Source organism: Streptomyces sp. NPDC006544, assembly GCF_040611715.1.
GTDB lineage: Bacteria > Actinomycetota > Actinomycetes > Streptomycetales > Streptomycetaceae > Streptomyces.
Window position 1 is genome coordinate 1 of record NZ_JBEXOV010000059.1, and the last position, 48693, is coordinate 48693.

The window sequence follows — 48693 nt, forward strand, 5'->3', positions numbered from 1 at the left end:
CGGGCCCGGAGGGGCCCTAGGCCGGCCCCTTGGGCTGGGACCGGGCCGCAGCCCCCGACGGGGCCGGCGCGCGAGGCCTGGCCGGGGTGGGGGCCGGGGACGGGGACGGTGCCGGTGCGGAGCATCCTGCCGGGACCGAGGCCGACGCCCTCCCCGGGGCCGGGGTCGGCGCCTCCCGCAGAGTCGGGGCCGGGGCCGGCGGCGAGCCCGGAGCCCTGGGCGGATCGGGGAACGGGGCCAGGCTCGACACCCGCACCGCGGGCGGAGCCCAGGGCATGACCGAGGCCGACGCCGTAGACGGGCCCGGGGACGGGGACAGGGAGCGGGAGATACCCCTTGTCGTACGGGAGTTCGTACGGGAGCTGCTACGGGAGGCCGAGGACGCCCTCCAGGCGCTGCCCGCCGACGGCGAGGCCCGGATCGAGGTACTGGCCGTCGCCGCCGACGCCGCGGCACGTTTCGACGCCGAGCTCGCGGGCCGGCTGCTGGCCGACGCCGAGAGCGCAGCCTGGACCGGTCCCGGCAGCGGCGGGGTCGACCGGGCCCGCGTGGCGCGGCTGCTGACGGGCCTGGCCAAGGGCACCGCCCCGCACGCCCCCGTGAGGGCGCGGAGGCTGCTGACCGACGCGCAGCAGGCCCTGTTCACGGTGTTCGGCTCGAACCGTACGGGCCCGCTCGGTGCGGTGGCGGAGGAGCTGGCCCGGGTCGCCCCCGAGCAGGCCGCCCAGATCGCCGAGAACCACTTCACGGGCACTCCGGCCGAGAACCGGATCCGCTCCCGCATCGACACGGCCGTCATGGCGGCCCGTCCGGGCGAGGCCGCGCACCGGTTGGCCCGCATCCAGGATCCGGGGCGGCGCGCCGCCGCCACCTACGACCTGGTGCTGGCCGTCGCCCCGCACGACCTGGACGCCGCCCTGCGCCTGAGCGAGTTGATCGGCTCCGGCGGCGGCCGGCTGCTGGCGCTGTGCCAAGTGGCGCACGACCGCGCCGAGGCGGGGGATCCGGCGGGCGGGGCCCGGGCACTGGCCCAGGCCGAGGAGGAGCTGCCCCGGTACCTGGAGGAGCGGGCGGCCTGGCTGCGCGAGGAGGCGGCACAGGAAGCCGAGAAGGGCCGACCCGTACGGGCGGAACTGCTGCGCACACAAGCGGCCGGCCTGCCGAGCCGCCACCTCGAGGAGGCCGGCGAGGCCGGCGACGAGAAGGCCCGCCACGCCCTGTCCTCGCTGGCCGGGGCCCGGACCCGGGTCGAGCGGGCGAACCGGCCTCCGCTGGACCCGGCGGTGGCGCTGGAACGCGCGGACCGGGCCCGCGGTCTGCCGGACCCGGCCGAACGGGCCCGTGTGCTGGCCCGTACCGCGCGGGAGTGCGTGGCGGCGCACCGGACGCCCTGGCTGGCGGAGGCCGCCGCCGACGCGGGGAGTGCCCCGACGCACCGCACGACGGCTCTGGACGGCCCGGACTCGGGGCCCGCCGTGGCCCCCGGGGCGCATGTCCGCCTCATCGGCGCGCAACCCACGGCGCGACCGTCGCCCCCGCGCGCGGCCCCCGGGACCCGCGCCTGGCACACGGGCGTGAAGCCGGACGCCCTGTACGCGGCCGGTACCCACGTGGTGTGGCGGTCGGGGACCGAGGTGGGCTACGTACAGGCCGACGCGGGGACGACGCGCTGGACGGCCCACGCCGACGAGGGCACGAACGCCGCACCACTGCCCGGATCCGGGCGGTTGTTGGTGTCCTGCCTGGCGGACGCCACCACGGTGTACGTCCAGGTACGGCGGGACCTCGAACCGGGGGCACGGCTGGTGGCGCGGGAGCCGCACGACGGGCGGGTGCGGTGGTGGCGGGACCTGCCGTCGTGGCGGCCGCTGCGGACCGCGGGGCCGGTGCTGGTGCACGGGGCGCCGGGGGACCTGACCGCGCTGTGGGCGCCGACGGGCGAGGTCCTGTGGCGGCGCGCCCTGCGTGACACCACCACCCGGTTGCCGGCCTCGGCGGGCAACCGTCTGGTCCTCGCGGACGACCGGGAGCTCCAGGGGCTGGACCTGTCCACCGGACGGCAGGTGTGGTCACAGCGGCGGAGCCGGCCCGCCGAGGGCGTGGTCAAGGGGCAGCCCGTCCACCTCCTGGACGGGACCTGGCTCGTCGCGCTGGACCGCGACTCGGGCCGGGAGATGTGGAGGTACGGGCTGGGCGCTCCGGCAGAGCGGCTGCTGATCGAGGGCGACACGGTGTTCGCGGCGGCGTACCGCCCGGAACAGGGCGTGGACCTGGTGGTCGCACTCGACGCGCGGACCGGGGCGCTGCGGTGGCTGAGGTCGCTGACCCGGCGCGGGGGCCCTGCGTGCGCGCTCGAACTGCTGGGCCTGCGACCGGGCGGGCTCTACGTGAAGGCCTCCGGCGGTGGCCGCCGCTGGAGGCTGATCGGGCCGGACGACCCGTTCATCGCCGTCCTGGACCCGGCAACGGGCAAGCGCCGCCGCCTGTGGGAGGACCTCACCCTCACCCTCACCCTCGACGACGTCCTCCTGGTCGCCGGCCACCTCGTCGTGTCCCGCCCCAGCCTCTCGGCCTGGGCCCTGCCCTGACCGGCCCCACGGGCCGCTCAGAGCAGGGACGGGCGGGGCAATCTCCGGGTGCGGCGTAGGCAATTCGCCCATAATCTCCCACATGTGACTCCGCCGAAGAGCAGGACGAAGAGACGCGCCCCCGCCGAGATACCCGTCCGGACCTGCCTCGCCCTCGCCGCCGCGCTGCTCACGCTCACCGGCTGGGCGGTGGCCGCCGCGCCGCACGCCCGCGCCGACGATCCCGTCACCCTGTCGCAGCAGGGGCAGATCACCGACCGGGTGAACGCCCTGGGCGACCGCAAGCCCGCCGTCACCGCCGCTCTGGACGAGTTGTACGCCCACCGGAAGATCCAGCTGTTCGTCACGTACGTCCGGGACTTCTCCGGCCGCTCCGCGCAGAGCTGGGCCGATGCCACCGCCCAGAAGAACGGCCTCGGCCAGAACGACCTGCTGCTGGCCGTCGCCACCGGCGCCCGCCAGTACGCCTATTCGGCCGACGCCGAGTCCGGTTTCACCAAGGAGCAGCTCGCGGAGGTCGCGCGGACCGCCGTCGAGCCCGCCCTGCGGCAGAACGACTGGGCGGGCGCCGCGATCGGCGCCGCGAACGGCTATGACGCGGTCCTGGGCGGGCGGCCCGTCCCGGAGCCCGTAGTCGTCCCCGGCGAGGCCGACCCGGGCGGCGGCGGGGCGAGCGCGGAGAGCGGCGCCGGGGACTTCGTCCTGCCGGTGGTCGCGGTCGGCGCGGCGGGCGCCCTGGGGGCGTACGCGTACACCCGCCGCAGGCGCAGGTCCGCCGGCGCTGGCGCCGGCGGACCCGGCGGCCCGAAGACCACGGGCTGGTCCGGCCAGGACACGGCGCCCGCCCCCACGCCGCTCCCCGACCTGGACGTCCGGGCCAAGGAGCTGCTGGTGGGGACCGATGACGCGATCCGCACGAGCACCGAGGAACTCGGCTTCGCCACCGCCGAGTTCGGCGAGGAGGCGGTGGCGGCGTTCACGGCGGCCGTGGACTTCGGCCGGAGCGAGCTGACGGCCGCCTTCCGGCTGCGCCAGCAGCTCGACGACGCCTACCCGGAGGACGATGCCACCCGCCGGCGGATGCTGGACGAGATCGTGGCCCGCTGCACGGAGGCGAACCGGCGGCTCGATGCCCAGTCGGACGACTTCGACCGGCTGCGGGACCTGGAGAGGAACGCCCCGCGGGCCCTGGCCGCCGTGGAGGCCCGCTTCGCCGCGCTGAAGGGCCGAACGGCGACGGCGGAGGCCACCCTCACGGCCCTCGGCCGGCAGTACGCGGACTCCGCGTCCGCGCCCGTGGCCACGCACCCCGAACAGGCCGAGGACCGGCTGCTGTTCGCGACGAGCAGTCTCGGCGAGGCCCGCGCCGCGATCGGCTCCGGGGACAACGGCAAGGCCGCCGTGCACGTCCGGGCGGCCGAGGGCGCCGTGGACCAGGCGGCGACCCTGGTCGACGCGGTGGAGCGGCGGGCACAGGAGCTGGCGGAGGCCGCCGGGAAACTGCCCGTCGCGCTCAACGAGACGGACACGGACCTCGCCGACGCGCGCGGGCTGCTGACCGGTACCCCCGAGGGCACCTCGACCGCCGACCTGCGCGGCCGGATCGGCCGCGCGGAAGCCGTACTGGCCGATGTGCGTCAGGAGCAGAGCGCCGGGCGGTACGACCCGATGGACGCCCTGCGCCGTGTGGAGGAGGCCGACGCGGCCCTCGACGAGGCGCTGGCGGGGGCCCGCGAGCGCGAGTCGGGCCGGCAGCGGGCGGCGGCCCTGCTCGACCAGGCCCTGCTGACGGCGCGCAGCGCGGTCGGCGCGGCGGCGGACTACGTCACCACCAGTCGGGGCGTGGTCGGCAGCCAGGCCCGTACGCGGCTGGCGGAGGCGCAGCGCCACCTGGAGCGGACCACGGCCCTCGCGGCCTCGGACCCGCCGGGCGCGCTGGCCGAGGCGCAGCGGGCGGAGTCCCTCGCGCGGCAGGCGCAGCAACTGGCCGAGCAGGACGTGGGGGCGTACCAGAACCCGTACGGCAGCGGCGGCGGCCGGCGTCAGGGCGGCGGCATGAGCGGCGCGGTGCTCGGCGGGATCATCCTCGGCGAGATCCTGGGCGGCGGCCGCCGCGGCGGAGGCGGTGGTGGTTTCGGCGGCGGGGGCGGCGGCGGGTTCGGCGGGGGCTTCGGCGGCGGGGGCGGGAGCGGCCCCGGCTCCTTCGGCGGCGGCGGGACCCGCGGCCGCATGGGCGGCGGCGGCCGCTTCTGACGTGACTCCCCCTCCCCCTTTTCCCTTCCCCAAGGAGACATCGACATGAGCAAGCAGACCATCCTCGGCCGGGTCACCCAGCTCGCCAAGGCCAACATCAACTCCCTGCTGGACCAGGCCGAGGACCCGCAGAAGATGCTGGACCAGCTGATCCGCGACTACACGAACAACATCTCGGAGGCGGAGCAGGCCGTCGCCACCACCATCGGCAACCTGCGGATGATGGAGGCGGACCACGCGGAGGACGTGGCCGCGGCCGCCGAGTGGGGCGGCAAGGCCCTCGCGGCGAGCAGGAAGGCCGACGAGCTGCGGGCGTCGGGTGCGGCCGCGGACGCCGACAGGTTCGACAACCTCGCCAAGGTGGCGCTCGGCCGCCAGTTGCGGTCGGAGAAGGAGGCGACGGCGGCCGAGCCGACGATCACCGCCCAGACCGCGGTCGTGGACAAGCTGAAGTCGGGCCTGGACTCGATGAAGGACAAACTGACCGAGCTGACGTCCAAGCGGGACGAGCTGGTGGCGCGCGCCAGGACCGCGCAGGCGCAGAACACGATGATGGACGCGGTCAAGGACATCGACGTGATGGACCCCACCAGCGATCTGAACCGCTTCGAGGACAAGGTCCGGCGCGAGGAGGCCATGGCGCTGGGCAAGCAGGAACTGGCCGCGTCCTCGCTGGACGCGCAGTTCGAGTCCCTGGAGGACCTCGGCAAGACCTCGGAGATCGAGGCCCGCCTCGCCGCGATGAAGGCCGGCCGGGCGGCCTGAGCCCGAGCCGACGGCCCGAGCGACGGCCCGGGCCCGCGGCGGGGGACCGCGGCCGGGCGCCCCGCCCCCCGGGCCCGCGCCCGGTTACCCGTACATGCTCAGCAGCTGCTCGGCCGAGAGCTCCGTCACCGACTCCGCCACCGCGCCCGGGAGCGGGAGCTCGAACCAGACCGTCTTGCCCCGGTGGGTGCGCCGGGTGCCCCAGCCCGCCGAGAGCAGGCCGACGAGCTGGAGGCCTCGGCCCCCCTCGTCGGTGTCGCGCGCGCGCCGCCTCCGCGGCTGGACCAGGTTCGCGTCCCAGACCTCGCAGACGAGGGTCCGGTCCAGCAGCAGCCGCAGCCGGATCTCGCCCTCGCCGTAGCGCAGGGCGTTGGTCACGAGCTCGCTGACCAGCAGCTCCGTCGTGTCCAGCAGCCCTTCCAGCCCCCAGGCCGGCAGTTTGGCCCGCGCCAGTTCCCGCGCCCGGCCCACCGACCGGGCCTCGCGCGGCAGCTGCCAGTCGCCGACGGCGTCCACCGGCAGGCCCTGGACCCGGGCCATCAGCAGTGCGATGTCGTCCTCCCCGTGCCGGGTGTCGAGCGAGTTGAGGACCCGGTCGCAGACCTCCTCCAGCGGGCGCGAGGGGTCGGCCAGCGCGTCGCGCAGGCCCGTGAGGCCCTCTTCCAGCGGGTGGTCCCGCGATTCGACCAGGCCGTCGGTGTACAGCGCGAGCAGGGCGCCCTCCGGGAGTTCGACCTCGACCTCCTCGAACGGCTCGCCGCCCACGCCCAGCGGCAGCCCCGTCGGGATCTCCAGGAGCAGTCCGGGCCGGGCCGGGGAGCCCTCCTCCTTCGGTTCCACCAGCACCGGCGGCATGTGGCCCGCGTTCGCGATCGTGCAGCGCCGGGTCACCGGGTCGTACACGGCGTACACGCACGTGGCGAGGTACACCTCCGAGCGGTCCGCGTCCCGCGAGTGCAGCGCGGCGCGCGAGGCCTGCTGGGAGCCGCCGGGGGCGCCGAGCCCCCGTGCGATCTCGTCCAGCGCGGTCAGCACCTCGGCCGGTTCCAGGTCGAGCAGCGCCAGCGTCCTTACGGCCGTGCGCAGTTCGCCCATGGCCACGGCGGCCCGCAGGCCGCGGCCCATGACGTCTCCGACGACCAGCGCGGTGCGGTGCCCCGGCAGCTCGATGACGTCGAACCAGTCGCCGCCGACCTCGGTCGCCGCGTTGCCCGGCAGGTAGCGGCAGGCGATGTCGAGCCCGGCCGCCTCCGGGTCGCCGGGCGGCAGCAGGCTGCGTTGCAGGATCAGCGCGCGCTCGTGTTCGCGGCGGTAGAGCCGCGCGTTGTCGATGCACACGGCGGCCCGGGCGGCGAGCTCCACCGCGACCGCCCGGTCCCGTTCGCCGAAGGGCTCGCTGCCCTTCGTACGGGAGAACTGCGCGAGTCCGACGACCGTGTCGTGCGCGACGAGCGGGACGACGAGGGTGGACTGGACGAGGTCGGCGGACTGCGGTCCGCCGCCGTCCAGGAGCCGTGGCCGCGCCGTGCGCAGCGCGACGGCGCCCGGCGACCCGGCCGGGTACCGGTGGATCTCCCCTACGGAGACCAGCGCGCCCGTGCCCGACAGCGGCGCGTCCGAGACCGCGGAGGCGAAGGCCACCCGCCGCAGCGGCGCCGAGGGCGCCCGGCCCGGGCCCTGGCCGGGCAGGCTGGGCACGCCCGGTCCCTGGGGCCGGGCGGGGCGGTCGTCGTCGCCGAGCAGGAGCCCCTGGTAGAGGTCGACGGCGGCCAGGTCGCAGAAGCCGGGGACGGTGACGTCGAGGAGTTCGCGGGCGGTGGTCTCCAGGTCGAGCGAGTTGCCGATGCGGTGTCCGGCCTCGTTCAGCAGGGCCAGGTTGCGCCGGACCCCGGCGGCCTCGCGGGCGGCGAGGTGGCGACGGGTGACGTCGATTCCGATGCCGGCGATGCCGACGGGGTGTCCGGAGCCGCCGTGGACCCGGTAGAGGTTGATGGACCAGTGCCGGTTCTCCCGGCTGCCGGGGGCGGCTCCGGTGATCTGGAGGTCGTTGACCGCGTCACCGGTCTCCAGGACCCTGCGCAGGGCCTCGGCCATCCGGTCGGCCTCGTGCGCGGGCAGGTAGTCGTGGACGGTGCGGCCCCGGTGTTCCTCGGCGGCGCCGCCGAAGACGGTCGCGAAACGGCGGTTGGCGCGCTGCACGGTGAGGTCCGTACCGAAGAGCAGGAAACCGAAGGGGGATTGGCCGAAAATCGCCTGGGAGGCCGCCAGATCGGATTCGATCCGCCGCAACGCACGCACGTCGACCACCACACAGAGCGCGGCGCGCTCGGCGGACTCGGTCCGGGTGGGCATCACATAGATCTCAGCCACCCCGTGCGCACCGTCTCCGCCCGGGATCCGGAAGGGGATCAGGCCCGTCCATTCCTTGCCGTCGAGGATCTCGGCCACTCTGCGGTGCCCGGCGGAACGCAGCTCGGCCGGCATGAAGGCGTCGACCGGGTCGCGTCCGACGGCCTGCGCCGGGGTCAGCCCGAAGAGTTCCTCGGCGCGCAGACTCCATTGGTCGATGAGGCCGTCGGGCCCGATCGAGAAGGAAGCGACCTTTATGTAGTCATATATCGAGCCAGGCGGGCTGTTGTGCCACAAGGCGTCGTGCCAGGTGTCCCTGCGCACGGGTTCCACGGGCACACGGGCCTGATGTGCCTGTACAGGTATCTCGCTCACGCGACCGTCCCCTCCAGCTCACCGCAACCGGACCGGCCATGACCGAAGTATTCAGCACCGCGGTGCCTTACGGCACGGCCTTCGCGATCACAAAAGGATCCCGTTGTTTTCCAGCCATGCCGTGCGCTCTCCGCGGACTCCGTCCGGGGGTGTCCCCTGGCCGCCCTTCCCCTTGTTACTCACCAGGAAGAGCCAACTCGAACCACACCGTCTTGCCCGACTTCCCGTGCCGGGTCCCCCAGCGCCGCGCCGAGACCGCCACCAGGTGGAGCCCCCGGCCCCCTTCGTCGTCGCTGTGGGCGTCGCGCGCGCGGGGCGGATCCGGAAGAGGATCCGAAACCTCCACGAGGAGCGCCGGACGCGAGGGCGCGTCGGGGGCGGCCGGATCACGCCGTACCAGCCGGACTCCGATGGGTCCGGAGGCGTACCGCAGGGAGTTGGTGACCAGCTCGCTGACCAGCAGGACGGTGACGTCGCCGACGGCCTCGAGACCCCAGTCGCGAAGGGTGCCGCGGACCGCGTGACGGGCGGTGCGCACGGCACCCGGTTCGGCCGGGAAGGCCCATTCGGCGCATTCACCGTCTGTGTCGATCACGCCGATCACTTCCCGGGCCGGGTGGCGGCCCCGGTCCGGTTCGACGGGAACGGAACCACGGGGCGTAAGTACAGATACGGATTAATAGCGACATACCCGATATTCAGGGCGTCGTACCACTCGGTCCCTCACGAACCGGCGCACGGTGGCGCAGACGGCCTAGCGCCCGAGCGTCACGCGCCCCCGTGAACGCGGGCTGCGGACTCCAGCCGCCGGCCGGCCTCGGCGACCGCCGGGCGGTCCTGGTCGAGCCAGTCCACCGAGTCGAGCTCCTGGGGACCGAGCCAGCGCAGCTCGTCGTGGTCCTCCAGCGGAGCGGGGTCGCCGGAGAGCAGCCGGGCGATCCACACGTGCAGGACCAGGCCCGGTTTCAGCGGCCACTCCCCCGGGATCCGCTCGAGCGCCTCGGTCTCGACACCGAGTTCCTCGCGCAGTTCGCGCACCAGCGCCTCGGGCACCGATTCGCCCGGCTCGGTCTTGCCGCCCGGCAGCTCCCAGCGACCGGCGAGCTCCGGGGGTGCGCTGCGGCGGGCCGCCAGCAGGCGCCCGTCATGACAGAGGGCTCCGCCCACGACCACGCGTACAGTCATGGGCGGAGCCTATGGCAGCGGCGATGACGCTGCGACGATCACGTGGTCCTGGACGCTCAGTTCATCGTGGCGGTCTGGCTGGTGGTGCTGCCCTGGACGAGCCGCTCGATCCAGTAGAGCTGCTTGTGCCCTGTGTCTTCGAGGCTGTCGGCGACCTTCTGGGCTTCTGCCCGGGTGGCGTAGCGGCCCACCCGGTAGCGGTTGCCGTTGTCGTCCTCACGTATGACCAGCCACGGGAGCAGGGCACCGCTGTCGTTCATCGCGTTTCACCCTCCGCCGACGTACCTGCCCGGGAAACCGCATTGCGCATATGCCTGAGCCTACGCCCGACCTTCACGCAGCGGATATGGTTTTTCACGAAGAGATACCTCACAGGCGTACGCATCCGGCCATGCGTACGAGTGCGCCGTGCGCGCCGGTTCAGACCCGGCGCACGGTCGTCGCCGGGTCGGTCACCGATACGTCCGGGGTCTGCCCACGGCAGACATCCCCGCAGGTCGCGTCGAGAGGACAACGGAGCGAGCGGATCGCGCCGCACCGAACGGGGCGGCCGGCGAGGCCGGGCCGCCCGGGTGCGGGTCTCGCGGACGGAGCGGATGCGGGTCGTCGTGACGTCCGGCCGCCTCCGCGTGCGGGACGTCGGCGGTGTCCGGCCTGGCCAGGCAGCGCTTCACCTTCGTCGCCCACGCGGCCAACGGGCGGGGGCCGAGCCGGAGTCCCGGCCGCGGCGAAGGCCGCGACCGCTTCGGCGTATGTCCCGAAAAGGGCGGTGTCGGGCACCGAGCGGGAAGTCGGTGAGGGCGCGGCGGGGTCCCGCCGTCGCCCGGGCATCACGCCGCCGGGCGCCGCCTCACCGCCGGGTCGGGCCACTCCCCGCCCCGTCGCCCGCCCCGCATCCCCGTCGTCCGCCCCCGTCGTCCGCTCAGCGGACCGGCAGGTGGTAGGCGAGGCGGTAGCGGTCGGCCGGGACCACGACGTCCGCCGTCTCCACGGGACGCCCGGACGCGAAGTACGTGCGCCCGATCACCAGCACCACGTGGCCGGGGACCCCGCCGAGCAGCAGGCTCTCCTCCGCCAGACCCGGCCGTGCGCCGACCTCCTCCACCACGTTGTCCACGACCACGTCGATCGCCGCCATCCGGTCGACGACTCCCGCGCCGCCGAGCGGGCCCTCCTCGGGCAGCATCACCGGCGTCCGGCCCGTCACGGTCAGCGGTTCCCAGGAGGTGGACAGCATCATCGCCTCCCCCGCGTCGCGGAAGACGTACCGCGTCCGCATCACCCGCGCGCCGGGTTCGATGCCGAGCCGCTCGGCGATGTCCGGCGGGGCCTCGGTCTGCTCGCTGCCGGAGTCCCAGGTGCCGCGCGCGCCCGCCTCCGCCTGTTCCTGGCGGAAGGGGGTCGAGGCGCCGCCCGTGCGGTAGCCGGTGCGGGCGACCCGCCGGGGGACGGGCTGCTCCCGCACGTACGTACCAGAGCCGGACCTGCCTTCGACCAGGCCCTCCGCCATGAGGACCTTGCGCGCCTCCAGCGCCACGGTGTCGGAGACCCCGTACTCCTCGCGGATCCGGGCCTGGGAAGGGAGCCTGGCGTGCGGAGGCAGGGACCCATCGACGATCTTCCGTCGCAGATCCCCGGCGACGCGCAGATAGGCCGGCTGCTCGCCGAAAGTCACTGGCCACTCCCATCAGGTTGACAGACAGCTACAGCCTGGCAACCGACGGTTGTACACCGCAAGCAAGGGCCAGAGTTTCACCCGAAGTGATGAAGCCTGGTCACTCAAACCCACACGTCACACCAGCACCGCGCGGACACCGCGCCGACACCTCCGCACGTCACAGCACGCGGGTCGGCCCCTGTGCGGGCCCGCGGCCGGGCCCGCACACCGGCCCGCTCACAGCCGGACCGATTCCACGCTCGGGCCGTCCCGCTCCGCCTCCCCCAGCCATGGCGGAACGGTCGTCGACAGTCCGTACGCCCCGCGCAGTGCCTTCTCCGCCGCCACGGGCAGCTCGGCGAGCGCCCGGCTCCAGGCCTCGGAGAACGCGTCCGGGTCCGACGCGCGCGCCGCCTTCTGCCACTGGCGCCGCGCGGCCTCGACCCGCTCCTTCTGCACGCCCGCCGGCCCGGCCAGCTCCGGCCGGCCCTTCGCCCCGTCGAGCATCCGCGACTCGGCGGCCAGCGCCTCGTCCACGCGGCGCGCCCACGCCAGGTACTCCACCAGCGCGTCCTCGACGTCCTCCTCGGGCGAGCCGCCCAGCGCCTGGTCGGCCTCGTTCATCGCGTGCAGGAAGGTCACCTGCTCCGGCTTCAGCATCCCGGCGTCGTTGCGCAGGCTTCCCGTGTGCTCCTGCTCCGCCGTGCCGATCACGCACACCACGCGGCGGTCGCCGTCGCCCCACGACTCGGGCGAGGGGGCGAAGTAGAACATCTCCGCGTACGGCGGAAGCGCCCACGTGTCCATCGCGTACGCGTCCTGTGCGCGCCAGCAGTCCTCGTTCGCCGACCGCTTGAGCTCCTCGACACCCGGGAACCGGGGTCCGCTCAGCGTGGTCGAGGCCGTGATCTCCGCGTCGTGGACCCGCGTACAGGCGATCCGGTACACGAAGGGGTCCTCCTCCAGCAGGTCACCGCCGGGGACGTTGAAGCACTCGCCCGCACGCAGTTCGTCGATGTCGGTCAGCTCGCCCTCGACGTCCTCGTACGGCTCCAGCGCGCCCAGCGCGCGGGCCCGGTCGAAGAGCGTGTGGGCGACCCGTGGCACGGCGAACACCATGACCGCGGTCATCACCAGCGAGACGGCCAGGCCGCAGGCGGCGAGGCCCCGGCCCCGCTCGCCCCTCTTCGCCGTCTGCACCAGGGCCACGATCGCGAGGACGACCCCCAGGGGCGGGAAGCAGAGCAGCCCGACCAGCAGCGAGGCGAGCGCGAAGCCGTTGAGCGCGGGCGGCGCATACGGGTGCCCGTACGGGGGCGGGGCCGGCGGCGGGACGGGCCAGAGGGGCGGCGGCGGGTTGGTCACGGGTCGAAGTGCTCCATCAGGGCGTGGCGGTGGCGGCGACGGAAGCGTTCGCTCACCCGTGCGCGCGCACGAATGCGCGAATAGTACGCAGTTGGGGCGCTCGCCGGAACGGTCGCCCCCGCCGTTCGGCCCCTCGACCGCGAAGGCCCGTTTCCGCACGGCCGACGGGGGCGCCGCTCACGAAGGGCGACCCACGGATTCGCCTCCCCGCACCAGAACGGCGAACGCGTACGATCCGTGCCGTACGACAGCCATCGACGAGCAAAGGCGGCCGGCACGTGACGCACGCACTCCCCGGCTACGTCTGCGCCGAGGACGGGGCGCGCGCCGACGTCCGGACCGCGCCGTGGTGCTGCCCCCTCTGCGGCGGCCCGTGGGACCTCGACTTCACTCCCGATCCGGCCGCTCCGCTGGAACCCCACGCGGGACCGGCTTCGCTGTGGCGGTACGGGTCCGCGCTGCCGCTGCCGGGGGCGTACGCCGTGACGCTGGCCGAGGGGAACACCCCGCTGGTGCCGCTGGCCGAACGGGTCCACGCCAAACTCGACTTCCTCATGCCCACGTTGTCGTTCAAGGACCGGGGCGCGGTGATGCTCGCGGAGCTGGCGCGCCGGCTCGGTCCGAAGCGGGTGGTGGCGGACAGCAGCGGCAACGCGGGCACGGCGTTCGCGGCGTACTGCGCGCGGGCGGGGCTGAGTTGCGAGGTGTTCGTGCCGGAGGGCACCTCGGGGAAGAAGACCGAGCAGATGCGCGCGCACGGCGCGGCGGTACGGGTGGTCCCGGGCGGGCGCGGGGCGGCGGCCGCGGCCGCCCGCGCCGAGGCCGACCTCCCCGGGGTCTTCTACGCCAGCCACGTGTTCAACCCGTACTTCCTGCACGGCACGAAGACCTACGTGTACGAGGTGTGGGAGGCGCTCGGCGGACACCTCCCCGAGGTGCTCGTGGTCCCGGTCGGCAACGGCACCCTGCTGCTCGGGGCCGCGCTGGCGGTGGAGGAGCTGGCCCGCCGCGGAGTCCGCCCGCCGGTGCTCGTCGCCGTGCAGTCGGCGGCGGTGGCCCCGCTTGCCACGGCCTTCCACGCGGGCGCCGAGGACGCCGAGGCCGTGCCCGAACTCCCCACGTCGGCGGAGGGCATCGCCATCCCGGCCCCGCCGCGGGCCCGCCAGATCCTCGCGGCCGTCCGGAGGTCCGGCGGCACCTTCCTGACCGTCACCGAGGACCGCATCCGCGCGGCCCAGCTCGACCTGGCCCGGCGCGGCCTCTTCGTGGAACCCACGGCCGCGGCCTGCTGGGCCGCGGTGGGCCCGGCCGCCCCCGGCAACCCCCTCCAGGACCGCAGCGCGGTGGTGCCGCTGTGCGGCGCGGGCGCCAAGTCCCCACTGGCCGCGCCGACGGCCTGAGCGGCGGCGCGCCGCAGCCTCTCTGCGGTGCTCGGCGGTGCTCGGCGGGCACGGGGCCCGCGCCCGCGCCGAGGGCCCGCGGCGGGCATGCGGCACGACCGCGGCGACGGCTCGCCGCGACCGCCTCGCAGCCGCGCCCCACAGCGGCGGCGCCCCGGGTCCCCGCGCCTCGCGCCGCCGGCCCGTCGCGGCGGCCGTCGGCCCATGCCTCGAGACGCCGGATGGGTGCAACGGCCAACGACATAGGCTTCCGGTCATGCCCACCTCAACGGCCCGCGTCTGGACCGCCCTCGGCCTCGTCTACGTCGTCTGGGGCTCGACCTACCTCGGCATCCGGATCGTCGTCGACACCATGCCTCCGTTCCTCTCCGCGGGCGCCCGCTTCCTCACCGCCGGGGCACTCCTCGCCGCGATCGTCGCCTGGCGCGACGGCCCCGCCGCGCTCAAGGCCACCGGCGCGCAGGTGCGTTCCGCCGTTCTGGTCGGCCTGCTCCTGATCCTCGGCGGAAACGGCCTGGTCGTCCTCGCCGAGACCTCGGTCCCCTCCGGCCTCGCCGCCCTCCTGGTCGCCGCCGTGCCCATGTGGCTGGTCTGCCTGCGGGCCGGCACCGGGGACCGGCCGTCGACGCGCACCCTGGCCGGGGTGCTGCTCGGCCTCGGCGGACTGGCCGTCCTGTGCAGCCCGGGGATCGGCGGCGAGATCGGGCTCGGCGGGGTGCTCCTGGTCCTCGCGGCCTCGGTCCTCTGGTCGCTCGGCTCGTTCTCGGCGTCGAAGCTCACCCTGCCCGCCAACCCCTTCACCGGCAGCGCCTACCAGATGCTCGCGGGCGGGGCGGGCGGGATCGCCGTCGGCCTGGGCCGCGGCGAGCAGCACGGCCTGGACCCCGGCTCGTACTCGACCGGGTCCTGGCTGGCCCTCGGCTACCTCGTGCTCTTCGGCTCGCTCGTCGGGTTCACCTCGTACGTGTGGCTCCTGCGGGCGGCTCCGCTCTCGCTGGTGGCCACGTACGCCTACGTGAATCCGGTCGTGGCCGTCGCCCTCGGCTGGCTGATCCTCGACGAGTCCCTGACCTGGCCGATCGTGCTCGGCGGCGCGATCGTCGTGGCCGCCGTGAGCGTGATCGTGAGCACGGAGCGGCGTACCTGAGCGACCGGCCCCTCGAACCCTGCCCGGTCCGACCCCCTGCCCGGCCCGACCCCCTGCCCGGCCCGACCCCCTGCCCGGTCCGACGCCCTGCCCGGCCCGACGCCCTGACGGCCGGCCGTGCGGCGGCGGTTCCCGGCGGGCTCGCGTCAGCCCTTCGCCGCCCGCTCGTAGAGCGCCTTCGCGCGGCCGTCGAACAGCGCCGCCGTCGAGTCGACGTCCGTGTTCCCGCCGCTCAGCACCCCGATCAGCTGCCCGGGCCGCCCCGGGCCTCCCCGGTCGGCGATCCACGGGCTGCCGCTGGTCCCGGTCCAGAATCCGGAGCAGTTGATGTACAGCATGGCGGCGTCGTCCTCGTCGTGGCGGCTCTGCGTCGTACAGGCGACGGGCTTGTTCTGCGGGTTGTGCTGCGATTGCGGATACCCGATCACGGTCACCTCCCGGTCGTAGCCGGAGGTCCAGGCGGGCTTCGGGGTCTCGTCGCGCCCGACGACCTCCTGCAGGCTGCGCCCGTCCTCGTCCGGGTCGACCGTGAGGAAGGCGAAGTCGGCGGTGTCCTCGCCCCACTTCGTCCAGCGCTCGTCGACCTGGACGGAGCGCACCTTCCACACGCCGAGGGGCTGCTTGCCCGAGCCCTCGCCGGAGAAGGCGGGGGCGAAGGCCAGCTCGCCGATGGCCAGCCCGTCGTGCGCGACCTCGCCCGGCCGCCCGCCCTCGCCGGCGGGGGCCACGCAGTGCGCGGCGGTGGCCACCACGTTGCCCCGCGGACTGTCGACGACGCTGGCCGTGCACCAGTGCTCCCCGTTGGCCACGAGCACCCCGACGGTGGGGAACGGGAGCGCGTGCCGGTCCTCGTAGCCGCCGGAGGTCTTGACGAGGACCACCGCGAGCACCGCGGCGACCCCGGCCGCCGCGGCGGAGGCGACTGACTTGACCCCCGGGCTCATTGCCCCGCGGCGTCTTCCGCGTTGCCGTCCCGGTCCGCCTCCTGCGTCGGATCCGGCGCCGGGTCCGGCGGCGGGACGGCAGCCGCCCCGGGCGTCGGGCGGGAGGCCGGGCGGGGCGCCGAGGCGGGCTTCGAGCCCTGGGCCGACACGGGCGCCGAACCGGGCGTCGAGGGCGGCGTCGAACCGGGCGTCGAGGGCGGCGTCGGACGGGGCGCCGGCGTGGGCGCCGACATCACCTTGCTGATCCACTCCAAGGAGCCCTCCCTCATGCCGCGCACGTACGACTTTCCGTTGTGCTCACCATCCTGGATCACCTGGAGCCGGGTGTGCACGGGGCCCTTCCCGTACTCCCGCATGAACGCTTCGGCCTTCTCCCGGCCGCTCTCCTTGGTGCCGATCTGGAAGCTCAGGTAGACGTCCGGGCCGCGCGCCGCGATCAGCCGCGCGGCCAGCTTCCCGGGGTTGTTCTCGTCCATGGCCTGCGTGTTCCCGTTCCACAGCGGGGAGTCGGGGACGAAGTCCGCGCCGCTCGCGATGGCCGCCTTGAAGCGGTCGGGGTACTTCAGGACGTGCTTGAGGGCTCCGAAGCCGCCCGAGGAAGAGCCCATGTAGGCCCACCCGTCGCGCGAGGTGAAGGTGCGGAAATTGGCCTTCGTGAAATCCGGGACGTCATCGGCCATCCAGGTGCCCATCTTGGGCTGGCCGGGGATGTCCGAGCCGTCGTAGTGGTGCTTGGTGTCGGCGTTGATCACCGGCATGACGAGGATGAAGGGCAGGCTCGTACCGGCCTTCGCCCCGTCGCTCACCGCCTGCTGGAGGCCGAGTCCGGGACCGGTGCCCCAGTAGTTCTTGGGGTACCCGCGGCCGCCCGGGAGCGAGATCAGGACCGGGAAGGCGCTCTCGGCGTAGGCCGGGTCGTCGTACTCCTTCGGCACCCACACCCAGACGTCGCCGGTGAATCCGGACTTCTTCCCGGTCAGGGTCGTCTGGGCGATCTGCGTACCGTCCGGCAGCCGGGAGGTGCGGACGAAGTCGGCCTTCGGCCCGGTCGGCATGCTCACGCCGGGCCGCACGGAGGCGGAGGCGGTGGTGGAGGCCGTCGCGTGGGCCTTTCCGAAGGAGACGGGATCGCCTATGTCCGAGAAGAGCCCGTACTGGTAGGCGGCCGCCCCGCCGACGAGAAGGGTGAGGCCGAGCCCCCCGCTGATCAGGATCCGCCGCTTGCGGCGGTCGGGGCGGCGCTCCCCGGTCGTGGCGCCGCCGTCGCCCTGCTGGTCTTGGTGCACGGATCTTTCCCGTTCCCTCTCCGGCGCCCCCGCAGGAACGCGGCCCGGACCCATTGGTCCCCCTTCACATCCATAACAGAGGTATGAACGACCGGATGGGTTGCCCGGGACGGGTGGACGTGGCGAGGGCCACGTCCGGTGCGCACGCCCGGCAGGTCCGGCAGCCTCCCCCGCCGCCCGGTCCCCCGGCCGGGTGCGTCCGATCGCGGGGCCACCACCGACGTACGGGCGTACGGGCGTACGGGCGTACGGGCGTACGGGCGTACGGGCGTACGGGCGTACGGGGGCGAGGCTGCTGCAGGGAGGCCCCGCCGGGGAGGCGGCCGGTTCAGCCGGCCGCGGGCTTCGGGCCCTTCAGCACCTTGCTGATCCACTCCAGCGAGCCTTCCTTCATGCCGCGCACGTAGTGCCAGCCGTTGTGCTCGCCGTTCTGGATGTCGCGGATGGTGATCTTGACCGGGCCCTTGCCGTACTTCTCCTGGAACTGCGTCATCCGCTGCTTGCCGCTCTCCTTGGTCCCCACCTGGAAGTTGATGTAGACCTCGGGGCCGTTGGCGTCGATCAGCTGCTGCGCGAGCTTCTCCGGGTTGTTCGCGTCCATCTCCGCCTGGTGTCCCTTCCACAACGGGGAGTCGGGAACGATCTCGCCGCCGCTGGCGATCACGGCCTTGAACCGGTCCGGGTGCTGGAGGACCTGCTTCATGCCGACGAAGGCGCCGGAGGAGGACCCCATGAAGGCCCAGCCGTCGCGGGACTTGTACGTACGGAAGTTGGCGCGGGTGAAGTCCGGGACGTCCTCGGCGATCCAGGTGCCCATCTTGGGCTGGCCGGGGATGTCGGAGCCGTCGTAGTAGTACTTCGCGTCCGGGTTGAGCACCGGCATGATCACGATGAACGGCAGGCTCGTACCGGCCTGGACGCCTTCGCCGATGGCCTTCTGGAGGCCGAGGCTGCGGTCGGACCAGTAGTTGGCCGGGAAGCCGTTGCCACCCGGGAGCGCGATGAGGACCGGGAAGCCGCTCCTGGCGTACTTCGGGTCCTCGTACTCCTTCGGCGTCCACACCCAGACGTCGCCCTCGAAGCCGGACTTGGCGCCCGCGAGGCGGGTCTTGGCGATGACCGTGCCGTCGTCCAGCCTGGTGGTCTGCTTGAAGGTGGCCCGCGGGCCCGTCTCGAGCTGTACGTCGGGGTCCCCGCTCGGCGTGGGCGCGCTCTTCGGGGCCTCGCCCGGCACCGCCTTCCCGGTCTCCGCGCCGGCCGCGGGCGGGGTCTTGCCGAAGCTCACCGTGGAGCCGTCGCCGGAGAACCAGTCCAGCTTCCAGGCGGCGAAGCCGCCGCCGAGGAGGAGGAGTACGAGGGCGGCGGACACGCCGGCCGCTATCGCGCGGCGGGAACGCTTGCGGCCGGAGCGCTCCGGTTCGGGTTCGGGGGCCCCGAGGGGCCCGGGTATGGAGGGCTCGTACCGCTCGTACGCCTCGTACGCCTCGTACGCCTCGTACGCCTCGTACGCCTCGTACGCCTCGGACGCCTCGGACGGCTCGGACGGCTCGGACGGCTGGTACGGCGGGTGCGGCTGGTCATCGGGCCGCGGACGCTGCGGGTCCTGGTGCACGAACTTCGCTCCGAACGGTCATGACTGCCCCCTCAGCGGGACAGGGCGGACTGGTTCCCCCCTAGTCCTGATGCGTGAATCCCCCGAAGAGTTCCAAACCAGCGCAAAGACATGTGCCGAATCTCCGCCGTCCGGAACCTTTCCCCCCGGCATCACCTCAAGTCGCCGAGGACCTCCACGCACCGCCCCAGCAGCCGGACCAGCTGCTCCCGCTCCTGCGCGCTGAACGCGGAGGCGAGCCGGCGCTCGACCGAGACGGCCGCCGCGTCGGCCACCTCCATCACCGACCGCCCCTCGTCGGTGAGCCGGGTCTCCAGGACGTTGCGGTGCAGCTCGTGCGGGGTCCGCTCGATGAGGCCGCGCTCCTGGAGGTTCTTCAGCACCGTGTTCATGGTCGGCGGAGTCACCCCGCAGAGGCGGGCGAGCGCGGCGGCCGAGATCCCGGGCTTCTCGGAGAGCCACAGCAGCGCGGCGTACTGAGGAACCGTTACCGCAGCGGGCTTCACCGCGGCGTTCTTGGCCCCGAGGAGCGCCTGCTCGGCGCGTTTCACATGGGAGCCGATGCGCTCCTCGACGGGCATGGAAGTCATCCAGGCATCATAAGCCCTTGCGTGCATTAGAGCCCTAATCTACATTCGTACTCACACGCCAAGAAGAGGACATCCGATGACGAAGCAGTCCCTGTCCGCCTCCGCCTCCCTGCTCACCCTGGCGCTCGCCCTCACCCTCGGTGTGGCCCCGGCCGCCCAGGCCTCGGACGCCGCACCGGCCGCCCAGGCCTGGGATGCGCGGGCCTCGGACGCCCGGGGCACGTCCGCGCGGACCGCGGACGGCCACGCCCCCGGCGGCCGTTCTCACGACGGCCCGGCCCCCGGCGGCCGGGCAGGGGCCGTCCGGATCTCCACGGCCTTCGGCCTCCCGTCCGCGAAGGCCTTCCCCGAGGGCATAGCCGCCGATCCCCGCACGGGCGCGGTCTACGTCGGCTCCTACACGGACGGCACCGTCTACCGGGCCCGCCCCGGCGCACGCGAGGCCGAGGTGTTCCTGCCCTCCGGCACCGACGGCCGCCACACCGCGAACGGACTGCGCGTGGACGCGCACGGCAGGCTCTGGGTGACCGACTCCACGTCGGGCGTCTCGGTCTACGACACCCGCTCCGGGGCCCGCCTCGCCCACTTCGAGATCCAGGGGAGCGGGCCCCGCTTCCTCAACGACCTGGCCATCACCCCGGACGGCACCGCGTACCTGACCGACAGCGCCCGCGCGGTGGTCTACCGGGTGACCCCGGACCAGCTCGCCGCCGGTTCGGGCCCGCTGCTGCCCGCGTACGACCTGAGCGGGCGGCTGACGCCGTCTCCGGCGGGCAGCTTCAGCCTCAACGGCATCACCGCCGACCCGGCCGGGCGCTACCTGCTCACCGCCGACATGACGGCGGGCGACCTGTACCGCATCGACCCGCGCTCGGGGGCGGTCTCCCGCGTGGCCCTCTCCGGCGGCGACCTGAAGACGGCCGACGGCCTCGACCTGGCCCCGGGCGGCGTCCTGCGCGCGGCCCAGAACACCCGCAACACACTGAGCCGCTGGCAGGTCTCGGCGGACGGCACCCGGGCCCGGCTGGTCCGCACGGTCACGGACCCGTCGCTGCAGATACCGACGACGCTGGCCCAGGTCCCGGGCGGCCGCACCCTGGTGGTGCGCTCCCAGTTCGACAAGGACGGCGGCCCGATGCCGTCCACGGGCGCCCCCACGGCCTTCACGATCGCCGCGGTCCGCGGCCTCTGACCCCCCGGAGCCGGTGGGGAGCCGGACACCCGGCCGGCGGTGGCGGCCCGGAGACATCCGCCCGCCGGTGACCCCGCCGTCCGGCCGGTCCTCGGCGACGGCCGCCCGAAGCCCCTCGGAGACGCCGACGGCCGCCACCGCCTCGTGCACTCGATGCCTGCATGCCCCGAGGGCCTGCGGGGCGTGTCCGCCTGGTGTACCGATAGCCTCACCTGGTGTGGATCCCGTGCTGAGAAGAGACACCTTGAAGGTCGTCGAACACGAGCTGACGGCACCTTGGGAGTCGGTCTTGATGGAGCCGGCCACGGGCAGCAGTACGGGTGTCGTCGTGCTCGCCGGATCGAGCGGCCGGGTGGGCAGCTGACAGGCCAGCACAGGGCCGGCACGGGCGCGACACCCGGGGCGTGGGCTCTGACCAGCCACTTCCCGGTGGGTGTGCGGGGACTCCACACGACTGCTCGCGCATGCCCTGCCGCATGTCCGCGGACCGGCCGAGCGAGGAGCGGAGAAATCCATGGCGCACGGCCGGGTCCCGCGGCGAGACTGCGCGGGTGAGCGATTCCTACCCCTGTCCCTGCTGCGGGCACCGCGTGCTCGACGCCATGCCCGGCTCCTACGAAATCTGCCCCGTCTGCTTCTGGGAGGACGACGGGGTCCAGTTCCGCTGGCCGGCCATGGACGGTGGGGCGAACAAGGTCTCCCTGATCGAGGCGCAGCGCAACTACCAGGACTTCGGCGCCTGCGACCAACAGGGCCGCCAGTACGTCCGGCCGCCGGCGACGGACGAACCGCTCGACCCGGCCTGGCGCGCCATCGACCTGACGCGCGACTCCTTCGAGGACTGGGAAGCCGAGGAGCACGTTCCGTGGCCCGACGACCGCTCGGTGCTCTGCTGGTGGCTGCCCACGTTCTGGCGCCGCTCCGAACCGGCCTCATGACCTCCCACGTCGAGCGGCCGACACCCGGTGGAGTAGACCCCTTCTGAACTGCACATTTGCCACGTCAGCGACCTGGTGTTGTTCCGTCGAGGGAGGTTGACCTCCTTGGGCCGAATCAGAGATCAACATCATGGTGATCGAGACCGCCGAGCAGATCACGGCCGGATGCCAGGCGGCTTGCCGGGTAACGGCTCGGCAAGCCGCCGGCGCTCCACTCGCCGTGCCATTCGCTCCTCGGGCCGAGCCGTGGACCGCTACCGTGAAGCCATGACCGCACTGCCCGACTGGATGCGCCCGCCGCGCCCGGAAGGCTGGTTCGCGGAGGACCTCGACCGCCTCCCCGAGGCACCCCGCCACACCGAGTTGATCGATGGAGCCCTCGTCTTCAGGATGTCGCCCCAGCGGTCCTGGCATGGCCGCCTCGTCACCGCCCTGACCACCACGCTCATGGCGCAGGCACCAGCCGGATTCGAGGTCGAGCGGGAAATGACGATCCGCCTCGATGCCCGCACCCGTCCCGAGCCGGACCTCTTGCTGACGGACCTGCCCTACGATCCCGACCGCACGTGGTACGCCCCGGAGGACGTGAAGCTCGTCATCGAGGTCGTCTCCCCGGAGTCCGCCCATCGCGATCGCCCAGTAAAACTTCGCAAGTACGCAGAGGCCGGCATCCCCCACTACTGGTGCATCGAGGACGAGGACGGAGCACCCGTCGTCCACGTCTACGAACTCGACGAACCCACTGGCGCATACGCCCCCGCCGGGATCTTCCGGGGCACCCTCCAACGCCCCGTGCCCTTCGAGGTGGACCTGAACCTCGACAGGCTGACGCCGCCCCGAAGCAGCTGAAAAGTCAGCACCAAGTCAGCACGGGCGGTCAGTAGTGGTACCGAGCCGCGAGAATGACGATCTCCTTGTCCGTCACCAGGTAGACGAGCCGGTGCTCATCGTCGATCCGCCGCGACCACGCGCCAGGCAGGTGGTACTTCAAAGGTTCGGGCTTGCCGATCCCCGAGAAGGGGTCGCGCCTGACGTCCTCGATGAGCTTGTTGATCCGGGCGAGCATCTTGCGGTCGTTCTTGAGCCAGGACGTGTAGTCCTCCCAGCCCTGATCCTCGAAAACAAGCCTCACGCGGCACCCGCACCCGCGTCCGCCGCGTCCGGATCGACCAGTTCCCGCTCCGACACATTGATGTGGGCCAGGGCGTTTTCGTACGCCTTGAGCAGCCGACGGGCGTTCGCCGGTGAGCGCAGCAGATACGAGCCCTCGCGCAGTGCCGCGTAGTCCTCGGCCGAGACGAGCACGGCGTTGCCGTGCTTGGAGACGATCTCGATGGCCTCGTGGTTCTCGTTGACCTTCTTGATCAGCGGAAAGAGTTCCTTGCGGGCTTCGCTTGCAGTTATCGACATGTCCCGACCTCTTCCCTCAAGTGGTACCTAATAACGTACCACTCTTGGTGTCTACCAGGAGGGGAACGGCTGATAGATGGTCAGCCGTCCCAGCGCCGTCCCAGCACGGGAAAAAGCCAAAGGCCCACCTCCGAGGAGGTGGGCCCTTCTACCTGCGGGTTTGCCCGGTGAGAGACGTGGTGCTGATTCACGCGCTCAGACGTTGAAGCGGAACATCGAGTACAGGCTCCCACCTGCGAAAACGCGGTTCCCGCCGCTCCCACCCAGCACCAATCCAGCACGGTGAGAGTTCATCCAGCGCGAGCGGGGGGACACTGCGGATTCCAGCCGTTGTGTACACATGGGACACTCGGTACGCTTGTGCGCATGACGCTGCCGCTGCCGCTGCCCAGAGAGTCCATCCGCGACGTGCGCGCCCACCTGGCGGAGGTCGTGGAGCGCGCCGATCGCGACGACGTACCCACGGTGATCACACGCCGGGGCAAGGAAGTCGCCGCGGTCGTCTCCATCGAGGTGCTGCACAAGTACCAGGAATGGGAAGAGCGCGAGATCAACCGGATCATCGACGAGCGCATGGCCAACCCCGCGCCCGGCATCCCGATCGAGGACATCATGAGGGAGACGCTGGCACGCGGTGAGTGAGTACCGAACTGTCTTCCGTCCCGAGGCGCAGGCCGAGCTTCGGAAGATCCCCCGCGACATGGCGCTGCGCATCCTGGCCAAGCTGACCGAGCTGGAGACCGACCCCCTCGGCTTCAACACCACTGCGCTGGTGTCCCAGCCCGAACGTCGCCGCCTGCGCGTCGGCGACTACCGCGTCGTCTACACGATCGACAACGGGGAGCTGGTGGTCTGGGTCGTTCACGTGGGGCACCGGTCCACCGTTTACGAGACCTGATCGCCGCTGACCCCACGTCAGAATATCCAGCACCCATCCAGCACGGTGACGACGAGGGGGTCGGGCTCGACAGAGCCCGACCCCCTCTGACCTGCATATTTGCCACGTCAATTACGTGGTGTTATTTCATCCGCTCAGACGTTGAAGCGGAACTCCACCACGTCGCCGTCCTGCATGACGTAGTCCTTGCCTTCCATGCGGGCCTTGCCCTTGGAGCGGGCTTCGGCGACCGAGCCGCATTCGACCAGGTCCGCGAAGGAGATGACCTCGGCCTTGATGAAGCCGCGCTGGAAGTCGGTGTGGATCACGCCGGCGGCCTCGGGGGCGGTGGCGCCCTTCTTGATGGTCCAGGCGCGGGTTTCCTTCGGGCCGGCCGTCAGGTAGGTCTGCAGGCCCAGCGTGGCGAAGCCGACGCGGCCGAGGGTGGCCATGCCGGGCTCCTCCTGGCCGACCGACTGGAGGAGCTCGAGGGCCTCGTCGTCCTCGAGCTCGATGAGCTCGGCCTCGAGCTTGGCGTTCAGGAAGATCGCCTCGGCCGGGGCCACCAGCGCGCTCTGCTCCGCCTTGAAGGCGTCGTCCGTCAGCTCGTCCTCGTCCACGTTGAAGACGTAGAGGAACGGCTTGACCGTGAGGAGGTGGAGCTCGTGGAGGAGGTCGCCCTGCTCCGTGCCCTTGGTGATGCCCACCGAGAAGAGGGTCGTGCCCTCCTCCAGGATCTTCTGGGCCTTCTCGACGGCCGCGAGGACCGCGACCTTCTCCTTCTGGAGGCGGGCTTCCTTCGTCAGGCGCGGAACGGCCTTCTCGATGGACTGGAGGTCCGCGAGGATCAGCTCGGTGTTGATGGTCTCGATGTCGTCCTTCGGCGAGACCTTGCCGTCGACGTGGACGACGTTCTCGTCCGCGAAGGCGCGGATGACCTGGCAGATCGCGTCCGACTCGCGGATGTTCGCGAGGAACTTGTTGCCGAGGCCCTCGCCCTCCGACGCACCGCGCACGATGCCGGCGATGTCGACGAAGTCGACCGTCGCCGGGAGGACCTTCTGCGAACCGAAGATGCCGGCCAGGACGGCGAGGCGCGCGTCCGGAACGCCGACGACGCCGACGTTCGGCTCGATCGTGGCGAACGGGTAGTTGGCCGCCAGCACGTCGTTCTTGGTCAGGGCGTTGAACAGGGTCGACTTGCCGACATTCGGCAGGCCGACGATTCCGATCGTGAGCGACACGTTGGCGACTTCCCGTAGCTGGAGGGGGCGGCGGCCCGGTAGTGGGCCGTCGGACAGTTTACTTTCCGATGAGGGGGCACGGATGTACGCGTGTCCGGGCACGCGATCGGCGGCCCCCCGCCTACTTTTGGGGGGTGGAGCGATACAAGGCGCGTACGGTACGTCACCCTGCGGAGCGGGCCCCGGCCCCCGGGCGGGCGGCGGTACGACGGCTGCCGCGGCCGCGGCTGACCGGGCTCGGCGGCGGGCTGTTCGGGTGCGCCGCGATGCTCGTGGTCGGCGGCGTCGACTGGCTGCTGTTCGACGCCTCGCTGTTCGTCTACGGGCTGTTCTTCCTGCCCGTCGCGGCCGCCACCGCCCTGTGGGTGCGGCCGGCCGACCTGATCACCGCGCCGATCACCGCCCCGATCGCCTTCGCCGCCGGGGTGTGGCCCGTGTCGGGCGGCTCCGGCGGCTTCGCCGGGGAGGTGATGGGACTGGTGTCCGCGTTGTCCCTGCACGCCGGCTGGCTGTACGCCGGGACGCTCGTCGCCGCCCTGATCGTGGTCGTGCGCAAGGCCGCACTGATCGGCCGCAGGAGAGCGCCCCGCCGCATCGCCTAGCTCCCCCTGCACCGCTTGCCCCGGCCCCCCTTACAGCTCCTCCCCCCGCTCGCCGTGGCCGGCGGGGCCGGAGTCGTGGTCGGCGCGGAGCAGTCCCGGGACGCCGACCCCGCCGACCCGCCGACCCCGCCGACTACGACGCCGACGCCGCCCCCGGCCCCGGCCCCGCCCCCGAGTGCGCCGCCATCGCCGCACCCACGATGCCCGCGTTGTTCTGCAGCTCCGCCGGGACGATCTTCGCGCGGACGCCCTCGATCAGCGGCAGGAACTTCTCCGGCTTGCGGCTCACTCCCCCGCCGATGATGAACAGGTCCGGCGAGAACAGCATCTCCACGTGGGCCAGGTACTTCCCCACCCGGTGCGCCCAGCGCTCCCACGTGAGGTCCCCGTCCTCCTTCGCCTTCACCGACGCCCGCGTCTCCGCGTCGTGGCCCTTCAGCTCCAGGTGACCCAGTTCGGTATTGGCCACCAGCCGCCCGTCCGTGAACAGCGCGCTGCCGATCCCGGTGCCCAGCGTGAGCAGGATGACGGTGCCGCCGATCCCGCGCCCCGCCCCGTAGGACATCTCCGCGATCCCCGCCGCGTCCGCGTCGTTGAGGACCGTGACCCGGCGGCCGTCCAGGCGTTGCGAGAGGAGGGCCGCCGTGTCCACGCCGACCCACGCCTTGTCCATGTTGGCCGCCGAACGGGTGACCCCGCTCGTGACCACGCCGGGGAACGTGACCCCGACCGGACCGTCCCAGTCGAAGTGGCGCACCACCTCGACGACGCAGCCGGCCACCCCGTCGGGGGTGGCCGGCTGCGGTGTCAGCACCTTGTGGCGCTCCTGCGCCAGGTCGCCCCGGTCCAGGTCCACGGGAGCGCCCTTGATCCCGGTACCGCCGATGTCCACGCCGAAGATCTCCATGGACTCACCGTACGAAATGCCCGGCCCCGGCGCTGCCCCGAACGGGCCTACTTCTCCGAAACGAGCTCCGCCGCCTCGGCGCGAAGGTCGCGCCGCAGTTCCTTGGGCAGCGAGAAGACGATCGATTCCTCGGCGGTCTTGACGATCTCCACGTCCGCGTACCCGCGCTCGGCGAGCCACTCCAGCACCTCTTCGACCAGCACCTCCGGCACCGAGGCGCCCGAGGTCAGGCCGACGGTGGTGACGCCTTCCAGCCAGGCCTCGTCGATCTCGCTCGCGAAGTCGACGAGGTAGGAGGCGCGCGCGCCCGCGTCGAGGGCGACCTCGACGAGACGGATCGAGTTCGAGGAGTTCTTGGATCCGACCACGATGACCAGGTCGGAGTCCGCGCCCATCGCCTTGACGGCCTCCTGGCGGTTCGACGTGGCGTAGCAGATGTCGTCGCTCGGCGGCGAGAGGAGCAGCGGGAACCTGGTCTTCAGCGCGTCGACCGTCTCCATCGTCTCGTCGACGGAGAGCGTGGTCTGCGACAGCCAGACCACCTTGGACTCGTCGCGGACGGTGACCTTCTCCACGTCGTGCGGGCCGTCCACGATGGTGATGTGGTCCGGAGCCTCGCCGGAGGTGCCGATGACCTCCTCGTGGCCCTCGTGGCCGATGAGGAGGATGTCGAAGTCCTCGTTCGCGTACCGGACGGCTTCCTTGTGCACCTTGGTGACCAGCGGGCAGGTCGCGTCGATCGTCGCGAGCTTGCCGCGGGCCGCCTCCTCGTGCACCACAGGGGCCACGCCGTGCGCGGAGAACATCACGATGGAACCCTCGGGCACCTCCTCCGTCCGCTCGACGAAGATGGCGCCCTTCTTCTCCAGGGTCTGGACGACGTACTTGTTGTGCACGATCTCGTGGCGGACGTAGACCGGCGCACCGTACTGCTCGAGGGCCTTCTCGACGGCGATCACGGCTCGGTCCACGCCCGCGCAGTAGCCGCGCGGGGCGGCGAGCAGGACGCGGCGGGATGCGGGAGCGGGGGCGGCAGCAGTCATGGGCTCCATCGTACGGGGGTCTCCAGCAGGCCGGACGTCGCCCGTTCGACGCAGACTGGGTCGAATGTCCGTACCGGCTATCCCCCGGAGGAACGATGGCGTCCGCGACGGATTCCAGCACGACGCCCGGAGCCCCCGGGACGCCCGGCGGTTCCGGTACCGCGCTGCGCCGCAGCCTCGGCTTCCGGGACCTGGTCGTCTACGGGCTCCTCTTCATCGCTCCCATGGCCCCGGTCGGCGTCTTCGGGACCCTCGACGCCAAGTCGCACGGCGCCGTCGCCCTCGTCTACCTCTTCGCGACCGTCGCGATGGCCTTCACCGCCTTCTCCTACGCGCAGATGGTGCGCGTGGCCCCGCAGGCCGGCTCGGTGTTCACGTACGCCCGCAAGGGCCTGGGCGAGGGCCCCGGCCTGATCGCCGGCTGGATGGCGATGCTCGACTACCTGCTGATCCCGGCGGTCGCCTACCTCTTCTCCGGGATCGCCATGAACGCCCTGGTGCCGGAGGTCTCCCGGTGGGTGTGGACGGCCCTGGCCGTGGTCGTCACCACCCTGCTCAACCTCTGGGGCGTACGGGCGGCGGCGCGCGTGGGCTTCGCCGTGCTGGCCATGGAGATCGTGGTCCTGCTGGTGTTCCTGGTCGCCGCGGTGACCGTGCTGGTCCGCGACGGGGCGCGGCGCGGCTGGCTCTCGCCGCTCACCGGCGACGGCTCGCTCGGCTTCTCGACGACCGCCGTGCTCGGGGCGGTCTCGGTCGCCGTCCTGTCCTACCTGGGCTTCGACGCCATCGTCTCCTTCGCCGAGGAGGTGACGGGCGGCAGCGCGAAGGTGGCGCGGGCGGTGCTGTTCTGTCTCGCGCTGACCGGGGTGCTGTTCATCGCCCAGACCTATCTGGCGGCCCTGCTCACCCCCGTCTCCTCGGCCGAGCTGGCGGCCGATCCGGTGAAGCAGGGGCCCGCCTTCTACACCACGGTGGAGGCCTCCGTGGGGCCCTGGCTGCACGATCTGGTCGCGGTCAGCAAGGCGGTCGGGGCCGCCTTCGCGGCGCTGGCCGGGCAGGCGGCGGCGGGCCGGCTGCTGTTCGCGATGGCCCGCGAGCGGCGGCTGCCGCGCGCGCTGGCCCGTACCTCCCACGGCACGCCGCGCCCGGCCCTGCTGGTGGCGGCGGCGGTGACGCTGATCGCGGCGGTGTGGGCGGCCCGGCGCGACGACGGACTGGACCACCTGGTCTCGGTGGTCGACGTCGGAGCGCTGGTGGCGTTCACCCTGCTGCACGCCTCGGTCGTCGGCTGGTTCGTCGTCAAACGGCGCGAGGGGGCCCCGAACTGGTTCAAGCACCTGGTGCTGCCGGTGCTCGGCGCCACGGTGACCGTGGCGGTGATCGTCGAGGCCTCGTGGACGGCCCAGGTGGTGGGGGCGGTGTGGCTGGCGGTGGGCCTGTGCGTGCTGGTGGTCCAGGGCGGGCGACGCGCGGCCGCCGGCGGGGCCGGCCCCGACGCCGGTGTCGGTTCGGGCGGTTAGCCTGCGTGCATGGGTCTGAATACGTCGGCTGACGCGCCGCTGCCGGTCGGCCGGGTGTCCCGGCTCATCGGGGGCTGGATCGACAAGCTCGGCCAGGTGTGGGTGGAAGGGCAGATCACGCAGCTCTCGCGCAGGCCGGGAGCGGGGGTGGTCTTCCTGACGCTGCGCGACCCCTCGCACGACATCTCGCTCAGCGTGACCTGCTTCCGCCAGGTCTTCGACGAGGTCGCGGACTCGGTGACGGAGGGCGCGCGCGTCGTCGTCCTGGCCAAGCCCGAGTGGTACGCCCCGCGCGGGCAGTTGTCGCTGCGGGCGACGGAAATACGCCCCGTCGGCATCGGCGAACTGCTCGCACGGCTGGAGCGGCTCAAGCGTTCGCTGGCCGCAGAGGGCCTCTTCGCCCCGGACCGCAAGCAGCCGCTGCCCTTCCTGCCGCAGCTGATCGGGCTGGTGGTGGGGCGGGCCTCGGCGGCCGAGCGCGACGTGCTGGAGAACGCCCGGCGCAGGTGGCCGGCGGTCCGCTTCGAGGTCCGCAACGTCGCCGTCCAGGGGGTGAACGCGGTGCCCCAGGTGATCCAGGCGGTCAAGGAGCTGGACGCCCTGCCCGAGGTGGACGTGATCATCGTGGCGCGCGGCGGCGGCAGCGTGGAGGACCTGCTGCCGTTCTCCGACGAGGAGGTCGTCCGGACCGTCGCGGCGGCCCGCACGCCCGTGGTCTCGGCGATCGGGCACGAGCCGGACTCCCCGCTGCTGGACCTCGTGGCGGACCTGCGGGCGTCCACGCCCACGGACGCCGCGAAGAAGGTGGTCCCGGACGTCGGCGAGGAGCTGGAGCGGGTACACCAGTTGCAGGGCCGGGGGCTGCGCGCCGTGAGCGGACTGCTCGACCGGGAGGAGCGGGGGCTCGCGCACGCCCTCGCGCGCCCGGTGTTCGTCCACCCCCAGCGGATGGTGGAGACCCGGGAGGCCGAGCTCGACGCGCTGCTGGCGCGCGGCCGGCGGACGCTGGGGCACTTGCTGGACCGGGCCGACTCGGAGCTGGCGCACACGCTCGCCCGGGTGGTGGCGCTGTCGCCGGCGGCGACGCTGGAGCGCGGGTACGCCGTGCTGCAACGGGCCGACGGGCACGTGGTGCGCTCGCCGCAGGACGTGTCGGCGGGCGATGTGCTGCGGGCGCGGGTGGCGGACGGGGAGTTCCGGGTGGCGGTCGGGGCCTTCGGCTCCGGGACCGAGGCCGGGACCGAGGCCGGGACCGGGGCCGGGAGCGCGGCCGAGACCGAGGCCGAGGCTGGGAGCGCGGCCGACGCCGACGCCGGAACCCGCGCAGGAACCGACGCCGGAACCCGCGCAGGAACCGGGGCCGGGGCCGGGAGCGGGCCCGGAACCGGGGCCGGGGATCTCGCGTAGCGCGACACATTGCCGCAACAAATTCGCTGCACTACACACATAAGGTGGGATCGGGAATGGCCGAAACCGATACGGCGCTGGGATACGAGCAGGCGCGGGACGAGCTCATCGAGGTCGTCCGCAAGCTCGAGGCCGGCGGTACCTCGCTGGAGGACTCCCTCGCGCTCTGGGAGCGCGGCGAGGAGCTCGCGAAGGTGTGCCGCCACTGGCTCGAGGGCGCCCGCGCCCGGCTGGACTCGGCGCTGGCGGCGCGGGACGCGGGGCAGGACGACGGGGAGCGCGGCCGGGAATGAGGCCGGCCGGCCGGGAGTGAGCTCGGTCACCACCTCGGCAAACTAGTTGAATTTTCATCTATCTCGGCGGTAGTCTTCAGGACGTCGCTTCAGCTTCAGTCCGTACAGAAGAAGGCTTTCCGATGTCTCTCGTTCTCGACGCCGCCGCTCAGGACCTCCTCTTCCGCGAGGCCCGCACCGCCAACACGTTCTCCGACGAGCCGGTGACGGAGGAGCAGGTCCAGGCGATCTACGACCTGGTGAAGTTCGGCCCGACCGCCTTCAACCAGACCCCGCTGCGCATCACCCTGGTCCGCTCCCCCGAGGCCCGCGAGCGCCTGGTGAAGCACATGGCCGAGGGCAACCAGGCCAAGACCGCCGCCGCCCCGCTGGTCGCGATCCTGTCCGCGGACAACGAGTTCCACGAGGAGCTCCCGCGACTGCTCCCGCACTTCCCGCAGGCCAAGGACGCCTTCTTCTCCGCGCGCCCGGTCCGCGAGCAGTCCGCGCTGGTCAACGCCACGCTGCAGGCCGCCTACTTCATCATGGGCGTCCGCGCCGCCGGCCTGGCCGCGGGCCCGATGACCGGCCTGGACTTCGCCGGCATCCAGAAGGAGTTCCTGGACGGCGACCACACGCCGCTGATGGTCGTCAACATCGGCAAGCCGGGCGAGGACGCCTGGTTCCCGCGCTCCCCGCGCCTGGAGTTCGACCAGGTCGTCACCACCGTCTGAGCCGGCTGACGCCTGACCCCGTACGACCTACGCCTGACGCTCGACAGCTGACGCCTGACGTACCGCAAGAGGCCGCGCGCCCCGGATCCCGGGGCGCACGGCCCCTTCGTCGTACGCCGGACGGCCGGCGCCGCTACTGCTTCTCGGCGCCCTGCTTGAACTCCAGCGCCGCCGCCATCGCCCCGAGCTGCTCGAAGGAGCCCGTCCCGGTCACCACCGTGACGTAGCCCTGCTCCCGGCGCACGAGGGCGTCGTACTTCTCGCCGTCCCACCGCTCCCAGACCTGGTCGCCGACCTGCTGGCTCTGCCCGGTGGCCGTCGCCTTCTTGGTGACCTTGCCGATGTAGCCCGCCGTGGTGTCCGTGGACTGCTCCACCGCCACGTACTGCTGTTGCGGGTCCAGGAAGCCCAGGTGCCAGGCGTTGGCGCTCTTTCGCTCGAAGCCCACCGAGGTCGCCCGCCACTCCTGCGGGAGCCCCACGGGGGCGGCCAGCGGGTACGGGGCCGCGCGCCGGGCCGTGAGCGTCTCGACGCGGTAGTCGACCACTCGCGTCGGATCGGCTTTCTCGTCATGTGGGATGAACATGTAGATGCCGCCCACGACGAGGCCGATCACCGCCAGCGAGAGGACCATGTCCCGAACCGTCTGCTTGCCCTTCATACCTGCCACGGGACCATCGTCCCGCATCGCCGGCACAGATCTTCGCCGGGGTCGGCGTGGCGCCCCCGCACACACCTCCGCACCCGGGCGTATCCGCACAAGATGTCCGCTCAGGACAATCAGCTGACCGATATGCCGCTCATACGTGACCCGGTCTGCTCAATTTATCGACGTACCGATAGAGTCCAGGGACCCTCACTCCCGGCCGTCGCCGTACAGAAAGGTGCGCTCCGATGACCGAGCACAACCTGCCGCCCCAGCTCGAAGTCTCCCCGGAGGCCCCCGACCGCAACCTCGCCCTGGAACTCGTCCGGGTCACCGAGGCCGCCGCCATGGCCGCGGGCCGCTGGGTCGGGCGCGGCGACAAGCTCGGCGCCGACGGCGCCGCCGTCAACGCGATGCGGACCCTGATCTCCACCGTTTCGATGAACGGCGTGGTCGTCATCGGCGAGGGCGAGAAGGACGAAGCCCCGATGCTGTTCAACGGCGAGCGGGTCGGCGACGGCACCGGTGCCGAGGTCGACATCGCCGTGGACCCGATCGACGGCACCACCCTGAACGCCAAGGGCATGCCGAACGCCATCGCCGTCCTGGCCGCCGCCGACCGCGGCACCATGTTCGACCCGTCCGCGGTGTTCTACATGGAGAAGCTGGTCACCGGTCCCGAGGCCGCCGACTTCGTCGACATCAACGCCCCGGCCTCCGTCAACATCCGCCGCGTCGCCAAGGCCAAGAAGATGGCCGTGGAGGACGTCACCGTGGTCATCCTCGACCGCCCCCGCCACGAGGGCATCGTCAAGGAGATCCGCGAGACCGGCGCCCGCATCAAGTTCATCTCCGACGGCGACGTCGCCGGCTCGGTCATGGCGGTCCGCGAGGGCACCGGCGTCGACCTGCTCCTCGGCATCGGCGGCACCCCCGAGGGCATCATCTCGGCCTGCGCCATCAAGTGCCTCGGCGGCACCATCCAGGGCAAGCTCTGGCCCAAGGACGAGGACGAGCGCCAGAAGGCCATCGCCGCGGGCCACGACCTGGACCGCGTCCTGCACACCGACGACCTGGTCTCCGGGGACAACGTCTTCTTCGTCGCCACGGGCATCACGGACGGCGAGCTGCTGCGCGGCGTCCACTACCGCTCCGCGACCGCGACGACCTCCTCGCTGGTCATGCGCTCGAAGTCGGGCACGATCCGGCAGATCGACTCGACCCACCGGCTCTCGAAGCTCCGCGCGTACAGCGCGATCGACTTCGACCGCGCCCAGTAGGACGCGGCCACGACGCCACAGACCACAGTGGGCGTGCCGGAGACGGCGCGCCGGAAGGGGCGCTCCCGCGTGCGGCGGGAGCGCCCCTTCCGTGTGCCCGGTCCGTATGCCCGGTCCGTATGCCCGGTTCCGTATGCCCGGTTCCGTATGCCCGGTTCCGTGCGCCCCTGGGGATGCGCGCCCGGAAGGACGCGTGTCTAGGAGGCCTCGCGCAGCTCCCCCGCCCGGCGCCGCCGGCGCGCCAGCACCACCCGGCGCTCGGCGGCCGTGAGCCCGCCCCAGACGCCGTACGGCTCCGGCTGTATGAGTGCGTGCTCTCGGCAGGCGACCATCACGGGGCATCGGGCGCAGACCCGCTTGGCGGCGTCCTCGCGGGAGAGCCTGGCGGCCGTGGGCTCCTTGGAGGGGGCGAAGAACAGCCCGGCCTCGTCGCGCCGGCACACCGCGTCCGCGTGCCAGGGACCGTCCTCTTCCCTGGCCGGCACCCGCGGCTTCGGCACGGCCGCCGCGGGCCGTCCCTGAAGACTCTGGACGGCGGCTACCTGCAGGGACTGGCGCAGCGGATGCGGCACGGTCTACTCCTGACGACGTATACGCGAGCGAGAGACGATGCACCTGTCCCTACCCGCTGTGCGCGTCCCTATGCACCGAGTGCCGCCGATCCGCGAGGTTCGACCGAAATCCGCCGCCGCCCGCCGGCCCGGAGAGGTCACTCACCCGGCATGCGCACGGCACATATGCGCCCCGCCCGGCACGGACCGGAAGTGGCCCCGTCCGTCACGTCCCGGGGCGCTCGCGGAGCTTGAGCGCCAGGTCGACCAGACGGGCGCCGGGCTTGCGCCGCGCCTCGATGTTGCCGAGCAGCGCGAAGGCGCGGACGATCACGACCGGCGCGTGCGGGTCGGTCGCGCCGGCGCCCTCGCCGTGCACCTCGACGTTGCCGAGGACCCCGCTGCCGTAGCCGCGCAGCGTGACGTTCTCCGGGACCAGGATCTCGACGTTGCCGAGGACACAGGTCACGTTGATCTCGGTGACCTGCTGCTCGAAGACGGCCTCGGTGAGGTCGACGGTGATGTCACCGAGGACGGAGACCGCGCGGGTGTGGGCACCCGGCCGCCAGCGGCCCTTGCGGGAGGAGCTGCTACACACCGCGACGAGGGTCTCGGCCGGGGTGCCCACGGGCTGCCCCGCGTACCCCTCGGGACCGTACGCGCGCTCCTGCCGGGTCCCGGCGCCGGGCGCGGGGAGGTCCCGCACGAGGACGTCCAGCTCGCCGACCGTCTTGAAGGCGTACAGGGAGTCGAGGCGGTCGGAGTGCTCCTCGGCGCTCAGCCGGCCCTCGGCCAGGGCGTCGGCGAGGATCTGCGCGATCCGGTCCCGGTCGGCGTCGGAGGCGCGCAGCGCGCCGACTGCTGCAACTGCGGGGGCGGCGGCGGCCGCGGGGTGCTTTTCCAGGTCCACGTCACCCAGCATAGCGAGACACGATAGATCGCGATACTCCCCCGACGGGGCCCAGTGAGCCTTACCTCACAGACAAACGTCCCCGCGGAGGTCCTACGCTTGACACCGCGCTGCCAATTGGTCGTCAGCGCCGTCTGCCGAGTGAGGACTGACTGCCGTCATGCCAGAGTTTGCGTACACCGACCTGCTGCCCCTGGGCGAGGACACCACCCCCTACCGACTGGTGACCTCCGAAGGCGTCTCGACCTTCGAGGCCGACGGCCGTACGTTCCTCAAGGTCGAGCCGGAGGCGCTGCGCAAGCTCGCCGAAGAGGCGATCCACGACATCCAGCACTTCCTGCGCCCCGCGCACCTCGCGCAGCTGCGCCGGATCATCGACGACCCGGAAGCCTCGGCGAACGACAAGTTCGTCGCGCTCGACCTCCTGAAGAACGCCAACATCGCCGCGGCCGGCGTGCTCCCCATGTGCCAGGACACGGGCACGGCGATCGTGATGGGCAAGCGCGGCCAGAACGTGCTGACTTCGGGCGCGGACGAGGCGGCGCTGTCGCGCGGCATCTTCGACGCGTACACCCGCCTCAACCTGCGCTACTCGCAGATGGCCCCGATCACCATGTGGGAGGAGAAGAACACCGGCTCGAACCTCCCCGCGCAGATCGAGCTGTACGCGACCGACGGCGGGGCGTACAAGTTCCTCTTCATGGCCAAGGGCGGCGGCTCCGCCAACAAGTCCTTCCTCTACCAGGAGACCAAGGCGGTCCTCAACGAGGCCTCCATGATGAAGTTCCTGGAGGAGAAGATCCGTTCGCTGGGCACCGCGGCCTGCCCGCCGTACCACCTGGCGATCGTGGTCGGCGGCACCTCGGCGGAGCACGCGCTCAAGACCGCGAAGTACGCCTCGGCGCACTACCTGGACGAGCTGCCGACCGAGGGCTCCGCGCTGGGCCACGGCTTCCGTGACCAGGCCCTGGAGCAGCAGGTCTTCGAGCTCACCCAGCGGATCGGCATCGGCGCGCAGTTCGGCGGCAAGTACTTCTGCCACGACGTCCGCGTCGTCCGCCTCCCGCGCCACGGCGCCTCCCTGCCGGTGGCCATCGCGGTCTCCTGCTCGGCGGACCGCCAGGCCACCGCGAAGATCACCGCGGAGGGCGTCTTCCTGGAGCAGCTGGAGACGGACCCGGCGCGGTTCCTGCCGGAGACCACGGACTCGCACCTGGACGAGTCGGCGGACGTCGTCTCCATCGACCTGAACCAGCCGATGGACGAGATCCTGGCGACCCTGAGCAAGCACCCGGTCAAGACCCGGCTCTCGCTGACCGGCCCGCTGGTCGTGGCGCGCGACATCGCGCACGCCAAGATCAAGGAGCTGCTGGACTCGGGTGCGGAGATGCCGCAGTACCTCAAGGACCACCCGGTCTACTACGCCGGCCCCGCGAAGACCCCCGAGGGCTACGCCTCCGGCTCCTTCGGCCCCACCACGGCCGGACGCATGGACTCCTACGTGGAGCAGTTCCAGGCGGCGGGCGGCTCGAAGGTCATGCTCGCCAAGGGCAACCGCTCGCAGCAGGTGACGGACGCGTGCGCCGCGCACGGCGGCTTCTACCTCGGCTCCATCGGCGGCCCGGCGGCGCGCCTGGCCCAGGACTGCATCAAGAAGGTCGAGGTCCTGGAGTACGAGGAGCTCGGCATGGAGGCGGTGTGGAAGATCGAGGTGGAGGACTTCCCGGCCTTCATCGTGGTCGACGACAAGGGCAACGACTTCTTCCAGAACCCGGCCCCCGAGCCGACGTTCACCCACATCCCGGTCCGCGGCCCGGGCCTGTAACGCATCCCCGAGGGGGCCCTCCGCCGATCGGCGGAGGGCCCCCTCGAACGGTTCCGCCGATCGGCAGATGGAGCCGGGGACGCCGGGAGGCGAGGCTTGGCCCGTACCCGAACAGCCCTTCGGAACACGGGAGTCCGCCATGAAGAACCGCAGCCGCACCCTCGCCCTGACCGGCGCCGCCGCCCTGGTGACGGCGGTGATCGCGGCGGCCCCCGGCTCCGCCGTCGCCTCGGCGCCCAGGGCGGCCGCCGTCCACGGAGCGGCGTCCGTCCTGTACGCCTACTCGCCCGACGACGACATCCGCTTCACGGTCGACGCCGACGCCGCGCCGTTCACCCGGCCGCTCGACGCGCCGAACGGCGAACGCGGCCTGCCGACGGACGCCCGCGGCAAGGTGACCGTCTACCACTACTCGCCGGAGTACCACGTCACCGGGACCTCCGAGGCCGAGGTGGACTGCCTGGTCACGGGCGGCCGCACGGCGACGGTCACCGCCGTGGTCACCCAGTCGAACACGGGCGACACGGGCAAGCGGATCGGGATCAGCGTCCAGGACGGCGAGCACGGCGAGCCGGACCGCGTGGGCTTCTCCTGGGGCGTGGCCAACATGGACGAGAAGGAGGACGGCACGGCCGTCGAGGCGAGGGTCGGCACCTGCATGGCCCCGGCCCCCTTCACCACGGTCGTCAAGGGCGGCTTCAAGGTCGCCCCGGCACCGCTGCCGCCCCTCCCCCGCTGAACGGCCCGGCTGAGCGGATCCGCCGAGCGGGTCCGCTTCACGCGGGGGATACAGGCCTGTATCCAACCGTTCACCCCTCTTTGCGATGATTTCCGCATGACAGTGACGTCCTCCCTCCCCACCGCCCGCGCCACCCGGGTGGTCGCGCACCGCGGGGCCTCCCACGAGCACCCCGAGCACACGCTCGCCGCCTACCGGCAGGCCGTCGACGACGGGGCGGACGCCCTGGAGTGCGATGTCCGGCTCACCGCCGACCACCGGCTCGTCTGCGTGCACGACCGGCGCGTCGAACGGACCTCGGACGGGCGCGGGATCGTCTCCGAGATGACGTACGAGGAGCTGCGCGCCCTCGACTTCGGCGCCTGGAAGGGAGCCGCGCACACGGGGGCCCGGGTGCTGCTCTTCGAGGACCTGCTCCAGGAGACGCTCGCCGCCGGCCGGCCGGTGGGGCTGGCCGTGGAGACGAAGCACCCGACGCGCGCGGGCGGCCGGCTGGAGGAGGAACTCGTCCGCGTGCTGCGCCGGTACGGGCTCGCGGACGGCCGCGGCGGCCTCGTGGAGGTGATGAGCTTCTCGCGCGGCGCGCTGACCCGGATGCACCGGCTCGCCCCCGGGCTCCCGGCCGTGTACCTGATGGAGCGGCGCCTGCGCCCGGCCCGCCCGCCCTTCGCCACGCACGCGGGCCCCGGGATCGAGCTCGTCCGCCGGGATCCGGGACTGGTGGGGCGGCTGAAGTCCAAGGGGCTGTCGGTGCGGGTGTGGACGGTGGACGAACCCGAGGACGTGGAGCTGTGCCTGAACCTCGGAGTGGACACGCTCATCACCAACCGGCCCCGCGCCGTCCGAGAGCAGGTGGAGGCCCGCTAGCGCCCCGCGTTCTCGCGCCGCATTGGCTGATTCGCACTCGTGACAGCCGGTCGGTGAACCCCGAACGTATGCCGTGGCGCGCACGACGGGAAGATCAGCCCCGCGGGTGCGCCTGGCCGACGACAGGACAGGCGCTCACCGGCGCCGTGGCGCGGGCGAGGGTGACTGATATGGGCTTACAGCGACAGGCGAGACGTACGGCCGACAGCGGCTCCGGCGGTTCCGGCGTTCCCACCGGCTCCGGCGCCTCCTCCGGCTCGGCCGCCCCCACCGGCTCCCCGGCGGGCGGCGGACCCTTCGCCGCCGCGGACGCGGGCGGCGGCGCGGGGCCGGAAGCCGCCGCCGTCGGCCCGGACCTCACGCCGTGCTATCTCGTCCTCGGCCCGCTGGAGGTGCGCCGCGGCGGGGTGAGCTGTACGCCGACTCCGCTCAAGCGCCGCGCCCTGCTCGCGATCCTGCTGCTGCACGCGAACAGACTGGCGTCGGCGGACATGCTGATAGACGAGTTGTGGGACGGGCACCCGCCCCGATCCGCCCAGGCGACCCTGCAGATGTACGTGTCCGGGCTGCGCCGGACGCTCGACCCGGGCCACGGACGCGGGGGCGGGGACCCGCGCCGCCACCCCGTGCTGCGCACGGCCGGCTCCGGCTACGTGCTCGAGGTCGGCCCCGGCGAGCTGGACCTGGACCTCTCCCGCGCCCTCGCCGCGCTCGGCCGCCGGCAGCTGGCCGACGGCGACTGCACCGCCGCCAGCGAGGCCTTCTCCGCGGCGCTCGCGATGTGGCGCGGCCGGCCGCTGGCCGATCTCGGCCCCGCGCGCCTGCCCGAGTACTACACGGCCCCGCTGGAAGAGGAGCGCCTCGCCCTGCTCCACGACCGGATCGGCGCCGACATCTGCGCGGGCCGCTCCCAGGGGGTCATCACCGAACTGGCCGAACTGTGCGCCCGCCACCCGCTGCGCGAGGCGTTCCACGAACAGCTGATGCTGGCGCTGGCCGGAACCGGGCGGCGGGCCGAGGCGCTGGACGCGTACGCCCGCGCACGGCGGGTGGTCGTCGAGGGCACCGGAGTGGAGCCCGGCCCCGACCTGCAGGCCGTACAGCGCGCCCTGCTCGGCGGCCTGCGCCCCTCCGCCACCGTGCACGGCCGATGTCGGGGCTCCCTGCTGCTCCAGCCGGCCGGGCTCTGACCGGGGGCCGGCGGGGTGGGGCGCCGGCCGGGCCCTCATCGGGGGCCTGCGGCACCGGTGCGGGAGCGGGCCGGGTCCGGTCCGTCACGGACCGCCGCGGACGGCCGCGGCCGGGCCGTGCCCGCCTCGGCCCCGCCGGCCTCGGCCCGTCCGGCCTCAGCCCAGCCGCCAGTCCAGGCGGCGCCGGTAGTAGACCAGCGGATCGGCGTCCGCCACCGCGCACCCCGCCACCTCGCCCACCAGCACCGCGTGGTCCCCGTGGGGGAACACCGCGGACACCCGGCACCTCAGGTACACGGGGACGCCCGCCAGCCGGGGCGTCCCGTCGTCCCAGTCCCAGTCCAGGCCCGCGAACTTGTCCTCCGAGCGGCCCGCGAACACCTTCGCGAGGGCCTCGTCCCCCGAACCCAGCAGGTGCGCCCCGAAGGACGCGCCCACCCTGGCGTCCATGGCCCGGTACGTACGCGAGCCGCACGCGAGCGCCAGCATGACGGACGGCGGGGCCACGCTGTAGGAGCTGAGGGAGGACACCAGCAGTCCGCACGGACTGCCGTCGGCGCGCCGCCCGCTGATCACCGCCGCCCCGGACACCAGCCGGGCCATCGCCTCGGTGAACGCCGCCGCCAGCTCGTCCGGCGGCGCGGGGGGCCGGAGGTCCGGTCCGGCCCCCGCCCCCGCGTCCCCCCGGACTCCGGCTCGTGCGTCGGCCTGTGCGCCGGCCCGTACGTCCGTTCCCTGCTCCCGCTGCCGCAGGCTCATCCCGCGCTCCGCCTCAGACGGCGCTGTGCTCGGCGGCGCGCAGGCAGGAGTCCCGCTGCGCGCCGGCGTCGGGGTCGCCGGTGGCCGCGTACACGGCGTCGAAGTCCGACGCCGCCCGGTCGAACCGGCCCGCCGCCTCGTGGACCACGGCCCGGTTGAACCGGAACTCGGGCCGGTCGGCCAGGTCCACCGCCCGGTCGAAATCGGCCGTCGCGGTCGCCAGATCGCCTTCCGAGTAGGCGAGTTCGCCCTTGACGGCCCAGGCCTCGGCCAGTCCCGGGTCGCCCGCGAGCGCGGACGCGAGCGCCTCGGCCGCCTCCTTGCCGCGACCCGCCTCCGCCAGCAGCCGCCCGCGCAGGCACAGCAGGTGGGGGTGGTCGGGGGCCAGCGCCAGTCCGGCGTCCACGTCCGCCAGCGCCGCCTCGGCCTCGCCCGCGTCGGCGAACAGGCCGGCCCGGCCCAAAAGCGCCTCCTGATGGCCCGGTTCGAGCTCGAGGGTACGGCTGAAGTCGGCCAACGCGCCTTCGGCATCACCGAGTTCGAGCCGGGCGTCCCCGCGGTTGTAGTAGGCCTCGGGGAACGGGGCCTCGAGCGCGAGGGCCCGCTCGTAGTCGGCGATGGCCTCCTCCGAACGCCCCAGCTTCCGCAGGATGTTGCCCCGGTTGAAGTAGTGGTCGGCGAAGTCGTCGTCCGCGTCCACGATCTCGGCGTAGTCCTCGAGGGCCGCCTCCAGGCGCCCGCTCATGCTGTTGACCTGGGCCCGGTTGTACCGCAGTCCGACCCGGTGCCAGGTGCGCTCCCCCAGGCCGAGCTCCCGGTCGAGCCGTTCGATCCCCTGGTCGAGCAGCCGCAGCGCCTCGTCCGGGTGGCCGTCGCGGACCTCCACGAGCGCGAGCCCGTTGCGGTTGAAGACCGAGTAGAAGGAACGTTCCTTGGGGTCCGGCAGCAGGTCCGACAGGGCGATGGCCGTGTTGACCCAGGCGCGCGCCTGGCGCGGATCGCGCCGTTCCTCCGGGTAGTGGCGTGCGTAGAGCATGCCGATCTCGTAGGCGAGCTTCATGTGGTGCGCGGGGTTCTGCGTGGCCATCCGCGCCTCCTCCTGGAGCACGGCCGACTCGTCGGGCCGGCCGGCCGCCGCGAGGCACACCCCGGACTCCCGGATGAACACCCACCACAGCTGGGGGCGCTCGACCGGGTCCACGAACCGCCGTCCCTCATCGCCCAGTTCGGCCGCGATGTGGTAGAAGCCCAGGTACTTGCAGCGCAGCATGGCCGCGCGCAGCGCCTCGACCCCGGCCCCGGCCGCGTCGGAGCCGCGCATCAGGTGGTAGGGCAGTGCTCCCAGCCGCAGCGAGGGCTCGGCCTCCTCGGCCGGGCCGGCGAGTTCGGCGGCCCGGCGGTCGTGCAGCGCGGCGCGCTCGGTCTCGGCGAGCCGCTCGTAGGCGGCGATCAGCGCGGGGTCGTCGTCCACGCAGTCCCCGTCCACGTATTCCCGGGCCGCGTCGGGACCGGCGGTGTGCGGGGCCTGAGCGGCCGAGCCCTCCGTCTTCTTCGTGTACGCGGCCAGCGCGTCCGGGAGCGAGAGGGAGGGGAAGCCGGGCGGGTCCAGCAGCCGGGCCGTCCCCGAGCACAGGACCAGGGTGAGGAGCTCGGGCGGGATCCGCCGCAGGGCGGCGGCCAGGAACTCCTGGTCGGTCACGTCGGCGTGCTGGACGTTCTCCACGACCAGGGTGCGCGGGCCCTGCGCCGCGTCGGCGAGTGCGGCGAGCAGGAAGTCCACGATGCCGTGCGCGACGCGCAGGGAGTGCAGGCGGGCCGGGTAGCGGCTCACCTCGCCGGCCGTCGACTGCTCCTCGATGTGGTGCGTGATCGGCGGCACCAGCGGGGCCAGCTCGGGCGTGCTCTCCTGGAGCTCGATGTAGTGCCGGCCGGCCAGCTCGGGCCGCCGGGCCAGCGCGTCCGGGGCCACGAGCCGCAGCAGCGCACCGGCGGCGGTGTACGGGCCGCGCAGGCGCCGGTGGGCGTCCAGGGACGCGAGCAGCGGGGGCAGGTCGAGACCGGCCCGCAGCGTTTCGCGCTCGCGGCGGTGCGGCGCGCAGATCCAGTGGTGCCCGCTCATGGGCCTGCCTTTCACAGAGGCCCGCCGGGGGTGGTCCCGTCAGGCGATGACGTGGTGGAGCCGGGCCCGTCGGCTGCGCAGGCGCTCCCGGGCGGCGAGCCAGAGGGCGAAGCCGATCTGGCCGAAGGTCAGGACGAGGAAGACGGCCGCGTCGAGCAACTGGATCCAGGAAGAGCCGTGCCCGGAGCCGAAGCGCTCCAGCGAGGCCGAGATCATGTCCAGGAAGACGGGGCCGACGCCCCACAGGAACGTGCTCAGGCTGATGACGTAGCCGAGGGGGAGCAGCCAGGAGTACCAGCGGGCGGCCCGCCGGTCGACGGGGTGCCACAGGGACTCGTCCGTGAGCCGGCCGGTGCGCCCGAGCAGCCGGTTGACCCGGTTGGCGAGCATGCGCACGGAGGTGGTGTGCAGGTCCACGCAGCCGAGCACGGTGGTGATCAGGACGTAGATGTCGGTGCGCAGGTAGAGGAAGAACTGCCACATCAGCCGGATGAAGGTGGTGAAGGCCACGGCCAGGCACACGCGCGAGGCCAGCCCGCTCGCGAATCCGGCCACGATGACGGCCAGGCTGATCAGGACGGCGTCGGCGACCATCCCGGCGAGGATCGGCAGATAGCGTTTGCGGCGCTCCACCCCGGCCAGACCGTCCAGCGAGGTCTCGACGACGAGGAAGTAGAACCGGTACGACATCCTCGTGCGCGAGCGGATGCCGAGGCGGCGGCCGGCCAACGCGTGGAAGATCTCGTGGATGGCGATGAGCGGGACGGCGACCACGAACAGGACGAGGGTGATCACCGCGTAGTAGTGGCTGAAGACGAGGTCGTCGGGGGTCGGCAGGAGTTCGGGCCGGCGCACCACGCAGATCACCGCCCAGACGGCGGTCAGCGCGTACGCGGTCCAGGCCGCCGGGGAGAAGACCGCCCGGCCGAGCCGCTGCCAGCGCACGGGTTCCGCCGTCGTCTCCGCCTCGCCCTCGGCCCGTACGAAGCCGAGTTCCCGCAGGGCCTCGACGACGTCCCCGACGTCGGCGCGCTCCCCGTACGTCTCCTCGTACCAGTCGGCGGCCTGCGCGGGGGTGGCGCCCTCCTGCAGCCGGCGCACCAGGGCGGCGCCGTCGGGCGGGAAGATCGCGTAGGACTCGGTGTCGCGGCGGCCGATGGTGACCTCGTCGCCGTCCTCCAGGAAGACCAGTGGATGGAGCGCCAGCGGGAGGTCGTCAGCGCTGAGGTGGGCCGGCTCCGCCATGGCGGGTGCTCCGTCTCTCGTCGGCCGGGCCCGGCCGGGGAGGGCGTCCCCAGGAACTGGGGACGCCCGTACTCGAACTCGCCCGGGTGTGGTTAGGCGGGGCTCGGGTAGTGCGAGCAGGCGGAAGACGTCAGGCGAACCGGGCCTGCCTTGCGAATCTGAATCTTCTTCATCTCAATGCACCTCCTTTGGAGGATCGGTGGGGTTGGACGTTCTCCATGCTGCCGAACCCCGCCAGAACTTCCCCAAACCGTCGCCAAACCCCGTACCGGGGACGGGCTCAGGGGCCGCGGAGGTGGGGATGCGCGGCGGGTGCGGGCGCGCGCGGGTCCGGACAGGGGAACACCCGGCCGGGACGAGCCGGCCGGGTGTGGGGGGTGCGCGTCCGACGGGGGACGGATCCGTCGGTCCTGCTGCGGGATGGGGGTTACACGAAGCGCTGGTTCGCCGAGCCGTTGCAGGTCTGCAGGCGCAGCGGCTCGTGGGCCGCGGCCACCGTCAGGCACATGCCCGGGGCGGCGGCGGGCCGGAGGGTGGCTCCGTCGCGGACGAACTGCTGGTTGGCTCCGCCGTGGCAGTTCCAGACGATCAGTGCGGTGCCGTTGCCGTAGTTGGCGCCGGGGGCGTCGAGGCAGCGGTCGTGGGTGAGTTCGACGTGGAGCGACTTCCTCGCGGAGTCGTACCACCAGCCCTGGTTGCGGCCGCCGTGGCAGTCCCAGCCGAGGACCTTGGTGTTGTTGGCGCTGGAGCCGCCGTTGGTGTCGACGCAGTTGCCGGTCGCCTCGTTCTTCAGCGGCTTGTAGAGGTCGTCCCAGGCGCCCGCCTGCAGGACGGGGGTGCCGGTGCTGGCCGGGTCGGCGCAGGAGGCCTCGCGCAGGCCGGAGGCGTAGAGCTGGGTCAGGCAGGCCGCGAAGGCGCCGTGGCCGCGGTAGTTGGGGTGGAAGGACTGGCGGGCGGTGTTCTCGTCCCACGGGAAGTGGTCCCCGAGGTCGAGGTAGAGGCCGCGCGCCCAGGTGTCCTCCATGCAGACCTCGTGGCCCTGGAAGAGCCGCGAGTTGTCGAGGTAGGTCGCGCCCGCGGCGAGGGCGGCCGCGCGCATGCCCTTCTCGAAGGTGGGCACGGCGTAGTTGCGGCCCCAGGCGGCGTCGGAGTCGTAGCCGGCGCAGCCTCCGGGGAGCTTGCCCGGGAAGTCGGGGTTGTCGTTGAAGTCGGGTCCGATCGGGCTCGGGTAGCCCATCACGACGAGCTTGTAGTCGGAGTCGGCGTACCCGGCGTCGCGCATGACCGTCCTCAGGTCCGCGAGCGTCGACTCCACCTTGGGCTCGAGGCCGTCGACGCGCCCCTGCCAGCCCGGACCGTACTTGGGCTCGCAGGTGCCCTGGCTGAGCACCCAGCGCGTGACGCAGTCGGTCATGACCGGGCCGAACTGGAGGTCGTCGTTGGCCCCGGCGACCAGCAGCACCATCTTGATCCTGGTGTTGCGGGCCTTGACCGCGAGGCTGTCGCTCTGCACCAGCTCGTCGGCGTACTGCTTGCTGCCGCCGATCTTGATGTTGCCGGTGTAGCCGCCGGAACAGGCCACGTTGAAGGTGTAGTCGGCCGCGATGCCGGTGCGGTGGATCGCCGAGTCGGGCGAGCGGTGGCACTGGTTGGCGGAGGTGTTGGTCGCGGGGTCGTAGGTGCCGACGCCCTCGCCCGAGATCTCGCTGTCGCCGAGCGAGATCAGGCCGGTCTTGCGGTCGGCGAGCGGGCGGATCGCGGGGTCGCCGTAGATCCTGGTCGCCTCGGCGGCGCGGATGGCCTCGAGTTCGGGCGTGAGGGCCGTCGCGGCAGTTCCGGCGGCGGGTCCCGCGGCGGGTCCGGCGGCGGTCGCCGCGTGGGCCATGGGGGTGATGGCGGTGACGCCCCCGAGGGCGGCCGCGGCCGCCGCGACGGCGACGACGGTAGATCTGAGTCTGCTCCTGGATCCTGTACGGACACGAGCCATGTACGCCTCCCCGGCATAGGTGTTACCCACGGTATTTACTGGCCGGTAGGTGAGTTGGGAACAGTTCGAACAAGACAATTGCTCAACTTTTTGAGGAGGCACCACACATGACCGACGTTCAGCAGACCGACGGGAGCCCCGAGGGGTTCCGCACCGAGCACGACTCCATGGGCGAGGTACTGGTCCCCGCGCACGCCAAATGGCGGGCCCAGACCCAGCGCGCGGTGGAGAACTTCCCCGTTTCGGGGCAGCGCCTGGAGCGCGCCCACATCGAGGCGCTGGCCCGGATCAAGGCCGCGGCCGCCGTGGTCAACGCCCGGCTCGGCGTGATCGACGAGGACATCGCCGCCGCGATCCGCTCCGCCGCCGCCGAGGTCGCCGGGGGGCGCTGGGACGAGCAGTTCCCCGTCGACGTGTTCCAGACCGGTTCCGGCACCTCGTCCAACATGAACGCCAACGAGGTGATCGCCACCCTGGCCGCCGAGCGGCTCGGCCGCGCCGTCCACCCCAACGACCACGTGAACGCCTCGCAGAGCTCCAACGACGTCTTCCCCTCCTCCATCCACATCGCCGCGACCGCCGCCGTCACCGGGGAGCTGATCCCCGCCCTGGAGCACCTGGCCGGCGCGATGGAGCGCAAGTCCGCCGAGTTCGCCGTGGTGGTCAAGGCCGGCCGGACGCACCTGATGGACGCCACCCCGGTCACCCTGGGCCAGGAGTTCGGCGGGTACGCGGTCCAGCTCCGCTACGGCGTCGAACGGCTGCGCGCGGCGCTGCCGCGGCTGGCCGAACTCCCGCTGGGCGGAACGGCGGTGGGCACCGGGATCAACACCCCGCCCGGTTTCTCCGCCGCCGTGATCGCCGAGGTGGCCGAGGCGACCGGGCTGCCGCTGACCGAGGCCCGGGACCATTTCGAGGCCCAGGGGGCGCGGGACGCGCTGGTGGAGACCTCCGGGATGCTCCGCACGGTCGCCGTCTCGCTCACCAAGATCTGCAACGACCTGCGCTGGATGGCCTCCGGCCCCCGCACGGGATTGGCCGAAATCAATCTCCCGGATCTCCAGCCGGGGTCCTCGATCATGCCCGGGAAGGTCAATCCGGTGATCCCCGAGGCCGCCTTGATGGTCGCGGCCCAGGTCATGGGGAACGACACGGCGGTCGCGGTGGCGGGCGCGGCGGGCAACTTCGAGCTCAACGTGATGCTGCCCGTGATGGCCCGCAACCTCCTCGAGTCGATCCGCCTGCTGGGCAGCGTCAGCCGCCTGCTGGCCGACCGCACGGTCGACGGGATCACCGCCAACACGGCCCGGGCCAGGGAGTACGCCGAGTCCTCGCCCTCCGTGGTGACCCCGCTGAACCGCTACATCGGCTACGAGGAGGCCGCCAAGGTCGTCAAGAAGTCCCTCGCGGAGCGCAGGACGATCCGCGAGGTCGTCCTGGACGGGGGCTACGTCGACCGCGGCGACCTGACCCTGGAACAGCTCGACGAGGCGCTGGACGTCCTGCGGATGACCCGGCCCTGACCCGGCCGGACCCCCGGGTCCCAGGGTCCTGATCCGGTCGTTTCCCGTCCCCGAACCCCTCCGTGACCTGCAACGCAGCGAGCCTCGAGACCCCCGACCTAGGATCTGCGCATGACAGGTAGCGGAGGCCGCGGGGGCGGCGGGGCGCAGGACGCGGCGCGGGGCTCGGCGCCGGGTCCGGCACAGGGCACGCACTGGGCCGTCGGGGAGCAGATCCTCTGGCGGTACCGCGATCACGCGCCCGGACTTCAGGGGCGGGTGCACATCTGCCGGCCCGTGACCGTGGTGCGCGACACCGACGACCTGCTCGCCGTGTGGATGGCTCCGGGGACCGAGTGCGTCAAACCGGTGCTCGCCGACGGCACCGCCGTCCACGAGGAGCCGCTCGCGACCCGGTACACCGCGCCGCGCACCACCGTGCGCTCGCGCTGGTTCGGGGCGGGCGTGCTGAAGCTGGCCCGGCCCGGGGAGCCGTGGTCGGTGTGGCTGTTCTGGGAGCACGGCTGGCGCTTCAAGAGCTGGTACGTGAATCTCGAGGAGCCCCGGACGCGCTGGTCCGGCGGCATCGACTCCGAGGACCACTTCCTCGACATCTCCGTCTACCCGGACCGCACGTGGACGTGGCGGGACGAGGACGAGTTCGCGCAGGCCCAGCGGGCGGGTCTGATGGAACCGGAACAGGCCCGCCGGGTACGGGCGGCCGGCCGGGCGGCGGTGGACCTGATCAGGGCCTGGGGTCCGCCGTTCTCCGAGGGCTGGCAGGATTGGCGTCCGGACCCTGCCTGGAAAGTGCCCGTACTGCCGGAGGACTGGGACCGCACCCCGGCGCATATGACCTCATGAGACCCTTGATGCGCCCCCGGGGTGCAACCGTAGGATCGTCCTCCGCCGGGGCTTCGGTATGGCCGCGGTCGGTGTTTCTCCGGCAAATGTCACCGGGCGGGCGGGACTTGACCACGGGTCGACGCACAACGAGAGGTAACGAGCGGGACGCGGAACAGCGGGGTGATGGTGTCCCCGCCGCTGAGCGGGTATACCGCGACTGAACCGAGTTGAGTGCAGCGCACATCGAGCGCAAACGGACGGAATGCCACGCGTGACGGAGTACCCCACCTCTCAGGAGGGCTCACAGCCGGTTGACGGTGCCTCCGGCGGTCGTTCGGAGGAGCCCGGCCACGGCAGGGCCCCGGCCTCGGCCGCCGAGGCCGTACGCACGCATGCTCAGGTCCCGGGGCCGGACCAGCCCGGCACCGGCCTGCCCCGCCCACGGGCCTCGACGGCCGCGAGCGGGCCCGGGCATAGGGGGCATGCCTGGTCCCCATGTCATCCGCGGTTCCGTCGTGCTCCCCGAGGGCGAGCTCGCCTGGCGCTTCTCGCGGTCCTCCGGGCC

45 protein-coding genes and 1 pseudogene are annotated in these 48693 nt (G+C 72.7%); 24 read left to right on the plus strand and 22 right to left on the minus strand.

The features are described 5' to 3' along the window. The first annotated feature begins 29 nt into the window (after nt 1–29). The 3 genes from ABZY44_RS24735 (at nt 30) to ABZY44_RS24745 (ending at nt 5606) form a co-directional block, all read left to right on the plus strand. Nucleotides 30–2588 carry a PQQ-binding-like beta-propeller repeat protein gene (locus ABZY44_RS24735; RefSeq protein WP_356657365.1) on the plus strand — a complete coding sequence of 853 codons (2559 nt, stop codon included), beginning with the start codon at nt 30–32 and terminating at the stop codon, nt 2586–2588. Between the two features lie 189 nt (nt 2589–2777). Further along, nucleotides 2778–4841 carry a TPM domain-containing protein gene (locus ABZY44_RS24740; RefSeq protein WP_356657438.1) on the plus strand — a complete coding sequence of 688 codons (2064 nt, stop codon included), beginning with the start codon at nt 2778–2780 and terminating at the stop codon, nt 4839–4841. Between the two features lie 45 nt (nt 4842–4886). Then, entirely contained in the window at nt 4887–5606 is a 720-nt protein-coding gene (locus ABZY44_RS24745; protein WP_356657367.1) for a PspA/IM30 family protein, read from the plus strand. 84 nt (nt 5607–5690) lie between these two features. On the opposite strand, the gene ABZY44_RS24750 is transcribed toward ABZY44_RS24745, so the two are convergent. The 6 genes from ABZY44_RS24750 to ABZY44_RS24775 form a co-directional block, all read right to left on the minus strand. Then, nucleotides 5691–8252, minus strand: coding sequence for a SpoIIE family protein phosphatase (locus tag ABZY44_RS24750; protein ID WP_356657440.1), 2562 nt, complete (start codon nt 8250–8252; stop codon nt 5691–5693). A 253-nt stretch (nt 8253–8505) separates the two neighbouring features. Beyond that, nucleotides 8506–8934, minus strand: coding sequence for an ATP-binding protein (locus ABZY44_RS24755; protein ID WP_356657369.1), 429 nt, complete (start codon nt 8932–8934; stop codon nt 8506–8508). A gap of 164 nt (nt 8935–9098) precedes the next feature. Beyond that, nucleotides 9099–9515 carry a (deoxy)nucleoside triphosphate pyrophosphohydrolase gene (locus ABZY44_RS24760; protein ID WP_356657371.1) on the minus strand — a complete coding sequence of 139 codons (417 nt, stop codon included), beginning with the start codon at nt 9513–9515 and terminating at the stop codon, nt 9099–9101. A gap of 56 nt (nt 9516–9571) precedes the next feature. Further along, the gene (locus ABZY44_RS24765; protein ID WP_356657373.1) at nt 9572–9775 is read right to left on the minus strand and encodes an SPOR domain-containing protein; all 204 of its coding nucleotides are present in this window, start codon (nt 9773–9775) and stop codon (nt 9572–9574) included. Between the two features lie 662 nt (nt 9776–10437). Next, on the minus strand, nt 10438–11190 hold the full coding sequence (locus ABZY44_RS24770; protein ID WP_356657375.1) for a GntR family transcriptional regulator: 753 nt from the start codon (nt 11188–11190) through the stop codon (nt 10438–10440). 219 nt (nt 11191–11409) lie between these two features. Next, nucleotides 11410–12537, minus strand: coding sequence for a DUF4190 domain-containing protein (locus ABZY44_RS24775; RefSeq protein ID WP_356657377.1), 1128 nt, complete (start codon nt 12535–12537; stop codon nt 11410–11412). A 278-nt stretch (nt 12538–12815) separates the two neighbouring features. Here ABZY44_RS24775 and ABZY44_RS24780 point away from each other — a divergent pair, with 278 nt between their 5' ends. Together ABZY44_RS24780 and ABZY44_RS24785 are read left to right on the plus strand one after the other, a co-directional pair. Next, complete coding sequence (locus tag ABZY44_RS24780) at nt 12816–13937, plus strand: threonine synthase (protein ID WP_356657379.1); 1122 nt, start codon at nt 12816–12818, stop codon at nt 13935–13937. 256 nt (nt 13938–14193) lie between these two features. Further along, complete coding sequence (locus ABZY44_RS24785; RefSeq protein WP_356657381.1) at nt 14194–15084, plus strand: EamA family transporter; 891 nt, start codon at nt 14194–14196, stop codon at nt 15082–15084. A gap of 146 nt (nt 15085–15230) precedes the next feature. On the opposite strand, the gene ABZY44_RS24790 is transcribed toward ABZY44_RS24785, so the two are convergent. The 4 genes from ABZY44_RS24790 to ABZY44_RS24805 form a co-directional block, all read right to left on the minus strand. Further along, entirely contained in the window at nt 15231–16028 is a 798-nt protein-coding gene (locus ABZY44_RS24790; protein WP_356657383.1) for a trypsin-like peptidase domain-containing protein, read from the minus strand. Next, nucleotides 16025–17314 carry an alpha/beta hydrolase-fold protein gene (locus tag ABZY44_RS24795; RefSeq protein ID WP_356657385.1) on the minus strand — a complete coding sequence of 430 codons (1290 nt, stop codon included), beginning with the start codon at nt 17312–17314 and terminating at the stop codon, nt 16025–16027. Before ABZY44_RS24795 ends, ABZY44_RS24790 begins: the two co-directional genes overlap by 4 nt. A gap of 328 nt (nt 17315–17642) precedes the next feature. Beyond that, a complete protein-coding gene (locus ABZY44_RS24800) occupies nt 17643–18683 on the minus strand; it encodes an alpha/beta hydrolase-fold protein (protein WP_356657442.1) in 1041 nt (346 codons plus the stop codon). Between the two features lie 395 nt (nt 18684–19078). After that, complete coding sequence (locus ABZY44_RS24805; protein ID WP_356657387.1) at nt 19079–19516, minus strand: MarR family transcriptional regulator; 438 nt, start codon at nt 19514–19516, stop codon at nt 19079–19081. A 76-nt stretch (nt 19517–19592) separates the two neighbouring features. Here ABZY44_RS24805 and ABZY44_RS24810 point away from each other — a divergent pair, with 76 nt between their 5' ends. The 4 genes from ABZY44_RS24810 (at nt 19593) to ABZY44_RS24825 (ending at nt 22495) form a co-directional block, all read left to right on the plus strand. Beyond that, nucleotides 19593–20708, plus strand: a complete 1116-nt coding sequence (locus ABZY44_RS24810) for an SMP-30/gluconolactonase/LRE family protein (RefSeq protein WP_356657389.1) — start codon at nt 19593–19595, stop codon at nt 20706–20708. Nucleotides 20709–20925: 217 nt separating this feature from the next. Beyond that, nucleotides 20926–21072, plus strand: coding sequence for a hypothetical protein (locus ABZY44_RS24815; RefSeq protein WP_356657391.1), 147 nt, complete (start codon nt 20926–20928; stop codon nt 21070–21072). Between the two features lie 187 nt (nt 21073–21259). Beyond that, entirely contained in the window at nt 21260–21646 is a 387-nt protein-coding gene (locus ABZY44_RS24820) for a CPCC family cysteine-rich protein (protein ID WP_356657393.1), read from the plus strand. A gap of 267 nt (nt 21647–21913) precedes the next feature. Further along, nucleotides 21914–22495 (plus strand): Uma2 family endonuclease, encoded by a 582-nt coding sequence (locus ABZY44_RS24825; protein ID WP_356657395.1) that lies wholly within the window; start codon nt 21914–21916, stop codon nt 22493–22495. Nucleotides 22496–22523: 28 nt separating this feature from the next. Here the strand turns inward: ABZY44_RS24825 and ABZY44_RS24830 are convergent, their stop codons facing one another. Further along, a complete protein-coding gene (locus ABZY44_RS24830; RefSeq protein WP_168530032.1) occupies nt 22524–22778 on the minus strand; it encodes a Txe/YoeB family addiction module toxin in 255 nt (84 codons plus the stop codon). Then, on the minus strand, nt 22775–23056 hold the full coding sequence (locus ABZY44_RS24835; RefSeq protein WP_356657397.1) for a type II toxin-antitoxin system prevent-host-death family antitoxin: 282 nt from the start codon (nt 23054–23056) through the stop codon (nt 22775–22777). Before ABZY44_RS24835 ends, ABZY44_RS24830 begins: the two co-directional genes overlap by 4 nt. 366 nt (nt 23057–23422) lie before the next feature. Between ABZY44_RS24835 and ABZY44_RS24840 the strand changes: the two genes are divergently transcribed. Beyond that, a complete protein-coding gene (locus ABZY44_RS24840; RefSeq protein ID WP_356657399.1) occupies nt 23423–23698 on the plus strand; it encodes a type II toxin-antitoxin system Phd/YefM family antitoxin in 276 nt (91 codons plus the stop codon). Next, nucleotides 23691–23954, plus strand: coding sequence for a type II toxin-antitoxin system RelE/ParE family toxin (locus tag ABZY44_RS24845; protein WP_054221840.1), 264 nt, complete (start codon nt 23691–23693; stop codon nt 23952–23954). The genes ABZY44_RS24840 and ABZY44_RS24845 overlap by 8 nt, the downstream gene beginning before the upstream one ends. Nucleotides 23955–24088: 134 nt before the next feature. Here the strand turns inward: ABZY44_RS24845 and ychF are convergent, their stop codons facing one another. Continuing rightward, the gene (ychF, locus tag ABZY44_RS24850; protein ID WP_356657402.1) at nt 24089–25177 is read right to left on the minus strand and encodes a redox-regulated ATPase YchF; all 1089 of its coding nucleotides are present in this window, start codon (nt 25175–25177) and stop codon (nt 24089–24091) included. A gap of 212 nt (nt 25178–25389) precedes the next feature. On the opposite strand from ychF, the gene ABZY44_RS24855 reads away from it, so the two are divergent. Then, a complete protein-coding gene (locus ABZY44_RS24855) occupies nt 25390–25779 on the plus strand; it encodes a DUF6542 domain-containing protein (RefSeq protein ID WP_356657444.1) in 390 nt (129 codons plus the stop codon). A 133-nt stretch (nt 25780–25912) separates the two neighbouring features. On the opposite strand, the gene ppgK is transcribed toward ABZY44_RS24855, so the two are convergent. Beyond that, entirely contained in the window at nt 25913–26686 is a 774-nt protein-coding gene (ppgK, locus tag ABZY44_RS24860) for a polyphosphate--glucose phosphotransferase (RefSeq protein ID WP_356657404.1), read from the minus strand. Nucleotides 26687–26733: 47 nt separating this feature from the next. Next, nucleotides 26734–27738, minus strand: coding sequence for a 4-hydroxy-3-methylbut-2-enyl diphosphate reductase (locus tag ABZY44_RS24865; protein WP_356657406.1), 1005 nt, complete (start codon nt 27736–27738; stop codon nt 26734–26736). An 86-nt stretch (nt 27739–27824) separates the two neighbouring features. Here ABZY44_RS24865 and ABZY44_RS24870 point away from each other — a divergent pair, with 86 nt between their 5' ends. From ABZY44_RS24870 to ABZY44_RS24885, 4 genes are all read left to right on the plus strand, one after another. After that, nucleotides 27825–29249, plus strand: a complete 1425-nt coding sequence (locus tag ABZY44_RS24870; RefSeq protein ID WP_356657408.1) for an APC family permease — start codon at nt 27825–27827, stop codon at nt 29247–29249. Nucleotides 29250–29258: 9 nt separating this feature from the next. Then, a complete protein-coding gene (gene xseA / locus ABZY44_RS24875; protein WP_356657410.1) occupies nt 29259–30656 on the plus strand; it encodes an exodeoxyribonuclease VII large subunit in 1398 nt (465 codons plus the stop codon). A gap of 56 nt (nt 30657–30712) precedes the next feature. After that, complete coding sequence (locus tag ABZY44_RS24880; protein ID WP_356657412.1) at nt 30713–30949, plus strand: exodeoxyribonuclease VII small subunit; 237 nt, start codon at nt 30713–30715, stop codon at nt 30947–30949. 122 nt (nt 30950–31071) lie between these two features. Further along, nucleotides 31072–31662 (plus strand): malonic semialdehyde reductase, encoded by a 591-nt coding sequence (locus ABZY44_RS24885; protein ID WP_356657414.1) that lies wholly within the window; start codon nt 31072–31074, stop codon nt 31660–31662. 133 nt (nt 31663–31795) lie between these two features. Here ABZY44_RS24885 and ABZY44_RS24890 read toward each other — a convergent pair whose 3' ends face one another. Further along, the gene (locus ABZY44_RS24890; protein ID WP_356657446.1) at nt 31796–32323 is read right to left on the minus strand and encodes a DUF4245 domain-containing protein; all 528 of its coding nucleotides are present in this window, start codon (nt 32321–32323) and stop codon (nt 31796–31798) included. A 233-nt stretch (nt 32324–32556) separates the two neighbouring features. Here ABZY44_RS24890 and glpX point away from each other — a divergent pair, with 233 nt between their 5' ends. Then, nucleotides 32557–33588: a class II fructose-bisphosphatase gene (gene glpX / locus ABZY44_RS24895; protein WP_356657416.1), complete on the plus strand. Its 1032-nt coding sequence runs from the start codon at nt 32557–32559 to the stop codon at nt 33586–33588. 197 nt (nt 33589–33785) lie between these two features. Here the strand turns inward: glpX and ABZY44_RS24900 are convergent, their stop codons facing one another. Together ABZY44_RS24900 and ABZY44_RS24905 are read right to left on the minus strand one after the other, a co-directional pair. Next, a complete protein-coding gene (locus ABZY44_RS24900) occupies nt 33786–34088 on the minus strand; it encodes a WhiB family transcriptional regulator (RefSeq protein WP_254382915.1) in 303 nt (100 codons plus the stop codon). Between the two features lie 277 nt (nt 34089–34365). Then, the gene (locus ABZY44_RS24905) at nt 34366–35049 is read right to left on the minus strand and encodes a DUF1707 domain-containing protein (RefSeq protein WP_356657418.1); all 684 of its coding nucleotides are present in this window, start codon (nt 35047–35049) and stop codon (nt 34366–34368) included. A 160-nt stretch (nt 35050–35209) separates the two neighbouring features. Here ABZY44_RS24905 and ABZY44_RS24910 point away from each other — a divergent pair, with 160 nt between their 5' ends. The 4 genes from ABZY44_RS24910 (at nt 35210) to ABZY44_RS24925 (ending at nt 39670) form a co-directional block, all read left to right on the plus strand. After that, complete coding sequence (locus tag ABZY44_RS24910) at nt 35210–36874, plus strand: fumarate hydratase (RefSeq protein WP_356657420.1); 1665 nt, start codon at nt 35210–35212, stop codon at nt 36872–36874. Nucleotides 36875–37013: 139 nt separating this feature from the next. After that, nucleotides 37014–37613: a hypothetical protein gene (locus ABZY44_RS24915; RefSeq protein ID WP_356657422.1), complete on the plus strand. Its 600-nt coding sequence runs from the start codon at nt 37014–37016 to the stop codon at nt 37611–37613. Nucleotides 37614–37709: 96 nt separating this feature from the next. Then, nucleotides 37710–38480: a glycerophosphodiester phosphodiesterase gene (locus tag ABZY44_RS24920; RefSeq protein WP_356657424.1), complete on the plus strand. Its 771-nt coding sequence runs from the start codon at nt 37710–37712 to the stop codon at nt 38478–38480. Nucleotides 38481–38650: 170 nt separating this feature from the next. Continuing rightward, nucleotides 38651–39670 (plus strand): AfsR/SARP family transcriptional regulator, encoded by a 1020-nt coding sequence (locus tag ABZY44_RS24925; protein ID WP_356657426.1) that lies wholly within the window; start codon nt 38651–38653, stop codon nt 39668–39670. Nucleotides 39671–39826: 156 nt separating this feature from the next. Here ABZY44_RS24925 and ABZY44_RS24930 read toward each other — a convergent pair whose 3' ends face one another. From ABZY44_RS24930 to ABZY44_RS24945, 4 genes are all read right to left on the minus strand, one after another. Then, on the minus strand, nt 39827–40429 hold the full coding sequence (locus ABZY44_RS24930) for a flavin reductase family protein (RefSeq protein WP_356657428.1): 603 nt from the start codon (nt 40427–40429) through the stop codon (nt 39827–39829). 13 nt (nt 40430–40442) lie between these two features. Then, nucleotides 40443–42548: a tetratricopeptide repeat protein gene (locus ABZY44_RS24935; RefSeq protein WP_356657430.1), complete on the minus strand. Its 2106-nt coding sequence runs from the start codon at nt 42546–42548 to the stop codon at nt 40443–40445. Nucleotides 42549–42587: 39 nt separating this feature from the next. Next, nucleotides 42588–43793, minus strand: a complete 1206-nt coding sequence (locus ABZY44_RS24940; protein ID WP_356657432.1) for a hypothetical protein — start codon at nt 43791–43793, stop codon at nt 42588–42590. Nucleotides 43794–44220: 427 nt separating this feature from the next. Then, entirely contained in the window at nt 44221–45780 is a 1560-nt protein-coding gene (locus ABZY44_RS24945) for a ricin-type beta-trefoil lectin domain protein (RefSeq protein WP_356657448.1), read from the minus strand. A gap of 107 nt (nt 45781–45887) precedes the next feature. Here ABZY44_RS24945 and ABZY44_RS24950 point away from each other — a divergent pair, with 107 nt between their 5' ends. The 3 genes and pseudogenes from ABZY44_RS24950 to ABZY44_RS24960 form a co-directional block, all read left to right on the plus strand. Continuing rightward, entirely contained in the window at nt 45888–47303 is a 1416-nt protein-coding gene (locus ABZY44_RS24950) for a class II fumarate hydratase (RefSeq protein ID WP_356657434.1), read from the plus strand. A 111-nt stretch (nt 47304–47414) separates the two neighbouring features. Further along, nucleotides 47415–48146, plus strand: a complete 732-nt coding sequence (locus ABZY44_RS24955; protein ID WP_356657436.1) for a DUF402 domain-containing protein — start codon at nt 47415–47417, stop codon at nt 48144–48146. Between the two features lie 464 nt (nt 48147–48610). Next, nucleotides 48611–48693: pseudogene (locus tag ABZY44_RS24960) on the plus strand (aminoacyl-tRNA hydrolase); the annotation flags it as partial.

What these genes read in the sequence shown, in the direction of transcription:
- ABZY44_RS24745 (WP_356657367.1), top strand. Translation starts at nt 4,887, where the DNA reads ATGAGCAAGCAGACCATCCTCGGCCGGGTCACCCAGCTCGCCAAGGCC.
- ABZY44_RS24760 (WP_356657371.1), bottom strand. Translation starts at nt 9,515, where the DNA reads ATGACTGTACGCGTGGTCGTGGGCGGAGCCCTCTGTCATGACGGGCGC.
- ABZY44_RS24765 (WP_356657373.1), bottom strand. Translation starts at nt 9,775, where the DNA reads ATGAACGACAGCGGTGCCCTGCTCCCGTGGCTGGTCATACGTGAGGAC.
- ABZY44_RS24785 (WP_356657381.1), top strand. Translation starts at nt 14,194, where the DNA reads ATGCCCACCTCAACGGCCCGCGTCTGGACCGCCCTCGGCCTCGTCTAC.
- ABZY44_RS24790 (WP_356657383.1), bottom strand. Translation starts at nt 16,028, where the DNA reads ATGAGCCCGGGGGTCAAGTCAGTCGCCTCCGCCGCGGCGGCCGGGGTC.
- ABZY44_RS24805 (WP_356657387.1), bottom strand. Translation starts at nt 19,516, where the DNA reads ATGACTTCCATGCCCGTCGAGGAGCGCATCGGCTCCCATGTGAAACGC.
- ABZY44_RS24810 (WP_356657389.1), top strand. Translation starts at nt 19,593, where the DNA reads ATGACGAAGCAGTCCCTGTCCGCCTCCGCCTCCCTGCTCACCCTGGCG.
- ABZY44_RS24825 (WP_356657395.1), top strand. Translation starts at nt 21,914, where the DNA reads ATGACCGCACTGCCCGACTGGATGCGCCCGCCGCGCCCGGAAGGCTGG.
- ABZY44_RS24835 (WP_356657397.1), bottom strand. Translation starts at nt 23,056, where the DNA reads ATGTCGATAACTGCAAGCGAAGCCCGCAAGGAACTCTTTCCGCTGATC.
- ABZY44_RS24840 (WP_356657399.1), top strand. Translation starts at nt 23,423, where the DNA reads ATGACGCTGCCGCTGCCGCTGCCCAGAGAGTCCATCCGCGACGTGCGC.
- ppgK (WP_356657404.1), bottom strand. Translation starts at nt 26,686, where the DNA reads ATGGAGATCTTCGGCGTGGACATCGGCGGTACCGGGATCAAGGGCGCT.
- ABZY44_RS24865 (WP_356657406.1), bottom strand. Translation starts at nt 27,738, where the DNA reads ATGGAGCCCATGACTGCTGCCGCCCCCGCTCCCGCATCCCGCCGCGTC.
- ABZY44_RS24870 (WP_356657408.1), top strand. Translation starts at nt 27,825, where the DNA reads ATGGCGTCCGCGACGGATTCCAGCACGACGCCCGGAGCCCCCGGGACG.
- xseA (WP_356657410.1), top strand. Translation starts at nt 29,259, where the DNA reads ATGGGTCTGAATACGTCGGCTGACGCGCCGCTGCCGGTCGGCCGGGTG.
- ABZY44_RS24880 (WP_356657412.1), top strand. Translation starts at nt 30,713, where the DNA reads ATGGCCGAAACCGATACGGCGCTGGGATACGAGCAGGCGCGGGACGAG.
- ABZY44_RS24885 (WP_356657414.1), top strand. Translation starts at nt 31,072, where the DNA reads ATGTCTCTCGTTCTCGACGCCGCCGCTCAGGACCTCCTCTTCCGCGAG.
- ABZY44_RS24890 (WP_356657446.1), bottom strand. Translation starts at nt 32,323, where the DNA reads ATGAAGGGCAAGCAGACGGTTCGGGACATGGTCCTCTCGCTGGCGGTG.
- glpX (WP_356657416.1), top strand. Translation starts at nt 32,557, where the DNA reads ATGACCGAGCACAACCTGCCGCCCCAGCTCGAAGTCTCCCCGGAGGCC.
- ABZY44_RS24910 (WP_356657420.1), top strand. Translation starts at nt 35,210, where the DNA reads ATGCCAGAGTTTGCGTACACCGACCTGCTGCCCCTGGGCGAGGACACC.
- ABZY44_RS24915 (WP_356657422.1), top strand. Translation starts at nt 37,014, where the DNA reads ATGAAGAACCGCAGCCGCACCCTCGCCCTGACCGGCGCCGCCGCCCTG.
- ABZY44_RS24920 (WP_356657424.1), top strand. Translation starts at nt 37,710, where the DNA reads ATGACAGTGACGTCCTCCCTCCCCACCGCCCGCGCCACCCGGGTGGTC.
- ABZY44_RS24925 (WP_356657426.1), top strand. Translation starts at nt 38,651, where the DNA reads ATGGGCTTACAGCGACAGGCGAGACGTACGGCCGACAGCGGCTCCGGC.
- ABZY44_RS24930 (WP_356657428.1), bottom strand. Translation starts at nt 40,429, where the DNA reads ATGAGCCTGCGGCAGCGGGAGCAGGGAACGGACGTACGGGCCGGCGCA.
- ABZY44_RS24935 (WP_356657430.1), bottom strand. Translation starts at nt 42,548, where the DNA reads ATGAGCGGGCACCACTGGATCTGCGCGCCGCACCGCCGCGAGCGCGAA.
- ABZY44_RS24940 (WP_356657432.1), bottom strand. Translation starts at nt 43,793, where the DNA reads ATGGCGGAGCCGGCCCACCTCAGCGCTGACGACCTCCCGCTGGCGCTC.
- ABZY44_RS24945 (WP_356657448.1), bottom strand. Translation starts at nt 45,780, where the DNA reads ATGGCTCGTGTCCGTACAGGATCCAGGAGCAGACTCAGATCTACCGTC.
- ABZY44_RS24950 (WP_356657434.1), top strand. Translation starts at nt 45,888, where the DNA reads ATGACCGACGTTCAGCAGACCGACGGGAGCCCCGAGGGGTTCCGCACC.
- ABZY44_RS24955 (WP_356657436.1), top strand. Translation starts at nt 47,415, where the DNA reads ATGACAGGTAGCGGAGGCCGCGGGGGCGGCGGGGCGCAGGACGCGGCG.